50 protein-coding genes, 9 tRNA genes and 4 pseudogenes (1 of these 63 running past the window's edge) are annotated in these 55,475 nt (G+C 58.2%); 22 read left to right on the top strand and 41 right to left on the bottom strand.

Annotated elements, in window-relative coordinates; translation table 11 throughout:
* The 12 genes from F8N21_RS19135 to F8N21_RS31295 form a co-directional block, all read right to left on the bottom strand.
* Positions 1–214, bottom strand: partial view of an Hsp20 family protein gene (locus F8N21_RS19135; protein WP_150643596.1) — the beginning only. It extends 233 nt beyond the left edge of the window; the window shows 214 of its 447 coding nt (coding positions 1–214); its start codon is at positions 212–214; its stop codon lies beyond the left edge, outside the window.
* Between the two features lie 112 nt (positions 215–326).
* Complete coding sequence (locus F8N21_RS19130) at positions 327–1,286, bottom strand: tRNA dihydrouridine synthase (protein ID WP_150643595.1); 960 nt, start codon at positions 1,284–1,286, stop codon at positions 327–329.
* 170 nt (positions 1,287–1,456) lie between these two features.
* Entirely contained in the window at positions 1,457–1,894 is a 438-nt protein-coding gene (locus tag F8N21_RS19125; RefSeq protein ID WP_150643594.1) for an acyl-CoA thioesterase, read from the bottom strand.
* Positions 1,895–1,943: 49 nt separating this feature from the next.
* Positions 1,944–2,777, bottom strand: a complete 834-nt coding sequence (locus F8N21_RS19120) for an alpha/beta fold hydrolase (RefSeq protein ID WP_150643593.1) — start codon at positions 2,775–2,777, stop codon at positions 1,944–1,946.
* Positions 2,778–2,806: 29 nt separating this feature from the next.
* On the bottom strand, positions 2,807–3,346 hold the full coding sequence (locus tag F8N21_RS19115) for a TetR/AcrR family transcriptional regulator (protein WP_150643592.1): 540 nt from the start codon (positions 3,344–3,346) through the stop codon (positions 2,807–2,809).
* Positions 3,347–3,540: 194 nt separating this feature from the next.
* A tRNA-Glu gene (locus tag F8N21_RS19110) sits at positions 3,541–3,616 on the bottom strand.
* A 77-nt stretch (positions 3,617–3,693) separates the two neighbouring features.
* Positions 3,694–3,769 (bottom strand) — tRNA-Ala (locus F8N21_RS19105).
* 53 nt (positions 3,770–3,822) lie between these two features.
* Positions 3,823–3,898, bottom strand: a tRNA-Glu gene (locus tag F8N21_RS19100).
* An 81-nt stretch (positions 3,899–3,979) separates the two neighbouring features.
* A tRNA-Ala gene (locus F8N21_RS19095) sits at positions 3,980–4,055 on the bottom strand.
* Positions 4,056–4,259: 204 nt separating this feature from the next.
* Positions 4,260–5,741, bottom strand: a complete 1,482-nt coding sequence (gene gltX, locus F8N21_RS19090) for a glutamate--tRNA ligase (RefSeq protein WP_150643591.1) — start codon at positions 5,739–5,741, stop codon at positions 4,260–4,262.
* A 302-nt stretch (positions 5,742–6,043) separates the two neighbouring features.
* On the bottom strand, positions 6,044–8,059 hold the full coding sequence (uvrB, locus tag F8N21_RS19085) for an excinuclease ABC subunit UvrB (protein ID WP_150643590.1): 2,016 nt from the start codon (positions 8,057–8,059) through the stop codon (positions 6,044–6,046).
* Between the two features lie 14 nt (positions 8,060–8,073).
* The gene (locus F8N21_RS31295; protein WP_263597303.1) at positions 8,074–8,199 is read right to left on the bottom strand and encodes a hypothetical protein; all 126 of its coding nucleotides are present in this window, start codon (positions 8,197–8,199) and stop codon (positions 8,074–8,076) included.
* Between the two features lie 193 nt (positions 8,200–8,392).
* On the opposite strand from F8N21_RS31295, the gene F8N21_RS19080 reads away from it, so the two are divergent.
* Positions 8,393–9,589, top strand: a complete 1,197-nt coding sequence (locus tag F8N21_RS19080; RefSeq protein WP_150643589.1) for an amino acid aminotransferase — start codon at positions 8,393–8,395, stop codon at positions 9,587–9,589.
* A 155-nt stretch (positions 9,590–9,744) separates the two neighbouring features.
* Positions 9,745–9,945 (top strand): hypothetical protein, encoded by a 201-nt coding sequence (locus F8N21_RS19075; RefSeq protein WP_150643588.1) that lies wholly within the window; start codon positions 9,745–9,747, stop codon positions 9,943–9,945.
* A gap of 3 nt (positions 9,946–9,948) precedes the next feature.
* Here the strand turns inward: F8N21_RS19075 and F8N21_RS19070 are convergent, their stop codons facing one another.
* Positions 9,949–10,182, bottom strand: coding sequence for a hypothetical protein (locus tag F8N21_RS19070; protein ID WP_150643587.1), 234 nt, complete (start codon positions 10,180–10,182; stop codon positions 9,949–9,951).
* 268 nt (positions 10,183–10,450) lie between these two features.
* Between F8N21_RS19070 and F8N21_RS19065 the strand changes: the two genes are divergently transcribed.
* The 8 genes and pseudogenes from F8N21_RS19065 to F8N21_RS19025 form a co-directional block, all read left to right on the top strand.
* Positions 10,451–10,526 (top strand) — tRNA-Asn (locus F8N21_RS19065).
* Positions 10,527–10,688: 162 nt separating this feature from the next.
* A complete protein-coding gene (locus tag F8N21_RS19060; protein WP_150643586.1) occupies positions 10,689–12,011 on the top strand; it encodes a tyrosine-type recombinase/integrase in 1,323 nt (440 codons plus the stop codon).
* Positions 12,012–12,921: 910 nt separating this feature from the next.
* Positions 12,922–13,264: pseudogene (locus F8N21_RS31010) on the top strand (integrase); the annotation flags it as partial.
* 218 nt (positions 13,265–13,482) lie between these two features.
* Positions 13,483–13,815, top strand: a complete 333-nt coding sequence (locus F8N21_RS19045; RefSeq protein ID WP_014860758.1) for a carboxymuconolactone decarboxylase family protein — start codon at positions 13,483–13,485, stop codon at positions 13,813–13,815.
* Between the two features lie 44 nt (positions 13,816–13,859).
* Entirely contained in the window at positions 13,860–14,966 is a 1,107-nt protein-coding gene (locus tag F8N21_RS19040) for an alkene reductase (RefSeq protein WP_150643585.1), read from the top strand.
* A 48-nt stretch (positions 14,967–15,014) separates the two neighbouring features.
* Positions 15,015–15,233, top strand: a complete 219-nt coding sequence (locus tag F8N21_RS19035) for a tautomerase family protein (protein WP_071550870.1) — start codon at positions 15,015–15,017, stop codon at positions 15,231–15,233.
* 166 nt (positions 15,234–15,399) lie between these two features.
* Positions 15,400–15,802, top strand: a pseudogene (kefF, locus tag F8N21_RS19030) (glutathione-regulated potassium-efflux system oxidoreductase KefF); the annotation flags it as partial.
* Between the two features lie 13 nt (positions 15,803–15,815).
* Positions 15,816–16,100: pseudogene (locus F8N21_RS19025) on the top strand (glutathione-regulated potassium-efflux system protein KefC); the annotation flags it as partial.
* 14 nt (positions 16,101–16,114) lie between these two features.
* Here F8N21_RS19025 and F8N21_RS19020 read toward each other — a convergent pair.
* The 7 genes from F8N21_RS19020 to F8N21_RS18990 form a co-directional block, all read right to left on the bottom strand.
* A complete protein-coding gene (locus tag F8N21_RS19020; RefSeq protein WP_095633395.1) occupies positions 16,115–16,444 on the bottom strand; it encodes a thioredoxin family protein in 330 nt (109 codons plus the stop codon).
* 63 nt (positions 16,445–16,507) lie between these two features.
* The gene (locus F8N21_RS19015) at positions 16,508–17,206 is read right to left on the bottom strand and encodes a DsbA family oxidoreductase (RefSeq protein WP_150643584.1); all 699 of its coding nucleotides are present in this window, start codon (positions 17,204–17,206) and stop codon (positions 16,508–16,510) included.
* A gap of 23 nt (positions 17,207–17,229) precedes the next feature.
* On the bottom strand, positions 17,230–17,802 hold the full coding sequence (locus tag F8N21_RS19010; RefSeq protein ID WP_071550873.1) for a TetR/AcrR family transcriptional regulator: 573 nt from the start codon (positions 17,800–17,802) through the stop codon (positions 17,230–17,232).
* Between the two features lie 105 nt (positions 17,803–17,907).
* On the bottom strand, positions 17,908–18,681 hold the full coding sequence (locus F8N21_RS19005) for an SDR family NAD(P)-dependent oxidoreductase (RefSeq protein WP_071550874.1): 774 nt from the start codon (positions 18,679–18,681) through the stop codon (positions 17,908–17,910).
* 98 nt (positions 18,682–18,779) lie between these two features.
* The gene (locus F8N21_RS19000) at positions 18,780–19,334 is read right to left on the bottom strand and encodes an OsmC family protein (RefSeq protein WP_150643583.1); all 555 of its coding nucleotides are present in this window, start codon (positions 19,332–19,334) and stop codon (positions 18,780–18,782) included.
* Between the two features lie 396 nt (positions 19,335–19,730).
* Positions 19,731–20,306, bottom strand: a complete 576-nt coding sequence (locus F8N21_RS18995) for a TetR/AcrR family transcriptional regulator (RefSeq protein ID WP_071550876.1) — start codon at positions 20,304–20,306, stop codon at positions 19,731–19,733.
* 656 nt (positions 20,307–20,962) lie between these two features.
* On the bottom strand, positions 20,963–21,670 hold the full coding sequence (locus F8N21_RS18990) for a YebC/PmpR family DNA-binding transcriptional regulator (RefSeq protein WP_150643582.1): 708 nt from the start codon (positions 21,668–21,670) through the stop codon (positions 20,963–20,965).
* A 218-nt stretch (positions 21,671–21,888) separates the two neighbouring features.
* Between F8N21_RS18990 and F8N21_RS18985 the strand changes: the two genes are divergently transcribed.
* Positions 21,889–23,979 (top strand): type VI secretion system Vgr family protein, encoded by a 2,091-nt coding sequence (locus F8N21_RS18985; RefSeq protein WP_150643581.1) that lies wholly within the window; start codon positions 21,889–21,891, stop codon positions 23,977–23,979.
* 8 nt (positions 23,980–23,987) lie between these two features.
* Here the strand turns inward: F8N21_RS18985 and F8N21_RS31005 are convergent.
* The 3 genes and pseudogenes from F8N21_RS31005 to F8N21_RS18975 form a co-directional block, all read right to left on the bottom strand.
* Positions 23,988–24,113, bottom strand: a pseudogene (locus F8N21_RS31005) (hypothetical protein); the annotation flags it as partial.
* A gap of 42 nt (positions 24,114–24,155) precedes the next feature.
* Positions 24,156–25,088, bottom strand: coding sequence for a 1-aminocyclopropane-1-carboxylate deaminase/D-cysteine desulfhydrase (locus F8N21_RS18980; protein WP_150643580.1), 933 nt, complete (start codon positions 25,086–25,088; stop codon positions 24,156–24,158).
* Between the two features lie 250 nt (positions 25,089–25,338).
* The gene (locus tag F8N21_RS18975; RefSeq protein ID WP_150643579.1) at positions 25,339–27,378 is read right to left on the bottom strand and encodes an NADPH-dependent 2,4-dienoyl-CoA reductase; all 2,040 of its coding nucleotides are present in this window, start codon (positions 27,376–27,378) and stop codon (positions 25,339–25,341) included.
* A gap of 208 nt (positions 27,379–27,586) precedes the next feature.
* Here F8N21_RS18975 and F8N21_RS18970 point away from each other — a divergent pair, with 208 nt between their 5' ends.
* Both F8N21_RS18970 and F8N21_RS18965 read left to right on the top strand, forming a co-directional pair.
* On the top strand, positions 27,587–28,717 hold the full coding sequence (locus tag F8N21_RS18970) for a nitrilase-related carbon-nitrogen hydrolase (protein WP_150643578.1): 1,131 nt from the start codon (positions 27,587–27,589) through the stop codon (positions 28,715–28,717).
* A gap of 3 nt (positions 28,718–28,720) precedes the next feature.
* Positions 28,721–29,758 carry an AraC family transcriptional regulator gene (locus F8N21_RS18965; RefSeq protein ID WP_150643577.1) on the top strand — a complete coding sequence of 346 codons (1,038 nt, stop codon included), beginning with the start codon at positions 28,721–28,723 and terminating at the stop codon, positions 29,756–29,758.
* Positions 29,759–30,145: 387 nt separating this feature from the next.
* Here F8N21_RS18965 and F8N21_RS18960 read toward each other — a convergent pair whose 3' ends face one another.
* The 11 genes from F8N21_RS18960 to F8N21_RS18910 form a co-directional block, all read right to left on the bottom strand.
* Complete coding sequence (locus F8N21_RS18960; RefSeq protein ID WP_150643576.1) at positions 30,146–31,003, bottom strand: DUF2242 domain-containing protein; 858 nt, start codon at positions 31,001–31,003, stop codon at positions 30,146–30,148.
* Between the two features lie 255 nt (positions 31,004–31,258).
* Positions 31,259–33,130, bottom strand: coding sequence for a SurA N-terminal domain-containing protein (locus F8N21_RS18955; protein WP_150643575.1), 1,872 nt, complete (start codon positions 33,128–33,130; stop codon positions 31,259–31,261).
* A gap of 101 nt (positions 33,131–33,231) precedes the next feature.
* Positions 33,232–33,308 (bottom strand) — tRNA-Asp (locus tag F8N21_RS18950).
* Between the two features lie 54 nt (positions 33,309–33,362).
* On the bottom strand, positions 33,363–33,635 hold the full coding sequence (locus tag F8N21_RS18945) for an HU family DNA-binding protein (RefSeq protein ID WP_002552737.1): 273 nt from the start codon (positions 33,633–33,635) through the stop codon (positions 33,363–33,365).
* A 148-nt stretch (positions 33,636–33,783) separates the two neighbouring features.
* Positions 33,784–36,180, bottom strand: a complete 2,397-nt coding sequence (lon, locus tag F8N21_RS18940) for an endopeptidase La (RefSeq protein WP_150643574.1) — start codon at positions 36,178–36,180, stop codon at positions 33,784–33,786.
* A 181-nt stretch (positions 36,181–36,361) separates the two neighbouring features.
* Positions 36,362–37,645 (bottom strand): ATP-dependent Clp protease ATP-binding subunit ClpX, encoded by a 1,284-nt coding sequence (gene clpX / locus F8N21_RS18935; protein WP_150643573.1) that lies wholly within the window; start codon positions 37,643–37,645, stop codon positions 36,362–36,364.
* Between the two features lie 107 nt (positions 37,646–37,752).
* Positions 37,753–38,394 carry an ATP-dependent Clp endopeptidase proteolytic subunit ClpP gene (clpP, locus tag F8N21_RS18930; RefSeq protein WP_150643572.1) on the bottom strand — a complete coding sequence of 214 codons (642 nt, stop codon included), beginning with the start codon at positions 38,392–38,394 and terminating at the stop codon, positions 37,753–37,755.
* A gap of 91 nt (positions 38,395–38,485) precedes the next feature.
* Entirely contained in the window at positions 38,486–39,796 is a 1,311-nt protein-coding gene (gene tig, locus F8N21_RS18925; RefSeq protein ID WP_150643571.1) for a trigger factor, read from the bottom strand.
* 413 nt (positions 39,797–40,209) lie between these two features.
* Positions 40,210–40,294, bottom strand: a tRNA-Leu gene (locus F8N21_RS18920).
* A gap of 56 nt (positions 40,295–40,350) precedes the next feature.
* A tRNA-His gene (locus F8N21_RS18915) sits at positions 40,351–40,426 on the bottom strand.
* 40 nt (positions 40,427–40,466) lie between these two features.
* Positions 40,467–40,543, bottom strand: a tRNA-Arg gene (locus F8N21_RS18910).
* A gap of 280 nt (positions 40,544–40,823) precedes the next feature.
* On the opposite strand from F8N21_RS18910, the gene folD reads away from it, so the two are divergent.
* Positions 40,824–41,678 carry a bifunctional methylenetetrahydrofolate dehydrogenase/methenyltetrahydrofolate cyclohydrolase FolD gene (gene folD, locus F8N21_RS18905; protein WP_150643570.1) on the top strand — a complete coding sequence of 285 codons (855 nt, stop codon included), beginning with the start codon at positions 40,824–40,826 and terminating at the stop codon, positions 41,676–41,678.
* Positions 41,679–41,938: 260 nt separating this feature from the next.
* Positions 41,939–42,877, top strand: coding sequence for a D-alanyl-D-alanine endopeptidase (gene pbpG, locus F8N21_RS18900; protein ID WP_150643569.1), 939 nt, complete (start codon positions 41,939–41,941; stop codon positions 42,875–42,877).
* A gap of 89 nt (positions 42,878–42,966) precedes the next feature.
* On the opposite strand, the gene F8N21_RS18895 is transcribed toward pbpG, so the two are convergent.
* The 3 genes from F8N21_RS18895 to F8N21_RS18885 all read right to left on the bottom strand — a co-directional run bounded on the left by F8N21_RS18895 (position 42,967) and on the right by F8N21_RS18885 (position 45,134).
* Positions 42,967–43,689: a peptidase C39 family protein gene (locus F8N21_RS18895; RefSeq protein WP_191624353.1), complete on the bottom strand. Its 723-nt coding sequence runs from the start codon at positions 43,687–43,689 to the stop codon at positions 42,967–42,969.
* 412 nt (positions 43,690–44,101) lie between these two features.
* Positions 44,102–44,851, bottom strand: coding sequence for a TerC family protein (locus F8N21_RS18890; RefSeq protein ID WP_150643568.1), 750 nt, complete (start codon positions 44,849–44,851; stop codon positions 44,102–44,104).
* Between the two features lie 31 nt (positions 44,852–44,882).
* Positions 44,883–45,134 (bottom strand): hypothetical protein, encoded by a 252-nt coding sequence (locus F8N21_RS18885; RefSeq protein ID WP_150643567.1) that lies wholly within the window; start codon positions 45,132–45,134, stop codon positions 44,883–44,885.
* Between the two features lie 133 nt (positions 45,135–45,267).
* On the opposite strand from F8N21_RS18885, the gene nhaR reads away from it, so the two are divergent.
* On the top strand, positions 45,268–46,173 hold the full coding sequence (nhaR, locus tag F8N21_RS18880) for a transcriptional activator NhaR (protein ID WP_150643566.1): 906 nt from the start codon (positions 45,268–45,270) through the stop codon (positions 46,171–46,173).
* A gap of 4 nt (positions 46,174–46,177) precedes the next feature.
* Here nhaR and F8N21_RS18875 read toward each other — a convergent pair whose 3' ends face one another.
* On the bottom strand, positions 46,178–47,332 hold the full coding sequence (locus F8N21_RS18875) for an MFS transporter (RefSeq protein WP_150643565.1): 1,155 nt from the start codon (positions 47,330–47,332) through the stop codon (positions 46,178–46,180).
* A 292-nt stretch (positions 47,333–47,624) separates the two neighbouring features.
* On the opposite strand from F8N21_RS18875, the gene sstT reads away from it, so the two are divergent.
* Positions 47,625–48,866, top strand: a complete 1,242-nt coding sequence (gene sstT, locus F8N21_RS18870) for a serine/threonine transporter SstT (protein ID WP_150643564.1) — start codon at positions 47,625–47,627, stop codon at positions 48,864–48,866.
* A 704-nt stretch (positions 48,867–49,570) separates the two neighbouring features.
* Here the strand turns inward: sstT and F8N21_RS18860 are convergent.
* Positions 49,571–50,080, bottom strand: coding sequence for a DUF1993 family protein (locus tag F8N21_RS18860; protein WP_150643563.1), 510 nt, complete (start codon positions 50,078–50,080; stop codon positions 49,571–49,573).
* A gap of 183 nt (positions 50,081–50,263) precedes the next feature.
* Here F8N21_RS18860 and F8N21_RS18855 point away from each other — a divergent pair, with 183 nt between their 5' ends.
* Positions 50,264–50,911, top strand: coding sequence for a YceH family protein (locus tag F8N21_RS18855; RefSeq protein ID WP_150643562.1), 648 nt, complete (start codon positions 50,264–50,266; stop codon positions 50,909–50,911).
* Positions 50,912–51,090: 179 nt separating this feature from the next.
* Here the strand turns inward: F8N21_RS18855 and F8N21_RS18850 are convergent, their stop codons facing one another.
* Positions 51,091–51,909, bottom strand: a complete 819-nt coding sequence (locus tag F8N21_RS18850; RefSeq protein ID WP_150643561.1) for a shikimate 5-dehydrogenase — start codon at positions 51,907–51,909, stop codon at positions 51,091–51,093.
* Here F8N21_RS18850 and F8N21_RS18845 point away from each other — a divergent pair.
* From F8N21_RS18845 to F8N21_RS18835, 3 genes are all read left to right on the top strand, one after another.
* Entirely contained in the window at positions 51,908–52,093 is a 186-nt protein-coding gene (locus F8N21_RS18845) for a hypothetical protein (RefSeq protein WP_150643560.1), read from the top strand. The genes F8N21_RS18850 and F8N21_RS18845 overlap by 2 nt on opposite strands.
* 70 nt (positions 52,094–52,163) lie before the next feature.
* Positions 52,164–52,535 (top strand): hypothetical protein, encoded by a 372-nt coding sequence (locus F8N21_RS18840; protein WP_150643559.1) that lies wholly within the window; start codon positions 52,164–52,166, stop codon positions 52,533–52,535.
* Between the two features lie 162 nt (positions 52,536–52,697).
* The gene (locus F8N21_RS18835) at positions 52,698–52,880 is read left to right on the top strand and encodes a hypothetical protein (protein WP_150643558.1); all 183 of its coding nucleotides are present in this window, start codon (positions 52,698–52,700) and stop codon (positions 52,878–52,880) included.
* On the opposite strand, the gene F8N21_RS18830 is transcribed toward F8N21_RS18835, so the two are convergent.
* The gene (locus F8N21_RS18830) at positions 52,877–53,938 is read right to left on the bottom strand and encodes an AI-2E family transporter (RefSeq protein WP_150643557.1); all 1,062 of its coding nucleotides are present in this window, start codon (positions 53,936–53,938) and stop codon (positions 52,877–52,879) included. The genes F8N21_RS18835 and F8N21_RS18830 overlap by 4 nt on opposite strands.
* A gap of 159 nt (positions 53,939–54,097) precedes the next feature.
* Between F8N21_RS18830 and yegQ the strand changes: the two genes are divergently transcribed.
* Positions 54,098–55,423 carry a tRNA 5-hydroxyuridine modification protein YegQ gene (gene yegQ / locus F8N21_RS18825; protein ID WP_150643556.1) on the top strand — a complete coding sequence of 442 codons (1,326 nt, stop codon included), beginning with the start codon at positions 54,098–54,100 and terminating at the stop codon, positions 55,421–55,423.
* Positions 55,424–55,475: the final 52 nt, after the last annotated feature.

Raw genomic sequence — 55,475 nt, 5'->3', positions numbered from 1 at the left:
ATACGCCTTTTTCGACTTGCAGCTCCAGGTCTTCTTCCTGGAAACCGGCTGCCGCAATCACGATGCGGTATTGGTCGTCACCGTGCTTCTCCACGTTGTAGGGTGGATAGGTGCTGCCTGGTTCATTACGCAGCGCCGACTCGAACAGATCGTTGAAACGATCGAAGCCCACCGAAGAACGGAACAGTGGAGCCATGGAAAATGCAGTGCTCATGTCAATCTCCTGAAATTCAGCAAGTGGTTATCTCCGCGACCCGAATTCGGCATCGCGTATAAAAAAGATAAGGACCGACTTGCCCATTTCAAGAGGTTTTTCTGAAAAATTTTCAGGCCGCTTCGGTGCGCTGAACGCCCAATAAACGCCCGACCTGATCCAGATCGGTTTCCCGGCGCATCGCGGTGAAAAGCTCCACGGCCTCAGGGTAATTGCGGGTCAACATCGCCAACCACTGCTTCAAGCGACCCGGCGCGGCGCGTGGCGTCAGTTGTGCGACGGCTTGCGCCCAGAAGTCCTGGAGCAGCGGTTGCAGATCGGCCCAGGACATTTCGACCACCTCTTCGCCAGCCCGCGCCGCTGCGATTTGCCGGGCCAGATCCGGACGCGAGACCAGGCCGCGACCGAGCATGATGTCTTCGACGCCGCTGATTTCGCGGCAACGGCGCCAGTCTTCGACGCTCCAGATATCGCCATTGGCAAACACTGGCACCTTGACCACTTCCTGGACCCGTGGAATCCACTCCCAATGGGCTGGCGGCTTGTAGCCATCGGTCTTGGTCCGGGCATGCACCACGATGTGCGCAGCGCCGCCTTCGGCCAGGGCCGTGGCGCACACCAGCGCGCCGTCCGGGCTGTCGAAACCCAGGCGCATCTTGGCCGTCACCGGGATATGCGCCGGCACCGCGCGACGCACTTCGGCGACTATCGCGTTGAGCAGTTCCGGCTCTTTGAGCAGCACCGCGCCACCGCGCGACTTGTTGACGGTCTTGGCCGGGCAGCCGAAGTTCAGGTCGATCACCTCGGAACCCAGCTCACAGGCCAGTGCGGCGTTATCCGCCAGGCACGCCGGGTCGGAACCGAGCAATTGCACGCGCAACGGCACCCCGGCAGCGGTTTTCGCGCCGTGGAGCAATTCAGGAGCCAGCTTGTGAAAATAAGCCGGGGTCAGCAGACGGTCATTGACCCGGATGAATTCGGTCACGCACCAATCGATACCGCCGACCTGGGTCAAGACATCCCGCAGGATGTTGTCGACCAGGCCCTCCATGGGCGCCAAAGCAATTTGCATGGGTAACACTCAACGAAAAACGTGCGGCAGTTTACTGGGTTTCGCCAGGTAAACCCACGCCCGCGTAGGAGCTGGCGCAGGCTGCGATTTTTTGCCATTGCTGGAGCCGCGGAAGACCAAAAGATCGCAGCCTGCGGCAGCTCCTACGCCGATCGTGTACAACTGGCTAATTAGACCGCGCCCTGCAACGCCGGCCCATAGCCCTCGATAAACTCCTCCGGCATGCGCTTGGGCTTGCCACTGGACAGTTCGATACAGACAAAAGTGGTCTGGGCCCGGAGCAAGGTGGTGTTGTCACTGGGGCGGACCAGCTGGAAACGTCGGCTCATTTTCAAACGCCGATCCCAATCGACGATCCAGGTCGCCAACTGCAATTCATCGCCTTCATAGGCGCCAGCCAGGTAATCGATCTCGTGGCGGACCACGGCCATCGCCCGGTCCAGCCGCCGATATTCGCTCAGGTCCAGGCCCAGGCGCTGCGAATGGCGCCAGGCGCAGCGCTCGAGCCAGGTGACATACACCGCGTTATTGGCATGTCCAAGCCCGTCGATGTCTTCGGCACCCACCTGCAGATCAATGATAAATGGCGTTGCCAGATCCCAGCCCATACCCCTCTCCCCGCTCAGCTAAATTCGACCGGGGCAGTGTAACGGATGCTCAGGCGGATTGGCGCGCTTGCACGCTGCGACCGGAAAGCAAGGCCAGCACGCCCTCGATCAGCCGCGAATCGGACAGGACTCGCTGATGGCCACCCTCCGACAGACGCAACAGGCGGCTGTCGAACCAGGCTTCGTGGATCAGCTGCGCTTCCTTGACCGGGACGAAGTTATCATCCTCGGCATGCACGATCAGCCCGGGCATATCCAGCTGGTAGTGCGCCACGTCGAGGCAAGCGGCGCGCATGCCGACATCCTGCTCGATCTGGCGAATAAACGCCGAACGGGCTTTTGGCGGAAGCCGTACATAGCGGGCAAAACCGCGCAGTACCCCCAGTATCCGCGCTGGAGCGGCGATGCTCACCAGGGTTTCGGTGCGCAGACCCAGCTGGACTGCCAGCATGGCACTGGCGCCGCCCATGGAATGACCGATGACCGCTTGCAAGGGCGGCAATTCCGCGGCGGCCTCGAGCATGGCCCGGGCGAACAACACCACGTTCGCTTCATGCCCGGGAGAACGGCCATGGGCCGGACCGTCTAGCGCGACCACCATATAGCCGGCGTCCACCAGCGCAGTGATCAGACTGGCGAATTGCGTTGGCCGACCTTCCCAGCCGTGCATCAACAGCACCGCCGGGCCCTGCCCCCAACGCAAGGCCGAAAGGCCGAAACGCAGGGTGATCCGCTCGGAGGTCGCCAGCAGCGGCAACTCCCAATCCCGCGGCGGCAGCTCGCGCGGCGTCATGAACGCCAGGCGCATCCGGCTCGCAACCAGTCGCGGTGCAAACCAACCCAAGGTGCCATTAATGCCACGAACCCAGCTTAAAGTGCTCATCGCTCATTTCCTCAGGATCACGCTTCAGGTCATAGCACCGCCGACTTGGCGGCGCGCAGCAATCGATCGGATAACTCTCCGGCGCCCAAGGCCCGCGCCAGTGCCAGTCCGCCGACCATCAGGGCGATATCGGCGAGGACTTTGTCGGCCTCTTCCGGGCTGGTCGCCAGTTGCGCGACCATCAACTCCAAGTGTTCATTCAAGGCCTGCCGAAAATCGTCCGGCAGACGACCCAATTCCCCGATCGAGGCCGGGATCGGGCAGGCATGATCAGTTGAATCGCGGTGCTTGCGTGACAGGTAGAAGGCCGCGACCAAAGCGCGACGCTCTTCACCCGTCAACTCGGCGTCCATTTCCTCAATCAAGCCACGGCGCTGGGCGAGCAGTTGCTTGAACGCTTCCAGCATCAGCGCATCCTTGCTTTCGAAGTGCGCATAGAAACCACCCACCGTCAGCCCGGCGGCGCCCATCACCTCTCCCACGCTCGGATCGGCCGGGCCGCGCTGAATCAGCGCTGCGCTGGCGGCCTTGAGGATGCGTTCGCGGGTTTGAGCTTTTTTGTCGTTCATCGTTGCCTCCGAATATTACGATTGAAATATTATTCTCATAATAAATTTTCGCAAGTCATTGCTATGACCGCTGGTCAGAAGAACCTTTTTTTGAACAGAGAGTTGGGAAAGGAGAGAATTGGCGAATGCCAGACAAACAAAAGGGCCATTCAATAATTGAATGACCCCTATAAATCCCGCAGAGCGGGTAATCGTGGCGTCCCCTAGGGGACTCGAACCCCTGTTACCGCCGTGAAAGGGCGGTGTCCTAGGCCACTAGACGAAGGGGACGCAAAACCTTCTATACACTGATCAGGCTGAGACTGATCGATTCAAGGCCGGTGTGGCCAGACCTTGAACTGTAAAATTGGTGGAGCTAAGCGGGATCGAACCGCTGACCTCCTGCATGCCATGCAGGCGCTCTCCCAGCTGAGCTATAGCCCCGGATTTATCGCCTCGCGGCGGAACAGCATCTCACAACACTGCTTCTGTAAAACTGGCGTCCCCTAGGGGACTCGAACCCCTGTTACCGCCGTGAAAGGGCGGTGTCCTAGGCCACTAGACGAAGGGGACGCAAAACCCTTCTATACAACGTGATCAGGCTGAGACTGATCGATTCAAGGCCGGTGTGGCCAGACCTTGAATTGTACAATTTGGTGGAGCTAAACGGGATCGAACCGTTGACCTCTTGCATGCCATGCAAGCGCTCTCCCAGCTGAGCTATAGCCCCTCGTCGGTGAGGACGGGGCGAATCTTAAGGGTGTATCGCAAGGCTGTCAAACTTATTTTAAACAAATTTCAATATTTTTTGTCGGCATTACAATCACTTACCGCCCTCTCCCCGGAAAATGGGGGGTTTGCCCCTTGGGGGTTGCCGAAGATCAGGATCAAAAGATCGCAGCCTTCGGCAGCTCCTACGGGGGAAAGCGCTGAATCAGGCGATAGCGCCCAGGAGTTTTTCCCACTCCTTGTTTTCCTTCTTCGACACGCCACCCAGCAGATCAAGGGCCTGGCGCAGACGGAAACGGGTCAGGTCCGGGCCGAGGATTTCCATGGCATCGAGCACCGACACCGAGCTCGCCTGACCGGTGATTGCGGCGAACATCAGCGGCATGGCGTCACGCAGCTTCAGTTCCAGGGACTCGACCACCGCCTGAATGGTCGCGGTGATGCTGTCCTTCTCCCACTGGCGCAGGCTTTCCAGCTTCCACAGGATCAGCTGCATCAATTGACGCACCTGGTCGCCCGAGAGCTTCTTGGACTCGAACAGCTTGACGTCCGGGTTCACGCCACCGGCAAAGAAGAAGCCGGCCAGCGGGGCGATCTGACTGAAGGTTTCAACCCGGCCCTGGACATGCGGGGCGATTTTCATCAGGTATTCAGGGTTCAGCGCCCACTCCTGCACACGGCTGGCAAACTCTTCCAGCGGCAGGTCGCGCAGCCACTGGCCGTTGAGCCAGGACAATTTTTCGACATCGAAAATCGGTCCGCCCAGGGAAACCCGCGACAGATCGAAGTTATCGACCATTTCCTGCAGCGAAAACTTCTCGCGCTCGTCCGGCATCGACCAGCCCATGCGGCCCAGGTAGTTGAGCATGGCTTCCGGCATAAAGCCCATGCGCTCGTAGAAGGTCACCGAGGTCGGGTTCTTGCGCTTGGACAGCTTGCTCTTGTCCGGGTTACGCAGCAGCGGCATGTAGCACAGCTGCGGTTGTTCCCAGCCGAAGTACTCGTAGAGCAGGATCAGTTTCGGCGCCGACGGCAGCCATTCTTCGCCGCGCAGCACGTGGGTGATGCCCATCAGGTGATCGTCGACCACGTTGGCGAGGAAGTAGGTCGGCAAGCCGTCGGTCTTCATCAGCACTTGCATGTCCATGCGATCCCACGGGATCTCGACGTCGCCACGCAGCATGTCCGGCACCACGCAGACGCCTTCGGTCGGCACTTTCATGCGGATCACGTGGGGTTCGCCAGCGGCCAGACGCCGCGCCACTTCTTCCTTGGAGAGCAACAGCGCGCGACCGTCGTAGCGTGGGGTTTCGCCGCGGGCCATTTGTTCGGCGCGCATCTGGTCCAGTTCTTCCGCGGAGCAGAAGCACGGAAAGGCATGGCCCAGCTCGACCAGCTGCTGGCAGTACTTCTGATAGATGTCGCCGCGCTCGCTCTGCCGGTACGGGCCGTGGGGGCCGCCGACGTCAGGGCCTTCGCTCCAGTCGATACCCAGCCAGCGCAAGGCATCGAAAATCTGCTGCTCGGACTCGCGGGTCGAACGCAATTGATCGGTGTCTTCGATCCGCAGGATGAACTCACCGCCATGCTGCTTGGCAAAGCAGTAGTTGAACAAAGCGATGTAAGCGGTGCCGACATGGGGATCGCCGGTAGGCGATGGCGCGATGCGAGTGCGGACGGTGGTCATGGCATGTCTCGGAAGGAATATGAAAAGCGAAGATGAAACAGGGGGCGAATGGTAACAGGCGACACCCGCCCGGCTCCAGTGAGCAGGGTATTTAAGCCAAGGGATTGCCAGCACTGGGGGAGGTTCATCGATCCTGAGTCATGCACAAACCTGTGGTGAGGGGGCTTGCCCCCGCTGGGTCGCGCAGCGCCCCTAAAACCTGCAAGCCAGATCTACCAGGCACACCGCATGTGCAGGTTTTACGACTGCTGCGCAGCCGAGCGGGGGGCGAGCCCCCTCGCCACAGGGGACCGCGTTTATCATCAAACCACCATCAACCGCTCCCGCAGCTTGCCGATTTCGTCGCGCATCTGTGCGGCGGCCTCGAATTCCAGGTCGCGCGCCAGCTGGTACATTTTCTCTTCCAGTTGCTTGATGCGCTTGGAGATCTCGCCTGGCGAACGCAGTTCGTTTTCGTAGCGGGCGTTTTCCTCGGCGGCCTTGGCCATGCCTTTGCGCTTTTTGCTGCGCGAACCCGGCACGGTGGCGCCTTCCATGATGTCCGCGACGTCCTTGAACACCCCCTTGGGGGTAATGCCGTTGGCCAGGTTGAAGGCGATCTGCTTGTCGCGACGGCGTTCTGTCTCGCCCATCGCCCGCTCCATGGAACCGGTGATGCGGTCCGCATAGAGAATCGCCCGACCATTGAGGTTACGCGCCGCCCGGCCAATGGTCTGGATCAGTGAACGCTCGGAGCGCAGGAAGCCTTCCTTGTCCGCGTCGAGAATCGCCACCAGCGACACCTCCGGCATGTCCAGGCCTTCGCGCAGCAGGTTGATCCCCACCAGCACATCGAAAGTGCCCAGGCGCAGGTCGCGGATGATTTCGACCCGCTCCACCGTGTCGATGTCCGAGTGCAGGTAGCGCACGCGCACTCCGTGGTCAGCCAGGTAATCGGTCAAGTCTTCGGACATGCGCTTGGTCAGTGTAGTCACCAGCACCCGCTCGCCCAGCGCCACCCGCTTGCCGATTTCCGAGAGCAAATCATCGACCTGAGTCAGCGCCGGGCGGATCTCGATCTGCGGATCCACCAGACCGGTCGGCCGTACCAGCTGCTCGACCACTCGACCGGCGTGCTCGGCCTCATAGTTGCCCGGTGTAGCGGAGACGAAAATGGTCTGCGGGCTGATGTTCTCAAACTCGTCGAAACGCATCGGCCGGTTGTCCAGCGCCGACGGCAGGCGGAAACCGTATTCCACCAGGGTTTCCTTGCGCGAACGGTCGCCTTTGTACATGGCGCCGACCTGCGGCACGCTGACGTGGGACTCGTCGATCACCAGCAAGGCATCGGCTGGCAGGTAGTCGAACAAGGTGGGCGGCGCCTCACCGGACTCACGACCCGACAGGTAGCGCGAGTAGTTTTCGATGCCATTGCAGTAACCCAGCTCGAGAATCATCTCCAGATCAAAACGGGTGCGCTGCTCGAGGCGTTGCGCTTCCACCAGCTTATTGTTGGAGCGCAGGTATTCCAGGCGCTCCTGAAGCTCGACCTTGATCCCTTCGATGGCGCCCAACAGGGTGTCCCGTGGCGTCACGTAGTGGCTTTTCGGATAGAAGGTGAAGCGCGGCAACTGGCGGGTCACTTCACCGGTCAAGGGATCGAAGGCGGAAATCTTCTCGACTTCATCATCGAAAAGTTCGATGCGAATCGCTTCAAAATCGGATTCCGCCGGGTGGATATCAATCACGTCGCCGCGCACCCGAAAGGTCGCACGGGCGAACTCCATGTCGTTACGGGTGTATTGCAGGTCGGCGAGCCGGCGCAGCAAGGCACGCTGGTCGAGCTTGTCGCCGCGATCCACGTGCAACACCATCTTCAAATAGGTTTCCGGACTGCCCAGGCCATAGATGCACGAGACCGTGGTGACGATGATCGCGTCCTTGCGCTCCAGCAGCGCCTTGGTCGCGGACAGGCGCATCTGCTCGATATGGTCGTTGATCGAGGCGTCTTTCTCGATAAAGGTGTCGGAAGACGGCACGTAGGCTTCAGGCTGGTAGTAGTCGTAATAGGAAACGAAGTACTCCACCGCGTTATTCGGGAAGAACGCCTTGAACTCCCCATACAACTGCGCCGCCAGGGTCTTGTTCGGCGCCAGCACCAGGGTCGGGCGGTTGATCTGGGCGATCACGTTGGCGATGCTGAAGGTTTTGCCCGAACCGGTCACACCGAGCAATGTCTGGTGCGCCAGCCCGGCCTCGATGCCCTCGACCATCAGGCGGATGGCTTCCGGCTGATCGCCAGCGGGCTCGAAGCGGGTGACTAGCTGGAAGTCGGACATAACGTACCTCTGGTTCACTCCTGCAAGGCCACACCGAACAGGAACGAGAACGAGCGAAAACGACCAATGTCGTCGGAAAAAACTTGATTGTGCTGGATGTGGAGGCAATTGCCACGGGTTTCAAGCCGAACGTCCCGCATGCCCCACATCCATTGGACGCTACAATATGATTAAGAGTCGAAAAATAAACCGAAAAAGCTGCCTGAAAAGCCCAATTGGCTGTCGCCGCGACCTGTGATGCTCTCTATACTAGCTCCCCGTTTGTGCACCGCTCTAGTGCATTCGGCTGGAGCGCTACACGTCCCTCCACACTCCATTCAGAGCCGCCGCAAAATGAGCCTGTTCTCCGCTGTCGAAATGGCACCACGCGATCCAATCCTGGGCCTCAACGAAGCATTCAACGCCGATACCCGTAACAACAAGGTCAATCTGGGGGTCGGTGTCTACTGCAACGAGGAGGGAAAAATTCCACTCCTGCGTGCCGTTGCCGAAGCCGAGACGATTCGCGTGGCTCAACACGCTTCCCGCGGCTACTTGCCGATCGACGGCATCGCCGCCTACGACCAGGCCGTGCAAAGGCTGCTGTTCGGCGCTGACTCAGCGCTGATCGCCTCTGGCCGGGTTATTACCACCCAGGCCGTCGGCGGTACCGGCGCGCTGAAAATCGGCGCCGACTTCCTCAAGCAACTGCTGCCGGACGCCGTCGTAGCCATCAGCGACCCAAGCTGGGAAAACCACCGCGCGCTGTTCGAAACCGCCGGCTTCCCGGTGCAGAACTATCGTTATTACGACGCAGCCACCAACGATGTGAACCGTGCCGGCCTGCTTGAAGACTTGAATGCCCTGCCTGCGGGCTCGATCGTGGTGCTGCATGCCTGCTGCCACAACCCGACCGGCGTAGACATGAGTCCGACTGACTGGCAAAACGTCCTGGAAGTGGTCAAGGCGAAAGACCTCGTGCCGTTCCTCGACATGGCTTATCAGGGCTTTGGCGATAGCATCGACGAAGACGCTGCAGCAGTGCGCCTGTTCGCCGAATCGGGTCTGAACTTCTTTGTCTCCAGCTCGTTCTCCAAATCCTTCTCGTTGTACGGCGAGCGCGTTGGCGCCCTGTCGATCGTCAGCGAATCGAAAGAAGAAAGCGCGCGCGTGCTGTCGCAAGTCAAACGTGTGATCCGCACCAACTACTCCAACCCGCCGACCCACGGTGCAAGCATCGTCGCCGCCGTTCTGAACAACCCGGAACTGCGCGCCCAGTGGGAATCGGAACTGGCTGAAATGCGCCTGCGCATCCGTGGCATGCGCATGCAGATGGTCGATCTGCTGGCGCTGCACGGCGCCAAACGCGACTTCGGTTTCGTCGGTCGCCAGCGTGGGATGTTCTCCTACTCCGGCCTGACCGTTGAGCAAGTCACCCGCCTGCGCACCGAATTCGGTATCTACGCCCTGGACACCGGGCGCATCTGCGTTGCCGCATTGAACCAGAACAACATCGAAGTAGTGACCAGGGCCATCGTTCAGGTGATCTAAGCCACAGGCGAGAAAAACCAAGGGGAAGCCGGCTGGCTTCCCCTTTTTGTTTTTGTCGGTGAGACAATCGCGCTCGGTGCAAAATCGCAGCCTGCGGGATGTGTACGCAGCGGTGAATTCAGAGCGCCAGGCGCCCTTCCCTTTCGAGAGACTCCATGAAAAACGATAATCTGCGCGCTGACCGCGATGAGCTGGACAGCTACACCCCCCGAGCTCAAAACAAACGCAGTGGCAGTGGGCTGGTCTGGCAAATTGCCCTGGGGGTGTTCCTCGGCGGCATGGCGCTGTGGCTGGTGCAACTGGCGGTCACTTCGCTGGCCGCGAAGTTCATGCTCGGCACCGTGACGTTCGGCTGAAGCCTAGCCAGCCAGTTCGCTGGAGCGCTGGCTGGCGGCGTTGTCGAATGCCACATACAGCGACTCGGCCACCTGGCTTTTGATCGCTTTGGCGCTTTCCAGCCCCAGCACAAAACCTTCGGCCTTGCCGCCCGCCCGATTCAGCTCATCGGCCGAGCCGGCCTGGGTGATCGCATCCCACAGTTTGGAAGCCTGCGGGCCTACGCCTTTGGGCAGGCTGATCTGTTCAATACTCATCGGGCCACCCGGGACAGTCGTGGGGTGGCGAGGGGTTGTACGGTTGAATACACGAGCGTGGTCATGACACTACCTTTGCGGCTGAGGGCCGGCAGCGCGTGAAACCACTTCCGGGGGACCATGGTAGACCTGTACCGAGGTTCTGGTAACCGGCAGTCATCTATAATCAATGCATTGGCCTGATGGCTGCGGGCACTCGTCGGATGAAATCCTGCCGAACCTATTCGATGCTTGACTTCTCCTTTTCAATCAGTAACATACACTGCATTCCGCGATAGCTCAGTTGGTAGAGCAAGTGACTGTTAATCACTGGGTCCCTGGTTCGAGTCCAGGTCGTGGAGCCAGACAAGGTTCCAGAGAAGGCTTTCAAAATCTCTGAAACCCCCGAAAAACCCGCCTTATGGCGGGTTTTTTCGTTTTGGCGTTCTGTCGGATTCCGGTAAGTACCAGCCATTTTAAGGGTAGAGTTTGGGATAAAGATCAGTTCGATAAAAGGGAGTACCCTTATGTCGCGCACCACTGCTCCACTCTCCGACGCCGCTTGCCGTTCGGCCAAGCCCACAGACCGCGCCTACAAGCTTTTCGACGGCGACGGCCTTTACCTTCTAGTCCAACCCAATGGCCGCAAAGGCTGGCGTCTCAGATACGTCAAACCTGATGGCCGGGAAGGACTGACCTCATTCGGCAACTACCCCATCGTTGGCCTCGCGAATGCGCGCCGCAAGCGCTTGGAGGTCAAGCGAATGCTGGCGGATGGCATTGACCCTATAGGAGCCAAGAACCAAGCCAAGACGGACGCTCTGATCAAAGGCCGCACCTTTGAAAGCGTTGCCCTCGGCTGGCACACGGAAATGTCAGCCAAGTGGGCACCGGACTATTCCAAGACAGTGATGAGTCGCCTCAAAACTCACCTCTTCCCGCTGATCGGCACCCGCGCCATTGTCGACCTTGATACCCACGACCTTATGCGGCCCCTGGACGCGATTAAGAAGCGCGGAACGATAGACATTGCTTTAAGGGTACAAAACTACCTGCAGAGCATCATGCGCGAGGCAAAGCGCCTCCGGCTTATCACCGTAAACCCTGCTTACGACCTCGTAGGCTCGATCAAAGCCTCGCGGGTCGTCCACCGCCCCGCCTTATCCTTATCGCGCTTACCTGAGTTGCAGGAACGGATCGACACCTATAAAGGCCGCGCACTTACCCGGCTGACGGTCTTGCTGTCGCTGCACGTGTTTGTCCGCTCCAGCGAGCTGCGCTTCGCCCGCTGGAGCGAGTTCGACCTCAAACGTGGCGTCTGGGAAATACCCGACACGCGACCAGCGTTGGAAGGCGTACCCTTTTCCACAAGAGGTACGAAGATGGCCGGGGACATCCATCTTGTACCCTTATCGCCGCAAGCGATCGCCCTGCTCGAGCAGATCCACGCAATCACAGGCAAATTTGACTTGGTGTTCGCAGGCGATACCAAGTCTTGGAAACCAATGTCCGAAAACACGGTGAACAGCGCGCTTCGGAAGATGGGGTACGACACCAAATCCGAGATCTGTGGGCATGGGTTTCGTTCGATGGCCTGCAGCGCACTGATCGAGTCAGGTTTGTGGACGGACACAGCCATCGAGCGGCAGATGAGCCACAAGGAACGCAACAACGTCCGCGCCGCTTACATCCACAAGGCCGAGTTCATCGAGGAGCGCAGGCTGATCATGAACTGGTGGAGTCGCTACCTTGAGACTAATCAGCAGAAGCATGTCAGCCCACGCGAATTCGCCAATCAGACGGGTGCGAATGTCACTCGCCTAAAAGCAAAACGTGGCGCAACTGAGTAAGCGCTCGGTCCTCATATCTCAGTGATCCGCTTGTCCACGCGGGTCCATCCAAACAGGGCTGCAAAGCCGCCCTGTTTGGATGGACCTCACTTAAAAAATCTAAAGCCCACGCAATTGTCTGTGGAAAACCACTGATTTCCATTAGTGGATAATTTCATCCACAGCCGCAGAACTCCCGAAAATTCGAGCCTTGACCCGAATTCTCCACAGGCGTAGAAAAGGTCGGGCAAAGCGCTGTCGTTGACAGCAACCCAGGTAGCCAGAACCTTTAAGGCTACGCCACGCCGTGGCGGTTCTCCCAAAGTGCGATTAGCGTCCGGCGGCTCGCACGGTCACTCACCGAGTGATGGATGCCCACTTCAGATCATTGCCATTGCGGCAAATACATCCCCCTACCCAACTGCCCTGCAGCAACCTATCCGCTTGGCCATTTTATTGCGCCAACCTGCGCCCGTCTCTTTCTCCCGGAAAGAGACGGGCGCTCCTACCACTGCTGCAGCCCACCTCGTACAAGGCTTTGCGGCATTCCCCCTCGTGACAATCGGCGTGACAAACACCGAAGTCACCAGCAACAGCGATGCAGATGATGGTGCCGCAGCCCACGGAATGGACTGCACCTGACTGACAGTCAGGCATGCCCCGGTCATTGCCTCGCTGCCTTCACCCGACTCAGGATCTCGCGGCATTGGTCTCGTCAGCCAGCGCAGCCTCCACCCGCCCACTTCTTCGGAAGTGTTCAGGAGGCCAGATCATGAGATGCCCAAGCTCCCGGTCGTAAAGAGCCGCCAGTCCCGCGTTAGTGGACACCCCTCACAGGTCGCAGGGGCCTTGATCCCTGATAACACTCAACATCCTTGGCGGGATGACGTGGGGAAAGTTTCAAAGGTTTGGCTTCGAGAGGAGTTCGATCATGGCACCAGCGGGCAGGCGAGATAGACGCAATTTTGGCTATGGCCGGCAACTGAGCTATGCCGGGCCGCAGGCATTGTGCGATCTATTTGGCGGCGGGCATTACGGCACGGTGCAGGCGCACTGTGATAGCTGGTAGGCGTTTGTTCGGTGGTGTCGCTCGGAGAATGGACCAGGGTTTAACGATGCGCGACAAATTGATCGGCAGGCCTTGCTGGACTACGCCGGACATCTGCGTCAGCTAGTTGAATAAGTGCGCTATCGGCATCGCCACCGCGCAAAACCGGTTGTCCAGTGTGAATCGAGCCATGACGGCGCTCCGCGGCGATCAGTATGTGAGCGTCTCGACGATGCCTGACAGCAAGCGGTGCTGACAATCAACAGTCCAGTAATTGTCATCCCTATGAAGCGATTTTCTATTGTTCGCGACCAAATTATCAATACCTTCGATTGCGTTGATAGTGAAAATCAGCACGAACAAATTGTACGCCTACCAACTGGATGGTAGCTTATTAGCAAGTTTTTAGATAACTGTAATTAACACCATCCCTGTGAGAACCCCATGCAAGATTGGAAGCAAACCCGCAAAGACATCAACACTCGCTTGGTAGAGCTCAACGGCCTGTCTCCAGAAACAATGAAAGGCATGGCGGCGCTCGGCGCTGCCGGCGGCAAGACCAATCACCTGGACGCGAAGACCCGAGAACTGATCTCCCTCGCCGTGGCCGTGACCACCCGCTGCGACGGTTGCATCGCCTTCCACGCCGCCGAAGCCAAGAAACTTGGCGTCACCAGTGAAGAAGTCGCCGAAGCACTGGGCGTGGCAATCAACATGAACGCCGGTGCCGCGTTGGTGTACAGCACACATGTGCTGGACGCATTTGATAAGTCGTAAATCAAACGCTGACTTTCAACCTGTTAACGACTTCGAGACTAATCATGAATAAGCTGCTCACCCCTTACGATCTGTCCGGTACTGCGCTAAAAAACCGGGTCGTTATGGCCCCCATGACTCGCACCCGGACCCTAGACAACATCCCTAACGAGTTCACCACGCTGTATTACGCACAGCGTGCTTCTGCTGGTCTGCTGATCACCGAAGGCCTGCCGATTTCCGACGAAGCCCGTGGCTACCTGTACACCCCAGGTATTTATACCGACGAACACTTGCCAGGCTGGCGTCAGGTCACCGACGCGGTGCATTTCAAGGGCGGGAAGATCTTCGCGCAGTTATGGCACGTTGGCCGTATGTCCCATATTTCGGTGCATGGCATGATTCCGGTTTCTTCGGGTACTCAGCCGGCGGTCGATACCACGGTATATGCCTGGATCGAGCCTGGCGAATCCGGTCCTGTGCAACCCAGCGTGCCTCGTGCGCTGGAAACGGATGAAGTGAAACGTGTCATCGCTGACTTTGTGAAGTCTGCGCGTATGGCGATGGAGGCCGGTTTTGACGGTATCGAAATCATGGCTGCCAACGGGTTCCTGTTCGATCAGTTCCTCAGCAGCGCCTTGAACACCCGTACCGACCAGTACGGTGGCTCTATCGCCAATCGCCAGCGCTTTCTGCTGGAAACCATTGACGCGATTGCTGCCGAAATCGGCGGCTCGAAGATTGGCGTACGGTTCTCGCCGTTTGGCCGCCTGTATGACTTTGGTGTGTACGAAGGTGAAGCAGAAACCTGGATGAGCATGGCGGCAGCGCTTAATGAACGCGAACTGGCCTACGTCCACCTGAACTACCAACCGACCATCGTCGCCGCGCAAACGCCGCCTGGTTTCAGCGCTGCGTTCCGTGAAGCCTACAAAGGCACCTTGATGGCTGCCGGTGGGTTCACCCAAGCCCTCGCTGAGTCGGAACTGGCCAAAGGTGAACTCGACTTGATCGCCTTCGGTACGGCCTACATCGCCAACCCTGACCTGGTAGAGCGCATGCAGAACGGCTGGCCACTGGCAGAGGGTGATCGCGCGACTTACTACGGTGTCAGCGATCGCATTGCCAAGGGTTACACCGACTACCCGGAATACATTGCAGCCAAAGCCTGATTATTCGCTGTTTCATCACTGTCCACTTCAGACGTTAAGGAGCACACCATGCCTCTCGTTACCATCAAAGGCATTGAAGGCGTTTTTACCGACAAGCAGAAAGCCGAAGTCATCCAGAAAGTGACGGACGCCATGGTGTCTGTAGAAGGTGAAAACATGCGCGCCCTCACCTGGGTCATCTTCGAAGAGGTCAAAAGCGGAGATTGGGGAATCGCTGGCGAACCCGTGACTGCGCAGGACATATTGAAACTGCAAGTAGGTAAATAAGGGTTCCATCCCCAAGAAGCGACTCTCTGGTCGCTGGGCATCTTTATGCCCACCGACCAGAGAGTTTTTTCGTTCTGAATGAACTCGCGATTTGTCGTGGAATGCTCCCAATGATTCTGATCATTACGCTCACCCTTACCCCGACAAATCCAAGGTTAACGAGGTGATGCTCAGGCAAGCCTCCAATAACCCGGATGTGGTCATACGCTCCCTTTATGACCTGTACCCGGACTTCAACATCGATGTCCAAGCCGAGCAGCAATCCCTCGAACAGGCAGAGCTTCTGATCCTGCAACATCCGCTGTACTGGTACAGCTGCCCGCCGCTGCTGAGATTGTGGATCGATAAAGTCTTCACCCAAGGGTGGGCCTATGGCAAAGGCGACACCGCACTCAAAAGTAAGAGCTTGTTGTGGGCCGTGACCACCGGCGGCGAGCACGACCAGTTCGACATGGGTGACCACCCCCGGGTTTTCGGTGCTTACCCAACCCCTGCATGCGACCGCGACCTACTGCCAGATGCGCAGGCTGACGCCTGTGGCTGTCCACGGTGCTTTCAACGCTGCCCCTCGACCCTGCTTTCGCATTGTCCTTGGGCCGCAGGGCATTGGAGCAACTGGGCATTGGTCGCTACAAAGCCCGCGAACGAGCGGATCGATTCCGTCGCCTGAACCTGGAGATGCTGGAAGAAATGGCCGCGCAGCCTGTGGATGATACCGAGTTCAAGTATGACGCCTACAAACGGGCCAACGCGCTGTTAACGGAAATCTTCAACGAAGACCGCGCTCATCCCATCGATAACTGGTCCGGGGCAAATCCACACCCGAGGGATGAAAAAGAACGCCAGGCTGATCAGCCTGACCGCTGATGGAGGAGGTTCGGTTAAATCGCCTCTTCCAACTCCGCAAGAATGGCTTTTTTCATTGTTCCAACTGAACGGGATCCGGGCATGACCCGCAGCAGCCGCCCCTCATGGAACACCGCCAAGGATGGCACCGCCCGGATACCGTACATTTGCGCGATCGTCGGAGACACCGCCACATCAATCTTTGCAAAAGCCGCCAGGGAGTGAAGCTTTTCTTCCAAAGCATGAAAGACCGGCTTCATCTCCTGACAAGGCTTGCACCAGGACGCTGAAAACAGCACGACGCTGCTGCCTTTGGCCACAAAGCGGGCGAACTGCTGAGCACTCAACTCAACGATACGGCTCATTTGGATCTCGCTCTCAATATGGATGAAGGGCGGCACAACCCAGTGCCGCACCGCTTCTGCTGATCAAATTTTGCAGCCATCTATGCCGCAGACTTGACTGCTGAATGCGTCATCTTCGACTTTCGACTTCTCCTGCATCTTGTTCAGCGCTTCAAGAAAAGCAGCCTCAGGCTGAGCACCGGACAATGAGAAGGCATTATCGAATACAAACAAAGGCACGCCCGAACCTAGTTGCGCGGCGATATGTTCGTCTTCCTCCATCTCTTCGCGCAATTCAACGGATGACCACGCCCGTTGGATTAACGCGTCCGAAACACCTACGGTCTTGGCTATGGCCTCCAGGCTGCCGCGACCAAACAGCGACTGACCATGGGAGGTGCTTTGCTCATACAGCGCCTCGACCAAGCGTTTTTTAACGACTTCGTCCGCAACCGCCTTGACCAGTACATGGGCATCTGCGGTATCGCCAAACAGCATGCTGTCAAAGCGGTAATCAAGCCCATCGGCCCGACCATATTTACTGACGGTGTTCATCATCGCGGCAGCGGAATCCGGATTGCCGAGCTTGCGTTTAAGGGCTGCGATCATAGGCTCTGGCGCTTGATTCGCCGCCAGACGATAGGCCCTGACGTTGACTTGTACATTGTCTTTTTCAGCAAATTTATCGAGCGCCTGCTCGAATCGACGCTTGGCTACCCAGCACCAAGGGCAAACAAAATCAGACCAGATATCCACTGCATATTTTTTCGAAGAAGTTTGCATGACTCGTCCTGTACTCAAAGAAATCAAGACCGCGTTACCAGCGTTTCAAGCAAATGATCGAAGCCTGCCAACGGGTCGGTTGATCGGCCCAATGTCCAATCGATAAGGCTCGCTCCCTCCAGGCTGCTCAGCAGCATGAACGCGTAGGTCTCAACGGGTTTGTCCAGCGACCAGTTGCGCTGCCGGACCCCTGCATTGAGGGTGGCCTGAAGCCAATCGAGCTGGGTTTCAAAGAACGCCCGAGTGAGCCCTTGCAGCGACAGCGGCAGTGCCGCCATTTCTGCCGCCAGGGCACCACACAAGGGCAGCAGCCCCTCGTTGGCGCTAATGATGAAAAGCCGGGCAAAACCACGAAGTCGCAGCAGCGGATCGACATGCGTTTCTTCGATCGAACTGAGGGTCGCATCGAAGCGTTTGATGTAGTCCTTGATCAACTCCGCGCCCAGGCTTTCCTTGGTCGGGAAGTGATGGTGAATACTGGCTTTTCTAATGCCGATCTGCGCCGCAAGATCGGCATAACTGAACGCGGAATAGCCCTTGGAGCGCATTTGGGTTTCCGCGGCTCTCAACAGCGCCGCTTTTGTCGTGATCGACATTGAAGACTCCTGCAGCCAGCATTCAGCCTTCTTTCACTTGTACTGAGTGAAGGCGTGAAAGCTCCCGCGATGGGAGCTTTCATCAGGCCGCGCTCGCCACCGTGGTCAGGCCCTAACAGCCATAATTCCAGCATCCACGTCCCAGATTGCGCCGGTCACCCAGGACGTCTTGTCCGACAGCAGGAACAGGATGGTGTTCGCGACGTCTTCGGGAACACCGACTCGTCCCAGGGGGTGGAAATCGTTCAGCGACTTCATCGCTTCCGGGATCGCCTCTTTGTCCATGAACCCTTCATAGATTGAGGTGTGAACGATCCCTGGTGAGACGGCGTTGACCCGGATACCCGAGTGAGCCAATTCGATTGCCAGGTTGCGTGTCAGCGCATGCAGACCTGCCTTTGCCATGGAGTAGGCAGAGGCCGGTGAACCTGCCAATGCGGCCTGCGCACCGATGGAGCCAACATTGACAATCGCCCCTTCGCGCTTGGCAGCCAGCATGTTCTTGACCACTGCCTGGGTGATGAAGAAGGTCGCACGGTTCAGAGACAGGTACATGTCGTACTCGGCCTCATCGTGCTCGGTGAACGGCTTGGGAATAAAGATCCCGGCGGAGTTCACCATCAGGCTGATATCGCTATGGTTGGCATTGATTTCCTTGCGAACAAAATTCATGCCTTCTTCAGTCATCAGGTTGGCGACGATCACCGACACAGGGCCCAGCGGGCTCAGCTCGTTACGCACCGCATCGGCCTTGTCTTGCTTGCTGCCGGTGAGCACCACGCTGCCGCCTGCCTTGAGCACCATGCGGGCCGTTTCCAAGCCCATGCCACTGGTGCCACCGACAACTAGCAGTTTTTTACCTTTGAAAAAATCGTTCATTGCAGACTCCGGTTATCCAGAACTAATTAGGGTCGGCACCAAGGCGGCTGGCTGCCTGCTGGTGCACGCAAGGTTTGAATGTCTTTGAAACGAGCGAATCAGCCCTCACGCACTTCGAGGGTTGGCACCATGCGGATGGCTTTCGAGAAGTTGGCGTAGTTGACCGAGGTTTTGAGCACCACTTTGTGCAGTTCTTCAACGCGCTCACGGGAGGCGTCGGTGTGCAGTCGAATCACCACACTCACTTCGTCGTAACCTGGGTTGACGCTCTCGTCGAGGCCCAGGAAGCCTTGCAGGTCGAGGGTGCCGTCCGTTTCGATTTCCAGGCTGTGAATATTGATACCCATCATCGCGGCGTTGGCGGCATAACCGACCGACATGCAGGCGTTGAGAGCGGCCATCAGCAGCTCTTGAGGGTTAGGCGCAGTGTTTTGGCCCAGCAATTCATTAGGCTCATCGGCGACGATTTCGAAATCCCGCGAATAGGTTTCACCGGCCAGACTGTAGCGATTGACTTTGGCCACAGAGCGAGTCTGGCCTTTCCACTGAGTCTTGACGTTGAAGCTCGCGTGGCGCTTGGTCGCATCCTCAGCAACGCCTTGGGCAAACTGCTGGAGTGCGGCGACATCGATACCATTCAGGTTGTTGCTCATGTGTTCGTTCCTCTTCGGATGGACCGGGCGTTTGGCCCGGAAGAGAAACAAGCCTACCAACTAGTAGGTTGTCGATCAATAGATTATTCTTCTTATAACCAATCGCCAAAAAAACCAGCTTCGACAGAGTTTTCCTGAATAGGGATAACTCCGATAACAATGCAGTAATTTCTACTTAATCTTGTACTTCTGGTCACACACCGAAAGTGTAGACATGGGTAGGTATCCGCAACCCAAATGCGAGACTAGACGTACGCTCGTCAGATTGAGTGCGCGCAAAAAGAATTCAGAGAGTGCGAGCTAAGCGGCTGAAACCACTTACGAGGCGGGAAAACGGACCGAGCCAGCAGGGGCAGAATCGGTCGTTTTATGACGCAGAAAAAAGCTGATCGAACCTCAGTGATGCGTTTCGGTAACCCGAAGCCCATCTAAAATGAAATCAAATCCTGAAGACTGTTCGTAATTGTCGCTCAGCGCCCAAGATACAAAGCTGCCACCTTCCAACGTATTCAAGATGAACCTGGCAACCTTCACGCCGTCCAGCTCAGCTTTGAGTTCCCCTGCCGCCTGGCCCAGTGCGATATTGGCCTGAAGCCAATTGAGATGGATTTCGAAAAAGTCCCGCGTCAATTCCTTTAGGCTTTCAGGCAAAGCCAGCAATTCCGCTGCCAGGGCGCCGCAGAGTGGAAGCATCGCGTTTTTACTGCTTTGCGCGAACATCAGGGCGAAGGCATTGAGCCGATCGATAATGCCGGTATTTTCATCATTGATGCATTCCAGCTGATTCTTGAACCGGAACAGATAACTCTCAACGATGGCGATCGCCAGACTTTCTTTGGTGGGAAAGTGGTGGTGAATACTCGCCTTCTTGATACCGATGTCTTCCGCCAGATCGGCATAGCTGAAGGCTGCGTAGCCCTTGGTACGCAACAGAATCTCAGCGCTGGTCAGGAGGTCGGAACGTGTACTCATGATGCCGTTTCCAAATTTATCAATGCGGCATCATAAATTAGTACTTCTTCATAAGACAGCGCTCAGGTTGCGCACCTATGAACCACCCACTGGAATCGGCCACAAGCAGTCAGCCGTTTCACAGCGCTGCATTCTCCTCAGTGAAATAGGCCCAACGTTAGATTATTAATTTTCTACTGTTGCCGCTGCCCCGCTCATGAGGTACTGAAAGAACTCGCATAAAATACTGGCTTGATTAGGATAATCGTAGGGATAGAGACTTTAGAAATCAGCATGAATTTATTGTAAAACAGGTACTTAAGTTTTCATTCGAGTCCAGGTCGTGGAGCCATCTTCTTTCACTGATTCGCCCGCAACACTCCGAGAGCGCCCTGCTCTCACTGCGAATCAGCTCTGCACTCAAAACACTCGAATCTGCATCAGCCTCTGATCAACCGATCCAGAAGCCAGTCGCCGTGCGCCTGATTTGAACAGGCTGGCCGTGGAAGATCGCTGGCCGAGCCGGGGATCGGCGGTGTCTTGAAAAGATCGCAGCCTATCGGCAGCTCCTACGGGGATCGGGGTCCACCCACGATAACGCAGGTGTACCGGATCCCTGTAGGAGCTGCCGCAGGCTGCGATCTTTTGCAGCCAACGCAGCTCTTGCAGAAAGAACCTTAACCCGCCAGACCGACAAACATGTCCTGCACGTCATCGTGGTTGTCGAGGCCTTCGAGGAAGGCTTCGACTTCGGCCATTTGTTCGTCGCTCAAGCCGCTGACCGGGTTTTTCGGCTGGTAGCCCAGTTTGGCCGACAGCACGGTAAAACCTTGCTCAGGCAAGGCCTTTTGTACCGCGTCCAGGTCGGCTGGCTCGGTAATGAACAGCGTCGTACCTTCTTCTTCGCCCGCTTCGAAGTCCTGGGCACCGGCCTCTATAGCCGCCATCTCTGGATCTGCATCGGGGCTGTCAGGGGACGCTTCGATCATGCCGACGTGGTTGAAGTCCCAGGCAACCGAACCCGAAGCACCCAACTGGCCCTTGCGGAATGCCACGCGAATTTCAGCGACGGTGCGGTTGATATTGTCGGTGACGCACTCGACGATGAGCGGAACCTGATGCGGCGCGAAGCCTTCATACGTGACGCGATGGTACTGAACGGTTTCGCCCAGCTGGCCCGAGCCTTTCTTGATGGCGCGTTCCAGGGTTTCGCGAGGCATCGAGGCTTTTTTCGCCTGCTCCACCACCAGGCGCAGGTGCGCGTTGGTCGCCGTATCCGCGCCGTTGCGCGCGGCAATGGTGATCTCTTTCACCAGCTTGCCGAAGATCTTGCCCTTGGCATTGGATGCCGCTTCTTTGTGTTTAACCTTCCACTGTGCGCCCATTACTCACTCTCTTGATCTGTGGCGCCGAAACATCTATTGGCCGACGCGTTGTGCAAGTTTATACGGCATAAAGTTACCAATCGACCAAAAAGTAGAGTGGCTGATCGACTTCTCCACACCATGTCGTAGGGGCTTTCCTAAAAGCCGGTTGGCGCTCCCCATTTGCCTCTGTCGTTTCGTAACCTCTGCCCCCCTGATCGAAGGCAAGAGCGCATGAGATGCACAAGGATCTGCAACCCCCCGTTACCCTGTCGAGCTGCGAAGGCTCCTGGAGCCTTCAGGTGACCCGTTTCACCGGTCGCGAAGCCCTCAATGAACCTTTTCGTTTCGATATCGAACTGATCGACTGCGCCCCCGGAACCGACCTCGAGCCCTTGCTGCAACAACCGGCGTTCCTGCGCCTGGGAGATGACAGCGGCATCCACGGCATCATTCAGCGGGTTGGCAAACACCCTCTCGGGTTACTCCAGACCGGTTACAGCCTCACCCTGACGCCCCACCTTCAAGTGCTGGAGCAACGCAGCTGCCGGCGAGTGTTCCACGACCTGAGCGTACCGCTGATTCTGCGGCAGTTACTCGAAGAACACCGGCTGCCGGTCAGCAGCTACCGTTTCGAACTGCCCAATGGCCAATACCCGCCGCGGCCCTTTTGCATTCAGTACGACGAAAGCGACCTGTATTTTCTGCATCGCTTGTGTGAGGAAGAAGGTATCCACTACCACTTCGAGCACCAGAACGATCGGCATGTCCTGGTGTTTGCCGATGACAGTGAGGGGTTTGTGCAGCTGCCGGTAATCACCCCTTATCGTTTTCCCGCAGAACAACAACCTGATCAACCGACCATCAGCCACCTGTCCGAATGGCACATTGCCGAGGTGGCGCAACCGACGCGCGTCAATAGCCAACTCCTGGTGCTTGACACGCCTGGCGCCGACCAGGGTGCTACCAATCAAACCCATGGTCAGAAGTACGGCCCCGCCAGCCGACTCGCCCCCGATCAAGTGCACCTGAGCCTGCGAGGTCGGCGTGCGCTGGAGCGCCTGCGCAGCCAACAGCGACACATCGTCGGTCACAGCGATCAGCCCCGGCTGCGCAGCGGCCAGGTCCTCCAGGTACTGAGCCATCCCCTGTCACAGTTCAACGATCAATGGTTGCTCAGCGAGGTGCACCATCAGTGGCAACAGTCGGGATTCAAGCCTGCGACCCTGGCGCCGTCCGGATGGGAAGTGGCCGAGGGATTGAGCCATGAGCGCTTTGCTGACGCCACGCCTGCGCCATTGCCCGAGGGGTATCGCAATCAGTTCCAGGCCATTCCCTGGTGCGTGGCTTTCCGACCGGCGCTCAAGCACCCTAAACCGTGCATGCCCGGCTATCAGCGGGCCTGGGTGGTCGGCCCCCAAGGGCAACCGGCAGCGCAGGATGACCAGGGACGGATCAAGGTATGTCTGGCATGGGATCGACAAAACAGCCATCACCAGCGCAGCGGCCTCTGGCTGCCGATCGCTTATCCCGCACTCAGTGACCGGATCGAGCACAGCCGTTTGCCCATGGCCGGCGGCGAAGTGCTGGTCAGTTTCATCGACAACGACCCGGACCAGCCAATCGTCTGGCCGGCCGCGGGCAGTCTTGCAATGCCAGCTCCGACAGCGGACCCGGCGACAGCCCTGCCCGGTATTTACCTCAATGGGCAACGGCTGGCCGAAAACACCCAGCGCTTGCATGTCGAGCCGGGGCAAACACTGCAGGTGCAGCAAAACCAGCCGCTGACATTGACCGCCAATGGCAATCGGCTGCACCTCAGCCCGAGCAATATCACGCTGTCTGGAGCCATGTTCGACTCAAACGCCCCAGGCCAGGATCCGTCACAGGTGCCTGAACAAACACCCGCCGAGCCCGAACTGTGGAACGCTGATATCTACTTGTTCGAGCATCCGCCGGCCTCGGACCAGCGCCTGCCCGACACCCGGTGGTACATCGTCCGCATGCCTCGTCCAGGGCTGCAGGACCTGACCAGCCTGAGTCGCGACGACATCCTCATGGAAGGCAAAAGCCAGCACCTGGGCAGCCTCGACCTGAGCCCGAAACAAAGGCGTCGGTTGGCCCTGGAGTTCATTCGAACCCCCGACCAACTGTGCCTGCTGTACCCGGGACAATGTGTGGCGCTGGCCGAGTACTTCCAGCAACACTGGAATACCGAGCAACGACAGGCGTTCATGAGTACCGGTACGGCGTTCATGGCGCAAGCTGCCGCCAGCGAATCGAGTCTGTTATTCGACTGGCTGGTGAATGGCAAGGACACTTGGCGCTGAAGCCGCAATCAGCCTTTGTCGGCCTTGCCCGCCGCTACGGCGAACCTGGCCAGACGCACATCCAGGTGCCGCGGACGGCGCCCGTGGTCTTCGGCGCGCTCCTTGCGCCGGATCGCGTTGCGGACCATCAACGATTGCCACGCTGCGCCCGAACTGTTTCGGCTGTTCAAACTCGGCTAGTGCTGGTCCGCTACAGCAAAACCCCGGCGGCCCTGCAAACCGCCGGTATGCACGAAGATCAATCGAGCGCCCGGGGCAAAACGCCCTGCTTCGATTTGCTGTTTCAAGGCCATCAGCGCCTTGCCGGTGTACAGCGGTTCAAGCGGCACGCTGCTGGCCTGTTCGGTTAACCGGATGAACTCCAGTAGCGCCGGATCGACCTTGGCGAAACCGCCGCGACTGCCATCGAACAGCTCATACGCGGGATTGCACAGGCCCGCCTCCTGGATAATCGCCTCGACCTGTCGAGCAACTCCGTGATCATCCGGTACCGCCAGCGCACCATAGACCGGATGCGCCCCCGCTTCGGCCAGCACCAGCCCGGCCAGCGTGGTACCGGTCCCGGCGGCCAGCCACCAGCCGTCATAGTCGTTCCAGCCCAGTGCACCCAGTTGATCCCGTGCCATGGCCAGCAATCCTGCACAGCCGCGCGCCCCCGGCAGACCACCACCGCCTTCGGGCACGGGTTGCAAATGCGGGTATTGCGCCCGCCATGGCAGCCAGAAGCCGGGCTCATGCCGCGCGCGATAGCCGCCATAACCCAGCCAATGCAATTGCATGCCGAACGCCTGCAAATCCAGAACAGTCGGGGTTTCTTGTGGATGACCGCGCAACAGGCCGACGACAGGAAAACCAAAGCGCTTCCCCGCTGCTGCCAGCGCGTGCAGATGATTGGAGTGAGCGCCACCCAGGCTGATGATGCCCTGGGCCCCGGCAAGATCGGCGACTGCCAGATGTTCGATCAGCTTGAACCACTTGTTGCCAGAGATCAGTGGGTCGATGAGGTCCAGGCGCAACACGACGACGTGGATATTGGCTTGGGTGAGCCAGTCCAGATGAAGGTGCTCGAGGGGCGCGCTAGGTAGCCAGTCGGAAGGAAGGGAAAGCATTGGCGCCCGAGCTCTAGGTGGAAAGAGCGGCATATTAGCAGCAGAGTGGGAGCACTTGTGGCGAGGGGGCTTGTCGGAAAGCCGCATCGCCCCGTTCGGGCGCGCAGCGGCCCTAAAAACTGCAAAGGCGTTGTATCAGGGACACCGCATTCACCGATTTTACGACTGCTTCGCAGCCGAGCGGGGCGATGCGGCGTTCCGACAAGCCCCCTCGCCACAGGGTTTTGTGATTGTCGCAATATTGCGTTGGTTACAGCTCTGCAGCCAACCGCGAACCCTGGTTGATTGCCCGCTTGGCATCCAGTTCAGCGGCCACGTCCGCCCCCCCAATCAAATGCACATTCTGCCCGGCGGCCACCAGGCCTTCATGCAATTCACGCAGCGGGTCTTGCCCGGCGCAGATCACGATGTTGTCCACCGCCAACACCTGCGGCTCGCCGGTTTCGCCCATGCGGATATGCAAACCGTCATCGTCGATCTTCAGGTATTCGACGCTGTTGAGCATCTGCACCTGCTTGTTTTTCAGACCGGTGCGATGGATCCAGCCGGTGGTTTTACCCAGCCCGTCACCGACCTTGGACTTCTTGCGTTGCAGCAGGAACACCTCACGCGCTGGTGCATGGGGCTCAGCCTTGATCCCGGCGACACCGCCGCGCGCTTCGAGATGAGTATCGATGCCCCATTCCTTCCAGAACGCCTCGCGATCCTGGCTGGTGGATACTCCTTGATGGACCAGGAACTCCGAGACGTCGAAACCGATACCACCGGCGCCGATCACCGCCACGCTTTTACCGACAGGCTTGCGCTCGAGGATCACGTCCAGGTAACTCAGGACCTTGGCGTGTTCCACCCCAGGGATCGCCGGTAACCGTGGCGCAATACCGGTGGCGAGGATGATCTCGTCATAGCCGCCCGCGAGCAATTGCGCGACATCGACCCGAGTGTTCAGGCACAACTCGACATGGCTGGTCTGCAATTTGCGTTTGAAATAACGCAGGGTTTCGAAAAACTCTTCCTTGCCCGGTACGCGCTTGGCGACGTTGAACTGGCCACCGATCTCGCTGGCGGAATCGAACAAGGTCACCTGATGCCCACGCTCGGCCGCGACGGTAGCGGCTGACAACCCCGCAGGCCCGGCGCCGACCACGGCGATTTTCTTGATCTGCTGCACCGGCAGGTAATTCAGTTCGGTTTCATGACACGCCCGCGGGTTCACCAGACAGCTGGTCAACTTGCCGCCGAAGGTGTGATCCAGGCAGGCCTGATTGCAACCGATGCAGGTGTTGATTTCATCGCCCCGTCCGGCCGCGGCCTTGTTGACGAAGTCCGGGTCGGCGAGGAACGGCCGCGCCATCGACACCATGTCGGCGTCGCCTTCAGCCAGAATCTGTTCGGCGACTTCCGGGGTGTTGATGCGGTTGGTGGTGATCAACGGAATGCTCACCGCTCCCCGCAACTTGGCGGTGACCTTGCTGAACGCCGCACGCGGGACTTTGGTGGCGATGGTCGGAATCCGCGCTTCATGCCAGCCGATCCCGGTGTTGATCAGGGTCGCGCCGGCCTGTTCGATGGCCTTGGCCAACTGGACGATTTCCTCCCAGGTGCTGCCGCCTTCCACCAGGTCGAGCATCGACAGGCGATAAATGATGATGAAGTTCGGCCCTGACGCTTCACGCACGCGGCGGACGATTTCCACTGGCAAGCGCATCCGGTTCTCATAGCTGCCGCCCCAGCGGTCGGTGCGATGGTTGGTGTGCGCCGCGAGGAACTGGTTAATGAAGTAGCCTTCGGAGCCCATGATTTCGACGCCGTCGTACTCGGCGTGTTGCGCGAGGGTCGAACAGGTGACGAAGTCGCTGATCTGCTTCTCGATGCCTTCCTCATCCAGCTCTTTGGGCTTGAACGGGTTGATCGGTGCCTGGATGGCACTGGGCGCTACTTGCCTGGGGCTGTAGGCATAACGCCCGGCGTGGAGGATCTGCATGCAGATCTTGCCGCCCGCTTCGTGTACCGCCCGGGTCACGATCCGGTGTTTCAGCGCCTCTTCCTCGGTGGTCAGCTTGGCCGCGCCCGAATACACCCCACCCTCGTCGTTCGGACCAATCCCGCCGGTGACCATCAGGCCGACACCACCACGGGCACGCTCGGCGAAGTAAGCCGCCATGCGCTCGAAACCACCGGGCTTTTCTTCCAGGCCGGTGTGCATCGAGCCCATCAGGGTGCGGTTGCGCAGGGTGGTGAAACCCAGATCCAGCGGGGCCAACAGGTGCGGGTAATGAGCGGCGGCCATCGGTAACTCCACAACAAGCAATCACGGAAAAGTGCAGGAGCTCTACGGCTCCCATCAGTCATGTCGACAGACTAAGAGCACGCCCCCCTTTCACTCAATGACCGTAACTGACAACTTATTGATCCAAATGCACAGCACCCCTTGGCAATCCCGTGCATGGGCCCTACCCTAGTCGCGAACCCTGCACACGGCCGTTAATTGTTTCCCCATGCGCAAACTTCTTTGCTTGACCTTTTCCATAGCCTTGATCGCCGTTATCACCACCTATGGGATGTGGACCGCCGAACGCCCCGTCGGCCACTACCTTTCGGACTTGCGGATCAACCTTGCGGTGGATCAAGGCGTGCGTGCCGATCGCGGCAATCTGCTGGGCATCCAGCCCGAGCTATTCCCCTCCGATTATCAAAGCCCCCAGCGCTTGCATCGCAAGCTCGCCGCATACTTGCAGCACGCCCGGGATCAAGACTTGCTGAATGCCAAGACCATCGTCGTGCTGCCAGAACATATCGGCACCTGGCTGATGCTCAGCGGCGAGAAAAAACAGCTGTACCAGGCCAACAGCCTTGACGAAGCCATGCACTGGCTGGCCGTCAGCAACCCGCTGGCGTTTGCCCGGGCACTGCTCAGCGCCAAAGGCGACAATCGCCTGGACGATGCGCACCTGCGCATGAAATCCAAAACCATGGCCAAGGATTACCAAGCGCTATTCGGCGGCCTGGCCAGGGAATTCGGCGTGACGCTGGTGGCCGGCTCGATCGTGCTGCCAGAACCCAGCGTCAGCGACGGACAGCTGAACGTCGGGTCGGGTGTGCTGTACAACAGCACTCTGGTGTTCGGCAGTGATGGCGCGCCGATTGGCCAGCCGCAACGCCAGTTGTATCCGAACTTCGATGAGCAGGGTTCGATCCAGCCGAGTGCCGATCAGGCGATCAACGTCATCGAGACTCCGGCCGGACGCCTTGGGGTGTTGATCGGCAGCGACAGCTGGTACCCCGCCAACTACCGCAAACTCAACGACCAGGGCGCACAGCTGATAGCCGTTCCGGCCTCGGTCATCGGCCGCGGCGCCTGGGACAAACCCTGGCGCGGCTACAAAAGCCTGTCGACTCCCGGCGAAATCAGTCTCAAGCCCGGCGAACTCAGCGAAGGTGCGGCCTGGCATCGCCTGACACTGATCAGCCAGCTTCCCAGCAGTCAGGCCCTGGCGGGTATGAGTGTGTTCATGCGCGGTCAATTCTGGGATCAAGGCAGTGACGGCCAGAGTTTTATCAGCAGCAACGGCCAAACCATCGCCGACGGCAACGCCCGTGGCGCCCGCCTGCTGAATATCTGGTTGTAACCGATGAAACCAATGCCGATGCGCCTTGGGGATCTGTCGGTAGGTTTTGTCCATAGCCTCGCCGACGCGGTGCGCAGCCATGGCCTGGATCCGCAGCAGCTGCTCGAGCAATATGGTCTCGATCCGGCGCGGCTCGCCGAAGCCGGCGCCAGATTGTCGATTCCGCGCTACATGCGCCTCGGCCATGCCGCCATTCAACTGACCGGCGACCCGGCATTGGGTTTGCGCATGGGCCAACTCAGCCGCCTCAGCCAGGCCGGTCTGGTCGGGGTCACGGCCGCCCAGGCACCGACGGTACGGGAAGCGGCGCGCTGCCTGATCCGCTTCGAAGCCTTGTACGGCTCGAATTATCGCGGCCAATCGAGTTTTCATGAAGATACCCAAGGCACCTGGCTGAGGTTCTATTCCATCAGCCCCTACAACGCCTACAACCGGTTTGTGGTGGACTCGATCATTGCCGGCTGGCTCCAGCAGTTATCCAGCCTGGGCCAGACGCTGCACGCCGAGCAGATCGACATCGAGTTCGCCGAACCGGATTACCGCGAACGTTATGCGGTGCTGGGTGATTGCCCGATCCACTTTGGCGCCGAGCACAATCAACTGCGCCTGAGCCAGGCCAGCCTGGCCCTGCGCAACCCGGAGCATTGCCCCAGCACCTGGCGCCTGCTGCTCAAACTCTGTGAAAGGGAACTGGAGCAACTGACCCGAACCCGCAGCCTGCGCGAGCGCATCATTCAGTTGCTCGGGCCGCTGCTCAATGGCGGCCGGGAACCTGACCTGGAAGAAGTGGCGGCGCGCCTGAAACTGCCGACCTGGACCCTGCGACGCAAGCTCGCCGAGGAAGGCACGCAGTTTCGCGCGATTCTCAACGACACTCGCCGTGATCTGGCCATGACCTATATCCGCGATACCGAACTGGCGTTCGGGGAGATCGCCTACTTGCTCGGTTTCGCCTCAGCCGAAGCCTTTCAACGGGCCTTCAAACGCTGGAACGGCCTGACCCCTGGCGAGTTTCGCCGCAGTCATCGCCAATCCGCCTGAAGTTCACTCCTGCCCTTACAGCTCGGTAGCGTCTTCTGCAGGCTCCAGCGGATCCAGTTCAAACGCTTGATATTCCAGCAGCTCTTCTTGGTATTCGTCCATTGCGAAATCCTTTTGGGTGCGGTGAAAACCGATTGATTAAATGACCTTAGCCCTCAGCATAAAGTGCCTTTGTGACGAAAAAAATACTTCGTCATGACATCGAGGCGCTTAAAAATTAAACGTAGCAGATCCCGACGAATTTACCGCCGCGCTTTGTAACGATTTTCAGGATTGTGCCGGCCGCGCTGAAGGCGTAAACCGATGTGGGCTGACAGCCTCATCGTGGCGTGCCGCGAGCGATGATCCGCTACGGGATCGGTTATCCCGCAGCGGTCTGAGCCGGGCTTACTGAACCGGCATCGAAGAAATGGGTTCTGTGGGCGGCGGCAGCGAATCCGGATTGGCGGGTGGCGCAGTGGATTCGTTCGACGAGGCCGGCTCCGCGGACTCTTCAGGGGCAATCGGCGCGGTGTCGGCTGGAGGTGCCACTGGCTCCGAGGCCGGTGCATCTTCGGCGGGCATCATATTGGCCGGTTCTGCGGCGGGTGCGGCGCCAGGCTCTGGTGCGGCAGGTGCAGGCTCGGGTGCCGGCGCTGCCGAGGCGGGTGCCGCCTGGGGTTCGGGCATACCCAGAACGGTCTTCGGTTTCTCGGTGATATGCGCGACTTTCTTGGCCTCTGGTGGCAGGAACAGCTCGACCAGGGCAAAGAAACGCTCGTAAAACTTGGCCGAAGACACGGTTTCGCTGGCGACCTTGACCATCGAATCGTCGGAGGAACCGATCGGCATCGACACCGACCCCAATACACCGACCCCGAGGCTGGCAGAATTGTTGGTCTTCTTCAGCGCATAACGGTCCTGCAGGGCATTGGCGAACATCGTCGCATTATGCCCGGCGCTGCCGTCTTCGGCACAGACGACGTTGAAGCTGATCTCCATGTGCGAATCACCGGTCTGCTGAAAGCTTTTGTGACCGCTGATCAACTTCGGATCGCTGCTGGTGATGATATAACCCTGACTCAGCAGGGCGCGGCGCGCAGCCTCGCAGGTGGTCTTATCGCTGACCGGGTAGGTACGCGAGAAGGTGCCGGAGTCAGCAAAATCTTCATGCTCATAAATGGCGGCTTTCTTTTCCGAGCAACCTGCAGCGCCGACCATCACAAGCGCCATTACCGCGACACGCATGTGGAGTGATTTAAACATTGAACATCCTGAGCAAAACGGTTCGGGAGGTATTGTGCAACAGATCGACCCTCGTGGGCGTACCGTTTAGTGTCTTGACCGCCTTGCAAGCCTGATGAGCCCGGTTTACGGGGGAAAGTCGCGCAGAAAAATGATCAATGAACACTCGCCACCTGGCTGCCGGGTGCGGACTGGAACATTTGATAGCCCCCTAAACAAAAGACCCCGGCCTTGCGGCCGGGGTCTTTGTTTACGACTTACTGAATCAGTCAGGCATCAGAACTTCTCGATGTCTGCCTGGCTTTCCAGTTGCTTGCGATAGGCGGCAAAGTCTTGCTGACCCACCCGCGAGGCCAGGAAGCGACGGTACTGAACCTTCTCTTCCTCGGTAGGCGCTGCCGCTTCGTTGACGCCGTTCAGGCGCACGATCGCCAGGCTACCGTCAGCCAGGGTCACGCTGGTGAAGGTCGGCTTGTCCTTGGCTCCAGGCTTCGGCATGCGGAACAGTGCTTGCAGCACGGTCGGGTCGATCCCTTCCTGGCCACGCGTGACGGCTTCCTGCACTTTCCAGTTCTGGCCGTCCAGCGCTTTATCCAACGGCGTCTTGCCGTCGCGCAGGCTGGCGATCAGTTCCTCGGCCCTGGCCTTGGCGGCAGCACTTGCATGCTCCTTGGCCAATTGCACGCGGATGCTCGCAGCAACGCTTTCCAGTGGCAGTTGCGCAGGCTTGCGATGCTCTTTGGCACGCAGGACCACAACGGTATCCGGGTCCAGTTCGATGGCAGTGCTGTTGGCACCTTCATCCAGGACTTCAGGGCTGAATGCCGCCGTTACTACCGCACGGTTGGCTGCTACACCCTCACCGCCCTCACGGCCAAACGGCGCGGAGGTGTGAACGGTCAGCTTCAGCTCTTGAGCCGGCTGGGCCAGATCGGACGCTTCGAACGCAGAGTCTTCAAGCTGCTTGGTCGCTTCGACAAAGCGCTGCTCGACCTGTTGCGCCTTGAGCTCGAGCGTCAGCTTGTCTTTCAAGCTGGCAAAGCTCGGCACTGAAGGTGCCTCGACGCCCAGCAACTTGATCAGGTGCCAACCGAAGTCGGTACGAACCGGTGACGAAACCTCATCCTTGTTCAAGGCGTACAAGGCCTTTTCGAAGGCTGGGTCGTAGACACCCGGACCGGCGTAACCCAGGTCACCGCCGTTCGCCGCCGAACCAGGATCCTGGGAGAACTCTTTGGCCAGGGCCTCGAAGCTTTCACCTTTGGCCAGACGCGCCTGAACTTCGTCGATTCTGGTCTTGGCTTGCGCCTCGTTCACCTTGTCATTGACCTCGATCAGAATGTGCGCGCCCCGACGTTGCTCGGAGATATTCGCGGTTTCCTTCTGATATTGAGCCTGCAGGTCTTCATCCTTGACGCTGACCTGGTCAAAGAAAGAAGCTTTCTTCAACTCGAGGTAATCGATCACCACCTGATCGGGCGTCATGAACTCCTTGGCATGTTCGTCGTAGTGAGCCTTGATCTCGTCATCAGTCACTTTGACTGCCGATGGATCGGCCTTGATGCTCAAGGAGGCGAAATCGCGGGTCTGTTTTTCCAGGCGCGCGAATGCCAGAACCTGTGCATCGGTGACGAAACCGCTACCTGCCAGACCGGCACGCAGTTGACCGATCAGCATTTCCTGCGCCAGCATCTGGCGGAATTGCATACGGCCGTAGCCCAGTTGGCGGATTACCTGATCGAAACGCTCGGGGCTGAACTTGCCGTCGACCTGAAACTCAGGCGTCTGCAGGATCACCTGGTCCAGAGCTGCTTCGGAGAAAGCGAATTTCGATTCGTCTGCGCCCTGTAGCAACAACTTGCGGTCGATCAGCCCTTTCAGAGCAGATTCACGCAACATCTTTTCATCGAGCAAGGAAGCATCGAAATCCTTGCCCAGCTGTTGCATGAGCTGACGGCGTTGCATGTCGACCGCCTGGCTCAGCTCGTTCTGACTGATCTCTTCACCATTGACCTTGGCGGCGTCCTGGCTATTGGTAGTGGCCTGGAAAATGGCCTCGATACCGGTAAAAGCCATCAGTACGACGATGATCCCGATAATGGTCTTGGCAATCCAGCCTTGTGAATTGTCCCTGATATTCTGCAGCATGCGTCCCCCAGAAACGGTTGTACTTCAAATTAGGCAACCGTGGAGCGTGGGTAGAATCCGGATAGAAGAAAGGCGCATCCGAGGATGCGCCTTCTCGTAACTGGCGGAGCGGACGGGACTCGAACCCGCGACCCCCGGCGTGACAGGCCGGTATTCTAACCGACTGAACTACCGCTCCGCTGCCAAGTCAGGAATGACCCCGACCCGGATGGGCAAAGACTTGAAAAGACGCTTAGTTAACAGCTTCTTTCAGTGCTTTACCGGCTTTGAAACCTGGTTTTTTGGCTGCTGCGATTTCCAGCGTCTTACCGGTCTGTGGGTTACGACCAATGCGAGCTGGACGATCGGTGACGGAGAAGGTGCCGAAACCAACCAGTACAACAGAGTCGCCAGCCTTGAGAGCGCCAGTGACGGATTCGATTACAGCGTCCAGCGCACGGCCAGCAGCAGCTTTCGGGATATCAGCGGATGCAGCGATAGCATCAATCAGTTCCGACTTGTTCACTCTAAGTCCCCTTATATCTATTTGAGTATGATTCTAAGTTTTTTGGTGAAAGCAAAAGCGAGCGCTGAATGGCCTACTGACACTTAAGAGCCGCTTTATAACAAGGGCTCTAAAAAGCTGTCAAGAAAGCCCCCCAGGCAAATTCGTACTAATGCGTGCTAATTCTTTCCTTGGAATCAGACTCGCGCTTTTCATCCTTTGCAACTATCTCCGGAGCCACATCCGGCAAGGGCTCCGGCGCGTATTGCAGCGCAATTTGCAGGACCTCGTCAATCCATTTAACTGGTTTAATCTGAAGATCTTGCTTGATATTGTCGGGAATTTCCTTCAAGTCGCGGACATTCTCTTCAGGAATGATCACGGTCTTGATCCCGCCGCGGTGTGCCGCCAGCAGTTTTTCCTTCAGACCGCCAATTGCCAGAACCTGGCCGCGCAAAGTGATTTCACCGGTCATGGCGACATCTGCACGCACCGGAATCCCGGTCAGTGCCGACACCAGGGCCGTACACATGCCGACACCGGCGCTCGGACCATCTTTAGGCGTAGCCCCTTCCGGCATGTGGATATGGGTGTCACGCTTCTCGTGGAAGTCCAGAGGGATCCCCAGGCTCTTCGCACGACTGCGCACAACCGTCAGCGCCGCAGTGATCGATTCGACCATTACGTCACCCAGGGAACCGGTCTTGATCAACTGACCCTTGCCCGGTACCACGGCTGCTTCAATGGTCAGCAACTCACCACCGACCTGAGTCCAGGCCAGGCCTGTCACCTGTCCGATCTGATCCTGCTGCTCAGCCAGGCCGTAGCGGAATTTGCGCACTCCAAGGAAGTGTTCCAGCATCTCGGCTGTCACTTTTACCGAGAAGCGTTTTTCCAGGGAATGCTCTTTGACCGCCTTGCGGCAGACCTTGGCAATCTGCCGTTCAAGGCCACGCACACCGGCTTCGCGGGTGTAGTAACGAATGATGTCGCGGATCGCCTCGGCGTCGAATTCCACTTCGCCTTTCTTCAAGCCATTGGCCTGAATCTGTTTGGGCGAGAGGTATTTGACGGCGATGTTGATCTTCTCGTCTTCGGTGTAGCCCGGCAGACGAATCACTTCCATCCGGTCGAGCAGCGCCGCCGGGATGTTCATCGAGTTGGCGGTGCAGAGGAACATCACATCGGAAAGGTCGTAGTCGACTTCCAGGTAATGGTCATTGAAGTTGTGGTTCTGCTCGGGATCGAGCACTTCGAGCAACGCCGACGCCGGATCGCCACGCATATCGCTACCCATCTTGTCGATTTCATCGAGCAGGAACAGCGGGTTGCGCACGCCAACTTTTGTCATCTTTTGAATCAATCTTCCTGGCATCGAACCGATGTAAGTCCGCCGATGACCACGAATTTCCGCTTCATCACGCACGCCACCGAGGGCCATACGCACGAATTTACGGTTGGTCGCATGGGCAATCGACTCCGCCAGGGATGTTTTACCAACCCCGGGAGGACCGACCAGGCACAACACCGGGCCACGAATTTTCTTCACGCGCTTTTGCACGGCGAGGTATTCGAGGATCCGTTCCTTGACTTCATCCAGGCCGTAATGGTCGGCGTCGAGGATATCTTCAGCCCGTACCAGGTCCAGACGTACCTTGCTCTGAGCCTTCCACGGCACCTGAACCAGCCAGTCGATATACGTACGCACCACTGTCGCTTCCGCAGACATTGGCGACATTTGTTTGAGTTTGTTCAGCTCCGCCTGAGCCTTGGCCAAAGCGTCTTTCGGCAAGCCGGCGGCATCGATGCGCTTTTTCAGCTCTTCGATTTCGTTATGGCCTTCGTCGCTATCGCCCAGCTCTTTCTGAATGGCCTTCATCTGCTCATTCAGGTAGTACTCGCGCTGGCTGCGCTCCATTTGCTTTTTGACGCGACCGCGAATGCGTTTTTCGACTTGCAGCAGGTCGATCTCGGCATCCAGCAACGCCAGAACGTGCTCGACCCGGGCCGACAAATCGATGATTTCGAGGATTTCCTGCTTCTGCTCGATCTTCAGCGCCATGTGCGCCGCCATGGTATCGACCAGGCGGCTAGGCTCGTCGATGCTGTTAAGCGACGACAGCACTTCGGCAGGGACTTTCTTGCCCAGTTGTACGTATTGCTCGAACTGAGCCAGCAGGCTGCGGACAAAGACTTCCGACTCGCGCTCTGGCGCATCGATCTCGTCGATCAGCGAGACTTCGGCACGGCAGTGGCCGTCCACTTCGATGAAACGTTCGACCGCCCCGCGCTGTTCACCCTCGACCAACACCTTGACCGTGCCGTCAGGCAGCTTGAGCAGTTGCAGAACCGTCGCGATGGTACCTACGCGATAAAGTGCTTCTTCACCGGGATCGTCGTCGGCAGGGTTCCTCTGAGCCAGCAGGAGAATCTGCTTGTCGCCCGTCATCGCGGCCTCGAGGGCTTCGATGGATTTCTCGCGCCCCACGAACAGCGGGATAACCATGTGCGGATAAACCACAACATCACGCAATGGCAGGAGAGGCAATTCGATGGTTGTCTTCATGATTTCGCCTCTACGGCGGCCATAAGGCCGGAAACAGATGGAATTAAGCTTGAAACCAAGATGGGGGCTGCCTTCGAAAAAAACAAGCTTAAAAGATCGTCCGACGCGGCCCGAACCTTTGAAAGTTCCTGCAAAAGCAAAGGGGCCCGAAGGCCCCTTCTTGAATCCAGCAGTGCGACGCTTAAGCGTCTGGCACTGCCTTGGCCGTCGGCTCACTGTTTTCGTAGATATACAGTGGCTTGGACTTGCCTTCTATAACGCTTTCGTCGATCACTACTTTACTCACCTCGGACTGCGAGGGGATCTCGTACATAGTGTCGAGCAACACGCCTTCGAGGATCGAACGCAATCCACGAGCACCGGTCTTGCGCTCAAGCGCACGCTTGGCCACCGACTTGAGAGCGTCGGCACGGAACTCCAGATCGACGCCTTCCATCTCGAACAGCTTGGCGTACTGCTTGGTCAGAGCATTTTTGGGCTCGGTGAGAATCTGCATCAACGCAGCTTCGTCGAGCTCGTCCAGGGTGGCAAGAACCGGCAGACGACCAACGAATTCCGGGATCAGACCGAACTTGACCAGATCGTCAGGTTCGACTTCACGCAGGGATTCACCGACCTTCTTGCCCTCTTCCTTGCTGCGCACTTCGGCGTTGAAGCCAATGCCGCCACGGGTGGAACGGCTTTGAATGACCTTTTCCAGCCCGGAGAACGCACCACCGCAGATGAACAGGATGTTACGCGTATCGACCTGAAGGAATTCCTGCTGTGGGTGCTTGCGACCACCTTGAGGCGGTACGGAAGCCACAGTGCCTTCGATCAACTTGAGCAATGCCTGCTGCACGCCTTCGCCGGAGACATCCCGGGTAATCGAAGGGTTGTCGGATTTGCGCGAGATCTTGTCGATCTCATCGATGTAGACAATGCCCATCTGGGCTTTCTCTACGTCGTAATCGCATTTCTGCAGCAGTTTCTGAATGATGTTCTCCACATCTTCACCGACATAACCTGCTTCGGTGAGGGTGGTGGCATCAGCGATGGTGAAAGGTACATTCAGCAGGCGAGCCAGTGTTTCGGCAAGCAGGGTTTTACCCGAGCCTGTCGGGCCGATCAGCAAGATGTTGCTCTTGCCGAGTTCGACGTCGTCATTCTTTTTGTCACGCTGGTTGAGGCGTTTGTAGTGGTTGTACACCGCTACGGCCAGAACCTTTTTCGCACGCTCCTGACCAATCACATACTGGTCAAGGATGCCGCTGATTTCTTTAGGCGAAGGCAATTTATGCGCGCTGCTTTCAGCCTGTGCTTCCTGCACCTCCTCACGGATGATGTCATTGCACAGGTCGACGCACTCGTCGCAGATAAAGACCGAGGGGCCGGCAATCAATTTGCGCACTTCATGCTGGCTTTTGCCACAGAAGGAGCAATAGAGCAATTTGCCGTTGTCCTCGCCGTTGCGGGTGTCAGTCATTCGATCGATCCAAATCCGATAGGCTTGCAACACAAGATGAAGGCTATTGCGGGCTTTTTCAAGCCCGCAGGTGGCCAGTTAAACCCAACCACCTACATTTGAGCTGCTTAGGCGGGCATTTGACGCTTGGTGATCACAGAATCGATCAGGCCATATTCGGCCGCACGCTCTGCACTCATGAAGTTATCACGCTCGGTATCGCGCTCGATGACTTCAAGGCTTTGCCCGGTGTGATGGGCCAGCAACGAGTTCAGGCGAAGACGAATGGCGAGGATTTCCCTGGCATGAATGTCGATATCCGACGCCTGCCCCTGGAAACCGCCCAACGGCTGGTGAATCATCATGCGCGAGTTGGGCAGGCAGTGACGTTTGCCCGCAGCGCCACCGGCGAGCAGGAAAGCGCCCATGCTACAGGCCTGGCCGATGCAGATGGTCGAAACGTCGGGCTTGATGAATTGCATGGTGTCGTAGATCGACATCCCCGCAGTCACCGAACCGCCTGGTGAGTTGATGTAAAGATGGATGTCCTTGTCCGGATTTTCCGCTTCAAGGAACAGCAGTTGCGCCGCGACCAGGTTGGCCATGTAGTCTTCTACCGGGCCAATCAGGAAGATCACTCGCTCCTTGAGGAGGCGCGAGTAGATGTCATAGGCACGTTCGCCACGGGCGGACTGCTCGATAACCATCGGGACCAGGCCGCCTGCGGCCTGGATGTCAGAGCTCTGCTGATAATAAGAATTGCGGGACATGTCCGGCAGTCACTCCCAAATAGTTATGTCTTGAATACGCATAAGCCAGCGCAAAGGCTGGCTTATGTGTGTATTTTCAAACAAAGAGAAATCAGTCAGCTTGTGGTGCTTCCACCGGCTTGACCGCTTCTTCGTAAGAGACCGATTTGTCGGTCACGCTAGCTTTCTGCAGAACAGTATCCACAACTTGCTCTTCCAGCACAACCGAACGGACTTCGTTCAGCTGCTGGTCGTTCTTGTAATACCAGGACACAACCTGCTCAGGCTCTTGATACGCCGAAGCCATTTCCTGAATCATTTCGCGAACGCGAGCTTCGTCAGGCTTGAGGTCGAATTGCTTGACCACTTCAGCCACGATCAGACCCAGCACCACACGGCGACGGGCTTGCTCTTCGAACAGCTCGACCGGCAGTTGATCAGGCTTGATGTTGCCACCGAACTGCTGAACAGCTTGCACGCGCAGACGGTTGACTTCGTTTTCCAGCAGGGATTTCGGGATTTCGATCGGGTTGGAGGCCAGCAGACCGTCCATTACCTGATTCTTGACCTTGGATTTGATCGCCTGACGCAGCTCACGCTCCATGTTCTTGCGAACTTCGGCGCGGAAACCTTCAATACCTGTTTCCTTGATACCGAATTGAGCGAAGAATTCTTCGCTCAGTTCCGGCAATTTCGGCTCGGAGACAGTGTTCACGGTAACGGTGAACTCTACTGCCTTGCTAGCCAGGTCCAGGTTCTGATAGTCCTCGGGGAAGGTCAGGTTCAGAACACGTTCTTCACCAGCCTTGGCGCCAACCAGACCGTCTTCGAAGCCAGGGATCATGCGGTCGGAACCCAGAACCAGCTGAGTACCCTTGGCAGAACCGCCAGCGAACACTTCGCCGTCGACCTTGCCAACGAAATCGATGTTCAGCTGGTCTTCGTTCTGGGCAGCGCGATCAGCTTGCTCATAACGGATGTTCTGCTTGCGCAGGACTTCCAGCATCTTGTCGAGATCGGCGTCCGCCACGTCAGCGCTCAGGCGCTCGACATTGATGGTGTCGAAGCCGGCAACGGTGAACTCAGGGAACACTTCGAAAGTTGCGACGTATTCCAGGTCTTTGCCGGCTTCGATCGACTTAGGCTCGATCGAAGGCGCGCCAGCCGGGTTCAGCTTCTGCTCGACAACAGCTTCGTAGAAAGAAGACTGGATCACGTCGCCTACAGCTTCCTGACGCGCATCAGCACCGAAACGACGCTTGATTTCGCTCATTGGCACTTTGCCTGGACGGAAGCCAGCGATCTTGGCCTTTTGGGCAGTCTGCTGCAGACGCTTGTTGACCTGAGTCTCGATGCGCTCAGCCGGCACGGTGATGCTCATGCGGCGCTCAAGAGCAGAAGTATTTTCAACAGAAACTTGCATGGATATTCCTCGTTGCACAGACGTTAGCCGGCCGTTTCCGACCCCAGAATCAAGGGCATGCATTCTAGTGGGTCAAACTCAAGAAGTCACCCTACTGAAAACGGGTAAAAAAGCAGCAGGCAATTTATAGGCGAGGGACAAGCGGTTGCGCCCCGCCCTGAGAGCAAATACAGCTAATCGAGCCAGGGCCTTGGGCCAGCCCTTCTATATATAGAAGGACGGAGCAATCGCCGCCCTGACAGCCAGGACCCCAGGGGATCCGGCAGATGAACCAGGCATCATTCAGCAACATAATGACGACGAACCGTCACCTTGTCAGCTCGGTACCCGCGGCCGCGCCGACTTCTGAAACGAAAACGGCGCAGCCCTTTTCAGGTGCTGCGCCGTTATCTGCTATTAAATAGCTACTTAATTGGTGCGGACGAAGAGACTCGAACTCTTACACCTTTCGGCGCTGGAACCTAAATCCAGTGTGTCTACCAATTCCACCACGTCCGCGTATCAAGCTTTTAAAGCAAAGGCGCCAGATTATTAATCTGGCGCCTTTCTAAATATGGGGTGGACGAAGGGGATCGAACCCTCGACAACGGGAGTCACAATCCCGTGCTCTACCAACTGAGCTACGCCCACCATATTGCCTTGTTGCGTTACTTGTGCCAAAGCTGCCTAATGGCGCACCCGGCAGGACTCGAACCTGCGACCATCCGCTTAGAAGGCGGATGCTCTATCCAGCTGAGCTACGGGCGCCTTGTTAATCTGTATTCTTGGACGATTACAAACTAAGTGCTTTCAGTCTTACCGAGTTAAACATCAACCCTGCTCAACCTTCTTAACCAGTGCTAGGCTGTGCCCGACAAGTGCGACGAATGTTATAGGCGGTCCGCCAGGTCGTCAACTCTTTTCTGAAAAAAATTCATTTAATTAAAGGGGTTAGGGGAATTTGCAGACCAAGCGCCTTTGCCCTCACGTCACGACATGCGAGAATGCGTTCTCTTTTCTTCCCCCTCTCGATGGTTAATCACGCGTCATGACTGCACAACTAATCGACGGCAAAGCGATCGCCGCTCGCCTGCGCCAGCAGATCGCCAAACGTGTCGCCGAGCGTCGCCAGCAAGGCTTGCGCACTCCTGGCCTCGCGGTGATCCTGGTCGGCAGCGACCCCGCCTCTCAAGTTTATGTCTCGCACAAGCGTAAAGACTGCGAAGAAGTCGGCTTCCTTTCGCAGGCCTATGACTTGCCCTCCGACACCACCCAGGAAGCATTGACCGATCTGATCGATCGCCTCAACGATGACCCGAACATCGACGGCATCCTGCTTCAGCTGCCGCTTCCCGGACAACTGGAAGCTTCCAGACTGCTGGAACGCATTCGCCCGGACAAGGACGTGGATGGTTTCCACCCTTATAACGTCGGCCGCCTGGCACAACGCATTCCCTTGCTTCGTCCCTGCACGCCAAAAGGCATCATCACCCTGCTGGAAAGCACCGGTGCCGACCTTTATGGAATGGATGCCGTGGTGGTGGGTGCTTCCAACATCGTCGGGCGTCCGATGGCGATGGAATTGCTGCTGGCCGGCTGCACCGTCACCGTCACCCACCGTTTCACCAAGAATCTGGCCGGCCACGTCGGCCGCGCCGATCTGGTGGTGGTGGCCGCCGGCAAGCCGGGCCTGGTCAAGGGCGAGTGGATCAAGGAAGGCGCAATCGTCATTGACGTGGGCATCAACCGCCAGGAAGACGGCAAGCTGGTCGGCGATGTGGTTTATGAAACCGCCCTGCCCCGCGCCGGCTGGATTACTCCGGTTCCAGGCGGGGTCGGCCCGATGACCCGTGCCTGCCTGCTGGAAAACACGCTGTACGCAGCGGAAACGCTGCACGACTGATCTCAGGTTTTGCTTGAAGACTTGATAAAGAACCCCGCCCATTTGGCGGGGTTTTTTGTTTTGGCGTGGCAAAATACCGCCCGAATCCTCAAGGCCGATCAAACTGATAAATAGCTGATACAGCACCAAATTTAGTTCATCGAAAGCCCCTGTTTAGCGGGCGGGTAGCGCTTTCCTGGCACATACTCATAAAATGTAACGTTTCTTCGAGTAAAGCCCGTTGCACGACGGCATATCCACCTTTTAACGAGTCCGCCCGCGTGAAAATCCGTATTTCTATCCTCAGCCTATTTTTTGCATTTACAGGCACTTTTACCACGCCGAACCTTTATGCTCGTGAAACCATCGAAGCCCCCCGAGACACCTCCCAACTGCACATTGCCTCCGGCAGCGCGCTGCTGATCGACATGCAGACCAACAAGATCATCTATGCGAGCAACCCGGACGTCGTCGTCCCTATCGCTTCGGTTACCAAACTGATGACCGGCTTGATCATCCTCGAAGCCAAGCAGTCGATGGACGAATACATTTCCGTGTCGATCAGCGACACCCCGGAAATGAAAGGGGTGTTCTCCCGGGTAAAACTCAACAGCGAATTGAGCCGCAAGGACATGCTGCTGATCACCCTGATGTCCTCGGAGAACCGTGCAGCCGCCAGCCTGGCCCATCACTACCCTGGTGGTTACGTCGCGTTTATCGCTGCGATGAACACCAAGGCCAAGGCGCTGGGCATGACCAGCACCCACTACGTGGAGCCTACCGGCCTGTCGACTCGCAACGTTTCCACTGCCCGCGATTTGAGCAAGCTGGTACAGGCCGCCCACAAGTACCCGATGCTCAGCGAGCTGAGTACCACCAAGGAAAAGACCGTGACCTTCCGCAAGCCCACTTACAGTCTGGGCTTTCGCAATACCGATCATTTGGTCAGAAAGGACAACTGGGACATCCAGCTGACCAAGACCGGCTTTACCAACCAGGCGGGTCACTGCCTGGTCCTGGTGACCCGCATGGCCAATCGTCAGGTCGCCCTGGTGATCCTTGACGCCTTTGGCAAATACACCCATTTCGCTGATGCCAGCCGTATCCGCAAGTGGCTCGAAACCGGGAAAAGCGGTTCGGTACCCGGTGCTGCCTTGCAATACAAAGCCGCCAAGAACCTCAAGAGCCGCCAAAGCGAGGTGGTCCAGACGTCTGAATAGCGCTGGATAAACGCAAAAAAAAACCTGACTGTGATATCAGGGCCTTCACCTTCAACGGCGCTCGACAGCGCCGTTTTTCATGCGTTGAGTCAGGGCGCACTCAAGGCTTTGGTGGCTCTCGCCGCGGCCTGTTCCTGACCGGCCTGAGCCAGCTCATCGGCCGCTTTCAGCCAGCGCTGCGAGTCGACTCCGGCCGGTATCTGCGTCGGCCCCTGGATCAGCACAGCCCAACTGCCAGCACTTTCCCAGGCGGACTCAAACGACTTGAAGTCCATCAGCAGACGACGGTTCATCCCCGCCCGGAGCAGGACTGTCTGTTTATGCCGGTTGTAGCCCGCGAGCACGGCATACCTTGGCCCGGACCAGAATTCGCTGAAGCGCACCAGCACCGGATAACCGGCCGCAACCTGAGTCAATAACGCCGCAAGATTGCTATCGAGCGGATAGACCACCATGCCGTACTCGCGGGCCAGGGTCTGCATGTTCTGCTGCAACCGGTCTTCAGCGCCCGGCAAATGCAGCGGCTTGTCCAGCAACCCCGGGGTAATCACGATGCCCTGCTGGGATAGCATGCTGGCCAGGGTCGCGGGCCCGCTCTGATAGAGTTCGCTACGGAAGAACGGCACGCCGTTGAGCTCGACACGCTCCGGCAAGCGCTGGATCTGCGGCTGCACGCTGCCGGCGCAACCCGCCAGACTCAGAACACAGGCACTGGCCAACAGCGCCCATCGAAATCGAAGAAATACCCGCACCATCATCACTCTCTTGTTCAGATGCCAGGCAAACACACTCCCGGCTTGGGCTTCGATCATAGGGCGGTCTTGAACCTCGGTATAGCCTTAAACGGCAGATGGCAGCGGCCGATAGAGCGAACTGGTTGATGGCTCTCGACTGTTCGTCGGTAGCTTGAAACACATCTGCGACTAGACTGTCCATTGCAGGAGTGTGTGTTCGCGGCTGGACACTGAGGAGGCACTTATGAGCCTGGCAACGACAATATTCATTCTGATCTGTGGCTGGCTGGCCGTTGCTGGGGCGATGCTGTGGGGCGTACTGCGCATTACTCGCAGACATCATCACCCGCACCAACCAACAGCACCGAGCAAAAACCCGAAACCCGCCCGGCGCATTGCTGGGGCGCACTGACTGGCATTTGAATCCCGCATAAAAAAACGGTCGTCTGCGCCCTTTCGAGCACAGACGACCGTTCAGTGTGGCCGCTGATTAAGCTGCAGCAGCCACACGCTTTTGCCGAGCGCGGCGCGAGAGCATGTTCAAGCTTTCAATCGCCGCCGAGAACGCCATGGCCGCGTAGACATAGCCCTTCGGAACGTGGGCGCCGAAGCCTTCGGCGATCAGGGTCATACCGATCATTATCAGGAAGCCCAGGGCCAGCATCACCACGGTCGGGTTATTGTTGATGAACTTCGCCAACGGTTCGGCGGCGAGCAACATCACCAGTACCGAGACCACCACCGCGATGATCATGATCGGCAAGTGTTCGGTCATGCCGACGGCGGTAATGATGCTGTCGATCGAGAACACCATATCGAGCAACAGGATCTGACCGATCGCTGCCGCGAACCCAATGGATACGCCCGAAGTCGCGGAGGCCGTTTCTTGCGACTCCGGATCCATGCTGTGGTGGATCTCGGTGGTGGCTTTCCACAGCAGGAACAGACCGCCGGCAATCAGGATCATGTCTTTCCAGGAGAATACCTGGCCGAGCACATCGATGACCGGTTCGGTCAACTGCACAATGAACGCGATGGTGCTGAGCAGGCCCAGGCGCAGAACCAGCGCCATGCTGATGCCGATACGCCGCGCCTTGGCCCGGTGCTGCTCAGGCAGCTTGTTGGTGAGAATCGAGATGAAAATCAGGTTGTCGATGCCGAGCACGATTTCCATGACGATCAAGGTAGCCAAGGCTACCCAGGCGGTGGGGCTGGCAGCGAGTTGTAAAAGGTATTCCATGAGTCAGTCCTGAAATCGGTGTACGACGGGGTTAGATTTCCTGCGACGAATCTTCGCGCTGTTGGCGCTCGTCAGCGGGTTTTTCCTGGGTGCCGAGAATGTCTTGAGTCGCGTCGCGTAATGCTTGCTCCGCGGCGATCCGGGTATCGTCGATGGCCTGTTTCGCCGTCTCGGCCGCTTTGTCCATCACTTGCTGAGTACTTTTCTCGACCTGGTCGCAGCCACTGAGTACCAGCACTGAAAGCGCCAGCAGCGAAGCGACGCCTATGGATGTGAGTTTCATCATGCTTCCTCGATATAACGTACGGCCTTAAATAATGGCCCGTCGATAGCGCAGCATTCTAAGGAGGTAAACACTTCAGGAAAATTCGTATTTTTAGCAGCTATACTTCGGTTTTTACGAACTGAATGCCCCTATGCTCAATTACCGACAACTGCATTACTTCTGGGTGGTGGCCAAGACGGGCAGCATCGTTCGGGCCTGCGAGCAGCTGAACCTGACGCCCCAGACCATCAGCGGGCAAATCAGCCTGCTCGAACAGACCTACGGGATCGAGTTGTTTCGCCGGGTCGGCCGTCAGCTCGAGCTGACGGAAGCCGGACGCCAGACCCTGCCCTATGCCGAACAGATGTTCCAGCTGGGTGGCGAGCTGGAGGCCATGCTCAGGGCCCAACCCAACGAGCAGCAGCTTCTGTTCCGGGTCGGGGTGGCCGACGTGGTGCCCAAGTCGATCGTCTATCGGCTGATCGCGCCGACCATGGAACTGAGCGAACCGCTGCGCATCACCTGCCGAGAGGACAAACTCGAACGGCTGCTCGCCGACCTGGCGATCCAGCGTCTGGACCTGGTGATCTCCGACAGCCCGATGCCGTCGCACCTGGACATCAAGGGCTACAGCCAGAAACTCGGCGAATGCGGCATCAGTTTTTTTGCCACCGCGGCGCTGGCTGCACGTTACGGGACAGATTTCCCACAAGGTTTGCACGGCGCTCCACTATTGATTCCCGGACAGGAAACCGTGGTCCGCAGTCGTTTGCTGCGCTGGTTGGCCGAACAGCAGATCCAGCCCCGGATCGTCGGCGAGTTCGATGACAGCGCGTTGATGCAGGCCTTTGGCCAATCCGGCAGCGGGATATTCATCGCCCCGAGCGTGATTGCCGACGAAGTGAAACGTCAGTACGGCGTCGAGTTGATCGGCCAGACCGATGCGGTGAGCGAATCCTTCTACGCCATTTCGGTGGAGCGCAAGGTCAAGCACCCCGGCATTGTCGCCATTACCGAAGGTGCCCGACGCGAGCTGTTTACCGCGATGACTCCCTGAGGATTCAGGCGCAGACCGCCCGGGGTTTGGCGGTCATCAGCAACAACGCCAGCAGGATCGACAGCACGATAAAGCCCGCTGCCGCAAAGCCGAGACTGCCCAGCCCCAGGGTATCGATCACCCGCCCACCGACCATCGCGCCCAGGCCGATTCCCAGGTTGGCCCCGGCGATATTCAGCGAAGCGGCGAAGGCCGGTGCCTGCGGTGCGACCTTTATCAAGCGCACATGGCTGACCAGGAACAGCGCCGCCTGGGTGACACCCCAGATCCCCATCGCCGCCGCCAGCCCCAGGGTCGAGTGAATGGCCGGCACCAGCGCCACCATGCCGCCGATCATGAAGGCACAGAACACCATCGAGGCGATCAGCGGATGGCGATCGACCATGCGTCCACCCAGCGAGTTGCCAATCAGCCCCATCGCACCGAAGCCCATCAGGCACCAGCCGACCAGGGTGCCGTCGAAACCGGCCAGCCGTTCGAGGATGTCGGCCAGATAGGTGTAAGCGGTGAACATGCCGCTGAACACCAGGATCGACAACAAGACATGCCCCTGCATCAACGGGCTGCGCAGGATTTTCAACTGCGAACGGAAACTCACCTGCTGTTTGTGCAAGTCGGTTTGCGGCAAATAGATGAACAGCAGCAGCGCCTTGGCAAAAGCGATCACGGCCAGAATGCCAAACACACTGCGCCAGCCGAAGGCATCGGATATCAAGGTTCCCACGGGAATCCCGAACACCGTGGCGCAGACTATCCCGAAACCGATTTTCGCAATCGCCCGTCCGGCGTAATCCGGCCCGACGATTCCTACGGCCGTCTCACTGGCCAAGGCCCAGAACACCGGCAAACCGAGGGCTGGAATCAACCGGGCCACGGCCATGACGCCGATATTGGGTGCCAGCGCCGCCAGGGTGTTGGCCAGTCCGAACATCACCAATACCGTGATAAACAGCCGTTTACGCTCGAAGCGAGCACAGTAAGCGGTCAGAAACGGTCCGAAGGCGGCCACGGTAAAAGCGAACAAGGTCACCAGTAAACCAGCCTGGGACACACTGACCTCCAGATCGCGGGCGATGGATGGTAATAGACCGACGATGATGAACTCTGTGGTCAGCACGGTAAAACCGGCGGCCGACAACAGCAAAATGGGCAACAACATGCATAACTCCGCAAACAACGACGCCAGCGATAGCCCGAGGCCCACTGATTGGAGATGAAAAAAGAGGATCGCGAATCTTAGCAGAGAGTCTCTGCCAGCGGGTGGCTGAACCGGCCAGACAACCCTGAACCTCTGGCGGCAGATCGTCACAGGCCCCCAGGAATCGGCCTGCGGTGTGATAAAGTCCGGCCCCTTCCAGAGACACCCCGTTCTTCGACCGTTCACGGCCACGGGTTTTACTGCTGCCCCCTCGTTGAACCACAACACTCTATAAAAAATCCGAGATACCGCTATGACTGCTGCCGCCCTTTCTCCATTGCAAAAACTCAAACGCACCAGCCTGGTGACCCAGATCGTTATCGGCCTGATCGCCGGTATTCTGCTGGCGTTGCTCATGCCCGAAGTGGCGCGATCGACAACCTTTATCGGCAAAGTCTTTGTCTCGGCCCTCAAAGCCGTCGCGCCGATTCTGGTGTTTGTGCTGGTGATGGCTTCGATCGCCAACCACAAGCTGGGTCAGGAAACCCATATCCGGCCGATTCTGTTTTTGTACCTGCTGGGCACCTTTGCGGCGGCGGTCGTTGCGGTGGTCGCCAGCACGCTGTTTCCTTCCAGCCTGGTGCTGGCCACCCAGGATGTGGCGGTGAGCCCGCCAGGCGGGATCAGTGAAGTGCTGCAAAGCCTGCTGCTCAGTGTGGTCGACAACCCGCTCAGTGCCCTGATGAATGCCAATTTCATCGGCATCCTGGCTTGGGCGATCGGCATGGGTATTGCCATCCGCCATGCCGGGGAAACCACCCGTACCGTGCTGGGGGATCTGTCCAATGGCGTGACGCTGATCGTGCGCATGGTGATCCGCTTCGCACCGCTGGGGATCTTCGGCCTGGTGGCTTCGACCCTCGCCACCTCCGGTTTCGGCGCACTGCTCGGCTATATGCAGCTGCTGGCCGAGCTGATCGGCTGCATGCTGTTCGTGGCCCTGGTGATCAATCCGGCCATCGTGTTCTGGAAGCTGCGCCGCAATCCTTACCCGCTGGTCTTCACTTGCCTGCGCGAAAGCGGGATTACCGCGTTTTTCACCCGCAGTTCGGCGGCGAACATTCCGGTCAACCTGGAGTTGAGCAAGCGACTTGGCCTGCATGAAGACACCTATTCGGTATCGATTCCGCTGGGTGCCACCATCAACATGGCGGGCGCGGCGATTACCATTACCGTGTTGACGCTGGCGGCCGTGCACACCCTCGGGATTGCCGTGGACATTCCGACGGCCGTGCTGCTGAGTGTGGTCGCAGCGATTTGCGCCTGCGGGGCATCGGGCGTGGCCGGTGGTTCGTTGCTGCTGATTCCGCTGGCGTGCAGCCTGTTCGGCATTCCCAGTGAAATCGCCATGCAAGTGGTCGCCGTCGGTTTCATCATTGGCGTGCTGCAGGACTCGGCGGAAACCGCACTGAACTCCTCCACCGACGTACTGTTCACCGCCGCGGCCTGCCTGGCCCAGGAAGAACAGGCCGAGCGTATCGCGCAAAAGGTTTGATTCAGGGAAAGCCCGCTGACCGGTACTGGTCAGTGGGGTTTCTTGTGGGCTGTGGGATTTGCAGTGCCTGCAAGGACGCTTTCGCGGGCAAGCCCGCTCCCACAAAGGATCTATGTACATCACGAGAGACAGGCCGGCCGGTAGGCCGCCTTGCTGTTGCTTTGGCTTTTGATCTACCCGCCCCTTCGGGAGGCCGAGTGGAGGCGTTCATCAGGGGGTAGGCGCGCAGCGCCGTTCGACGAAGTCGAACACATCGAGAGGAGGTCGTCGCGAAGCAGACCGGAGGCGATGCCCCCTGATGAATGCCGGAGCGAGGGAACACCGAGCCTAGGCGAGGTGCCGGACGCCGGGGCGAAGCCTTTTGGTTACTTTTCGGCGTCTGAAAAAGTGACACGCCGTAAGGGCGGAACCATAAGTCGCCGTTACCGCAGGAATGGATATGTACACCGACCAAACGCCAAGATCAAAAGATCGCAGCCTTCGGCAGCTCCTACACGGCGTCTGGAAAGGAGACGCCGTAAGGGCGGAACCATAAGTCGGCGTTACCGCAGGAATGGATATGTACACCAGAAAGAGATAGGCCGGCTGCCAGGCCGCCTTCGCGGGAAAGCCACGCTCTCACAGCCACCAAATAATATTCAGCCAAAAAAAACCCGGCAAGGTTCAGTGCGAACCTTGCCGGGCTTTTTTGTGTCTGCGGGGGTTTAGAACGCGCCCATGTAATCGCGCTTGCCGACTTCCACACCGTTGTGACGCAGGATCGCGTAAGCGGTGGTGACGTGGAAGAAGAACTGCGGCAGGCCGTAGGTCAGCAGGTAAGCCTGGCCAGTGAAGCGTTTCTCTTTTGGCGTGCCCTGACGGGTGATGATCTCGATCCCTTCCTTGCCGTTGATTTGTTCAGGCTTGATCTCCTCGATGAAGGCCAGGACTTTGCTGATCAACGCTTGCAGCTCGGCGAAGGTGGTTTCAGTGTCGTCATACTTCGGCAGCTCAACCTCGGCCAGACGCGCGGAAACGCCTTTGGCGAAATCCACGGCGATCTGCACCTGGCGTACCAGCGGGAACATGTCCGGGGCCAGACGCGCTTGCAGGAAGACCTCTGGTGCAATGTTTTTTGCCGTGGCGTGGGCTTCGGCCTTGTTCAGGACGCCGCTCAGGGCGCTGAGCATTTGTTTGAAAACCGGGACGGATGCGGCATACAGAGAAATAGTCATGACAGTCTCGCAGGTTGTGGCGGGAGGTTAGCCTGGCGCGATTATAGCCATGCTTCAAGCGCTTGGGGTCTGTTGACGTTAGGTAACGGCCGCGACGTCACCCAACGTCAACAGACCCTAGTGGCTTGTCTTTTATTCTGCAAGGATTAGGCTAGTTGCCTTCGACAGCATAGGGAAAGCGCGATGAGCACCGAGCACGACACCGCCAGCGATGAACCGCGGCTCAGCAGTACGGAAATCCGCATTCTCGGCTCTTTGATCGAGAAACAGGCCACCAGCCCGGAAACCTATCCGTTGACCCTCAATGCACTGGTCATTGCCTGCAATCAGAAAACCAGCCGCGAACCGGTGATGAACCTCACCCAGGGCCAGGTCGGCCAAAGTCTTCGCGCTCTTGAAGGCCGGGGGTTCACTCGCCTGGTCATGGGCAGCCGCGCCGATCGCTGGGAGCATCGGGTGGACAAGGCGCTGGAGCTGGTGCCAGCCCAGGTGATCCTGGCCGGCTTGCTGTTTCTGCGCGGCCCGCAGACTGTCAATGAGCTGCTGACCCGCAGCGGTCGCATGCATGATTTCGAAGACACCGAACAGGTCGTGCACCAGCTGGAACGGCTGATTGCCCGCGGCCTGGCATTGCTGTTGCCACGTCAGGCCGGGCAGCGGGAAGACCGCTACATGCATGCACTGGGCGACCCGGCCGATATCGAAGTGATTATGGCTGCACGGCAGAATCCAACGGATCGCGGCAGCGGCAGCGGCGTGTCGGTGGAGCGCATCGAAGAACTGGAAGCGCGGATTGCGGCGCTGGAAGAGCGCTTGGCCCGGCTGGAGTGACCCTGCGTAGCAGCTGCCGAGCAGCGCGAGGCTGCGTTCGGCTGCGAAGCAGTCGTAAAACCTGCGATCGCGATTTAACAGAACAACCGCATGCACTGGATTGCGACCGCTGCGCGGCCGAACGCAGCCTCGCAGGCTCGGCAGCTGCTACGCAGACGCGCCCCACCCTGGACCTCCGATCAGCCCCGCGCGAAAGCCACCGCCTTCTGGAACTGCTCCTCGGTCGGGCGCACACCGGTGTACAACACAAACTGTTCAAGTGCCTGGATGGCGATCACTTCCAGCCCGGTGATCACGCGTTTGCCTTGAGCGCGCCCGCGCAGGATCAGCGGTGTTTCCGACGGAATCGCCACCACATCGAAGATCGTTTCCGCCGAGTCGACGGCATCCGCTGCAAAAGCCAGCTGATCGACTTCCGCTCCGCCGGCCATACCGATTGGCGTGACGTTGATCAGCATCCGGGGCCGTTGGGTACCCAATTCTGGCAGCCATTGGAAGCCCAGGGAACTCGCCAGGGCGCGACCGGCCACTGCATTACGAGCGACGATCAAACCGTTCCGGTAGCCGCCGTCACGTAGCGCGCTGGCCACCGCCTTGGCCATTCCCCCGCTGCCGCGCAGGGCAAAGCTCGAGTCCTGTGGCACTTCATGGGTCTTGAGCAGTTGCGCGATGGCGATGTAATCGGTGTTGTAGGCCTTGAGATGGCCATCGGTGTTGACGATGGTATTGATCGACTGGATGGCCTTGGCTGACTCATCCAGCTCATCGACCAAGGCAATACAGGCTTCCTTGAACGGCATGGAGACCCCGCAGCCGCGAATGCCCAAGGCACGAATCCCACCCACCGCACCTGGCAGATCCTTGCTGCTGAACGCCTTGTAATAAAAATTGAGCCCCAGTTGCTCATACAAATGGTTATGAAAACGCAGGCCGAAATTCCCCGGACGCCCAGACAGGGACATGCACAGTTGGGTGTCTTTGTTCGGGTTCATCTGCATGTTTTTCTCCTTCAAAAAGCACTTTCAGATGGACGGGATTAGCCAGCCCACCGGTTCTGTTCGATCATTATTCAGTGAAGCTCAGGAGCCTGGTTTCGCGGCATCTCAAGGTAAAGAAACCGCTACAGACCTTACACAATATTTACTCAATGGCTCGGTAGATTTTTCAAAAATTGCTGTCTGAGAAGTATCCCCGCGACAATCCTTGAGTCTATTGCAGACCACAAGCGCTGGGGCCGAAACGAGGAATTGCCATGATTCGCAAACTCCCTACAGTGGCCTTGCTCATCGGGGCACTCGCTGTCACAGGTCAGGCATCCGCCGGTGGTCATGGTCATGGTCATGGTGGTGATTGGAGGGGGCCAGCGGTATTCGGCGCGGTGGTCGGCGCCGCCATAGTCGGCTCGGCAATCATCAGTCGCGACCGGCCGGTCTATGTGCAGCAGCCCGTGTACGTCCAGCCACAACCGGTCTACATACAACAGCCGCGACCGGTCTATTACCAGCCACAACCGGTTTACATCGAGCGACCGGTCTACTACCGGCCCGCACCGGTCTACTACGGTCCACCACCTGGCTACTACTATGGCCCACCACGCGGTTACTACGGTCGACCACGCTGGTAATCACCACGCTGCAGCATTCTCGGGCCCCGACTTGAACGGGGCCTGATGCGTTGCCACGCTTTTCACCTTCGATTTCGCCCGCGTCGATGTCCACTATCGAGCGCGATGATTTCTCGTTGAACCCTTTGGCCCATAAGGTAGTCTCATCTGATGGAGGTACTTATGTCCAAAGTTCAAATCATGTCCGTAGTGGGCAGCGCCGTTCCCGAACCGCTCAGAGAGCTGGGACTGCTGGCTTGTTGGTATCTGATGCAGGACGGCGTGGCGATCAGCGGCCCGTTCACTTCACTGCTCGCCGCTCAGGCACTGTCGCAAAGCCGGGATGTTCATAACATGTGCGCCTAAGGCAACTGCACCCGAGGCTTGGTTTCAACGAACAGCGCCCAGCTTGATATGAACAGCGCGGCGATCAAGGGTCCGATGACAAAGCCGTTCAGTCCGAAAATCGCCAGCCCGCCCAGAGTGGAAATCAGAATCAGGTAATCCGGCATTTTCGTGTCCTTGCCCACCAGCATCGGGCGCAGCACGTTGTCGACCAGGCCGATCACCAGTATTCCGTACAACGCCAGCACCACTCCCTGCCAGATCGCCCCGCTGAACAGAAAGAATGCAGCGACCGGCGCCCAGACGATCCCGGCTCCCACCGCGGGTAACAGTGACAGGAATGCCATCACTACCGCCCAGAGCAAGGCGCTGGGAATGTCGAGAAACCAGAAAATCACCCCGCCCAATGCCCCCTGAGTGACCGCCACCAACACATTGCCCTTCACCGTGGCGCGCACCACGCGGTTGAATTTCAGCTGCAAGCGGCGCTTCTGTGTGTCATCCAGCGGTATCGCCGTGCGGATCTTGCGCGCCAGCTCCGCGCCGTCGCGCAAAAAGAAGAACAACAGGTACAGCATGATGAAAAAACCCAGCACAAATTCGAAGGTGCCCTGACCGAAGCTGAAGGCCTGGGTGGCGAAAAACTGACTACCCTGCATGGCACTTTTGACGATTTTCTCGCGCAGCTCATCGAGATCCCCCATGCCAAAACGGTCAAGCAAATGCTGGAAGTACGGTGGCAGGCTGTGTTTGAACCGCGACAGGTAATCAGCAATGTCCAACTGCCCGCTTTCGACACTCTTGTACAGCGTCGCCCCTTCCTGAACCAGCAAGGCGCTGATGATGATCACCGGCAAAATCGCAATCACCAGGCAGATGCTCAGGGTAACCAGAGCGGTCAGGGTGCGTTGCCAACCGAACTTCAATTGCATCCGCCGCTGCAACGGCGCAAAGACGATGCCGAGAATCACCGCCCAGAACACCGCGCCGTAAAACGGCAACAGAATCCAGATAAAGGCCACGGTCACCAGGACCAGCAGCACCAGCAGCGATTTGTTTTCCAGAGTGGGTTCGTTCATGTCCGATCCATGTGAGTAAGCGCAGGACTGATGGCGTCCTGGTGTTTAGTCAGCCAAGGCGCGCCTGAGTGCCATCTTTATTCATGGAGCATAGATCCAGATCAATTACATCCGCAGGCGACCGGTTTACCCTTCTGACCTTTTGTGATCGAAACCGCCATGCCTCTCGCCACTCCCGAACTCCTCGCCCCAGCCGGCACCCTGAAAAACATGCGTTATGCCTTCGCCTACGGTGCCGATGCGGTGTACGCCGGGCAGCCGCGCTACAGCCTGCGGGTGCGCAATAACGAATTCGATCATGCCAACCTGGCCCTGGGCATTGCTGAAGCCCAGGCCCAGGGCAAGCGTTTCTATGTGGTGGTGAACATCGCCCCGCACAACGCCAAATTGCGCACCTTCCTCAAAGACCTGGAGCCCGTGATCGCCATGGCGCCGGATGCGCTGATCATGTCCGATCCCGGGTTGATCATGCTGGTACGCCGGCATTTTGCGCAGATGCCGATTCATTTGTCGGTGCAGGCCAATACGGTGAACTGGGCCAGCGTCGAGTTCTGGCAGCAACAAGGCCTGGGCCGGATTATCCTTTCCCGCGAACTGTCCCTTGAAGAAATCGCCGAGATTCGCCAGCAGGTTCCCGGGATGGAGCTGGAAGTGTTCGTCCATGGCGCGTTGTGCATGGCCTATTCCGGTCGTTGCCTGCTGTCGGGCTACATGAACAAGCGCGACGCCAATCAGGGCAGTTGCACCAACGCCTGCCGCTGGAAATACACCGCGCAACCGGCCATGGAGAATCAGCTCGGCGATATCGTTCAGGAGTTCCAGCCCGAGCCGACCCTGGGCCAGGGCGCACCGACCGATCAGGTATTTTTGCTGCAGGAAGCCAACCGTCCCGATGAACTGATGCCCGCGTTCGAGGATGAACACGGCACCTACATCATGAACTCCAAGGACCTGCGCGCCGTGCAGCACGTCGAACGCCTGACCCAAATGGGTGTGCATTCATTGAAAATCGAGGGAAGGACCAAGTCCCACTTCTATTGTGCGAGGACTACGCAGGTCTATCGCAAGGCGATCGATGACGCCGTGGCCGGCCGCGAATTCGACCGCAGCCTGATGACCGACCTCGAATCCCTGGCCCAGCGCGGTTACACCGAAGGCTTCCTGCGCCGGCATGTGCATGACGAGTATCAGAATTACCAGCAGGGCAGCTCCGTCTCGGAGCGCCAGCAATTCGTTGGCGAACTGAGCGGCGAACGGCGTGATCGACTGGCCGAAGTCCGGGTGAAAAACCGCTTCCAGCTCGGCGACCATCTGGAGTTGATGACCCCCCAGGGCAATTTCCACTTCGACCTGCATCAACTGCACAACGCCAAAGGTGAAGCCATCAAGGTGGCGCCGGGGGACGGGCATACCGTGTATTTGCCGATACCGGACCAGGTGGAATTGCGCTTTGGGTTGTTGATGCGGGATGTGCGGGTTAGCTGAGACTTAAGCGCCGGACGCAGCCCCTGTGGCGAGGGGGCTTGTCGGACCGCCG

It is taken from the genome of Pseudomonas fluorescens (assembly GCF_902497895.1).
Lineage (GTDB): Bacteria > Pseudomonadota > Gammaproteobacteria > Pseudomonadales > Pseudomonadaceae > Aquipseudomonas > Aquipseudomonas fluorescens_BP.
The sequence above is the reverse complement of the archived record's forward strand: the minus strand, read 5'-3'. Positions and strand labels throughout refer to the sequence as shown.

What these genes read in the sequence shown, in the direction of transcription:
- F8N21_RS19080 (WP_150643589.1), top strand. Translation starts at nt 8,393, where the DNA reads ATGAGCCTGTTCTCCGCTGTCGAAATGGCACCACGCGATCCAATCCTG.
- F8N21_RS18835 (WP_150643558.1), top strand. Translation starts at nt 52,698, where the DNA reads ATGTCCAAAGTTCAAATCATGTCCGTAGTGGGCAGCGCCGTTCCCGAA.
- F8N21_RS18890 (WP_150643568.1), bottom strand. Translation starts at nt 44,851, where the DNA reads ATGGAATACCTTTTACAACTCGCTGCCAGCCCCACCGCCTGGGTAGCC.
- nhaR (WP_150643566.1), top strand. Translation starts at nt 45,268, where the DNA reads ATGCTCAATTACCGACAACTGCATTACTTCTGGGTGGTGGCCAAGACG.
- F8N21_RS19130 (WP_150643595.1), bottom strand. Translation starts at nt 1,286, where the DNA reads ATGCAAATTGCTTTGGCGCCCATGGAGGGCCTGGTCGACAACATCCTG.
- F8N21_RS18840 (WP_150643559.1), top strand. Translation starts at nt 52,164, where the DNA reads ATGATTCGCAAACTCCCTACAGTGGCCTTGCTCATCGGGGCACTCGCT.
- F8N21_RS18855 (WP_150643562.1), top strand. Translation starts at nt 50,264, where the DNA reads ATGAGCACCGAGCACGACACCGCCAGCGATGAACCGCGGCTCAGCAGT.
- F8N21_RS19125 (WP_150643594.1), bottom strand. Translation starts at nt 1,894, where the DNA reads ATGGGCTGGGATCTGGCAACGCCATTTATCATTGATCTGCAGGTGGGT.
- F8N21_RS19005 (WP_071550874.1), bottom strand. Translation starts at nt 18,681, where the DNA reads ATGAACGATTTTTTCAAAGGTAAAAAACTGCTAGTTGTCGGTGGCACC.
- uvrB (WP_150643590.1), bottom strand. Translation starts at nt 8,059, where the DNA reads ATGTCCGACTTCCAGCTAGTCACCCGCTTCGAGCCCGCTGGCGATCAG.
- F8N21_RS18895 (WP_191624353.1), bottom strand. Translation starts at nt 43,689, where the DNA reads ATGATCGAAGCCCAAGCCGGGAGTGTGTTTGCCTGGCATCTGAACAAG.
- F8N21_RS31295 (WP_263597303.1), bottom strand. Translation starts at nt 8,199, where the DNA reads ATGCGGGACGTTCGGCTTGAAACCCGTGGCAATTGCCTCCACATCCAG.
- lon (WP_150643574.1), bottom strand. Translation starts at nt 36,180, where the DNA reads ATGAAGACAACCATCGAATTGCCTCTCCTGCCATTGCGTGATGTTGTG.
- F8N21_RS18970 (WP_150643578.1), top strand. Translation starts at nt 27,587, where the DNA reads ATGCGCAAACTTCTTTGCTTGACCTTTTCCATAGCCTTGATCGCCGTT.
- F8N21_RS19060 (WP_150643586.1), top strand. Translation starts at nt 10,689, where the DNA reads ATGTCGCGCACCACTGCTCCACTCTCCGACGCCGCTTGCCGTTCGGCC.
- F8N21_RS19015 (WP_150643584.1), bottom strand. Translation starts at nt 17,206, where the DNA reads ATGCAAACTTCTTCGAAAAAATATGCAGTGGATATCTGGTCTGATTTT.
- F8N21_RS18875 (WP_150643565.1), bottom strand. Translation starts at nt 47,332, where the DNA reads ATGTTGTTGCCCATTTTGCTGTTGTCGGCCGCCGGTTTTACCGTGCTG.
- F8N21_RS18850 (WP_150643561.1), bottom strand. Translation starts at nt 51,909, where the DNA reads ATGCAGATGAACCCGAACAAAGACACCCAACTGTGCATGTCCCTGTCT.
- yegQ (WP_150643556.1), top strand. Translation starts at nt 54,098, where the DNA reads ATGCCTCTCGCCACTCCCGAACTCCTCGCCCCAGCCGGCACCCTGAAA.
- gltX (WP_150643591.1), bottom strand. Translation starts at nt 5,741, where the DNA reads ATGACCACCGTCCGCACTCGCATCGCGCCATCGCCTACCGGCGATCCC.
- F8N21_RS19035 (WP_071550870.1), top strand. Translation starts at nt 15,015, where the DNA reads ATGCCTCTCGTTACCATCAAAGGCATTGAAGGCGTTTTTACCGACAAG.
- clpP (WP_150643572.1), bottom strand. Translation starts at nt 38,394, where the DNA reads ATGTCCCGCAATTCTTATTATCAGCAGAGCTCTGACATCCAGGCCGCA.
- clpX (WP_150643573.1), bottom strand. Translation starts at nt 37,645, where the DNA reads ATGACTGACACCCGCAACGGCGAGGACAACGGCAAATTGCTCTATTGC.
- F8N21_RS18960 (WP_150643576.1), bottom strand. Translation starts at nt 31,003, where the DNA reads ATGTTTAAATCACTCCACATGCGTGTCGCGGTAATGGCGCTTGTGATG.
- F8N21_RS18860 (WP_150643563.1), bottom strand. Translation starts at nt 50,080, where the DNA reads ATGACTATTTCTCTGTATGCCGCATCCGTCCCGGTTTTCAAACAAATG.
- F8N21_RS19000 (WP_150643583.1), bottom strand. Translation starts at nt 19,334, where the DNA reads ATGAGCAACAACCTGAATGGTATCGATGTCGCCGCACTCCAGCAGTTT.
- F8N21_RS19045 (WP_014860758.1), top strand. Translation starts at nt 13,483, where the DNA reads ATGCAAGATTGGAAGCAAACCCGCAAAGACATCAACACTCGCTTGGTA.
- F8N21_RS19010 (WP_071550873.1), bottom strand. Translation starts at nt 17,802, where the DNA reads ATGTCGATCACGACAAAAGCGGCGCTGTTGAGAGCCGCGGAAACCCAA.
- F8N21_RS19020 (WP_095633395.1), bottom strand. Translation starts at nt 16,444, where the DNA reads ATGAGCCGTATCGTTGAGTTGAGTGCTCAGCAGTTCGCCCGCTTTGTG.
- F8N21_RS19120 (WP_150643593.1), bottom strand. Translation starts at nt 2,777, where the DNA reads ATGAGCACTTTAAGCTGGGTTCGTGGCATTAATGGCACCTTGGGTTGG.
- F8N21_RS19115 (WP_150643592.1), bottom strand. Translation starts at nt 3,346, where the DNA reads ATGAACGACAAAAAAGCTCAAACCCGCGAACGCATCCTCAAGGCCGCC.
- F8N21_RS19040 (WP_150643585.1), top strand. Translation starts at nt 13,860, where the DNA reads ATGAATAAGCTGCTCACCCCTTACGATCTGTCCGGTACTGCGCTAAAA.
- F8N21_RS18965 (WP_150643577.1), top strand. Translation starts at nt 28,721, where the DNA reads ATGAAACCAATGCCGATGCGCCTTGGGGATCTGTCGGTAGGTTTTGTC.
- tig (WP_150643571.1), bottom strand. Translation starts at nt 39,796, where the DNA reads ATGCAAGTTTCTGTTGAAAATACTTCTGCTCTTGAGCGCCGCATGAGC.
- F8N21_RS19075 (WP_150643588.1), top strand. Translation starts at nt 9,745, where the DNA reads ATGAAAAACGATAATCTGCGCGCTGACCGCGATGAGCTGGACAGCTAC.
- F8N21_RS19070 (WP_150643587.1), bottom strand. Translation starts at nt 10,182, where the DNA reads ATGAGTATTGAACAGATCAGCCTGCCCAAAGGCGTAGGCCCGCAGGCT.
- F8N21_RS18955 (WP_150643575.1), bottom strand. Translation starts at nt 33,130, where the DNA reads ATGCTGCAGAATATCAGGGACAATTCACAAGGCTGGATTGCCAAGACC.
- F8N21_RS18985 (WP_150643581.1), top strand. Translation starts at nt 21,889, where the DNA reads ATGCACAAGGATCTGCAACCCCCCGTTACCCTGTCGAGCTGCGAAGGC.
- F8N21_RS18995 (WP_071550876.1), bottom strand. Translation starts at nt 20,306, where the DNA reads ATGAGTACACGTTCCGACCTCCTGACCAGCGCTGAGATTCTGTTGCGT.
- F8N21_RS18980 (WP_150643580.1), bottom strand. Translation starts at nt 25,088, where the DNA reads ATGCTTTCCCTTCCTTCCGACTGGCTACCTAGCGCGCCCCTCGAGCAC.
- F8N21_RS18845 (WP_150643560.1), top strand. Translation starts at nt 51,908, where the DNA reads ATGTTTTTCTCCTTCAAAAAGCACTTTCAGATGGACGGGATTAGCCAG.
- F8N21_RS18885 (WP_150643567.1), bottom strand. Translation starts at nt 45,134, where the DNA reads ATGAAACTCACATCCATAGGCGTCGCTTCGCTGCTGGCGCTTTCAGTG.
- F8N21_RS18990 (WP_150643582.1), bottom strand. Translation starts at nt 21,670, where the DNA reads ATGGGCGCACAGTGGAAGGTTAAACACAAAGAAGCGGCATCCAATGCC.
- F8N21_RS18975 (WP_150643579.1), bottom strand. Translation starts at nt 27,378, where the DNA reads ATGGCCGCCGCTCATTACCCGCACCTGTTGGCCCCGCTGGATCTGGGT.
- sstT (WP_150643564.1), top strand. Translation starts at nt 47,625, where the DNA reads ATGACTGCTGCCGCCCTTTCTCCATTGCAAAAACTCAAACGCACCAGC.
- folD (WP_150643570.1), top strand. Translation starts at nt 40,824, where the DNA reads ATGACTGCACAACTAATCGACGGCAAAGCGATCGCCGCTCGCCTGCGC.
- F8N21_RS18830 (WP_150643557.1), bottom strand. Translation starts at nt 53,938, where the DNA reads ATGAACGAACCCACTCTGGAAAACAAATCGCTGCTGGTGCTGCTGGTC.